Raw genomic sequence first — 57261 nt, forward strand, 5'->3', positions numbered from 1 at the left:
AGGCCTGTTCGGCCTTTGCGGGATCATGCGAGCGCAACGCTTCGATATAGGCGAGGTGTTCTTCAAGCGCGCGGGCGTTGCGCTGGCGGGCATTCGTCTTGTTCCACTGGTAGTGATAGTGGAAGACGATCGCGATGATATCGTAGAAATCGACGATGAAGCGGTTGCTGGATGCCTTGTGCACTAGCAGGTGGAACTGCTCGTCTAACTCGGAAAACTCCCGGTAGCGGTTGTCGATATCGGCAAGCATTTCCCGGTGCAGGGTCTCGATTTCCCTGAGCTCCTCCCAGGCCGGGTGATCATCCGGAAGCGAGACGAAACGTGCGGCCGAGCGCAGCTCGAACATCTCGCGCACTTCCGTCAGCTCCAGCGCGAATTCACGCGTGAAGCCTTTCAGGATCCAGTGGCTGTTTGGCCGTTTTTCGATCAGGCCGAAGCGGCTGAAGCGGATCAGGAACTCGCGCACACTGGTCGTTCCGGTGCCGATCTCGCGCGCCAGTTCAAGCTCGTTGATCTGCATGCCGGGCTCGGCGCCGCCGGCGAGAATCCGGCGCATGAAACTGCGCTCGATGATTTCGGCGAGCGAATCGGTCTCTTCCGTTGGGAAGTAGTCGTCGGGGCGGGGCTGCCGCAGCACGTTCTTCTTGCGCTTGTCCCAGGCGATGAGCTGCGCCTCCTCGAAGCGGCTGAGGATCGCGCGCACCGTCGTCCGGCTGACGCCGAGCACCTGCCCAAGTTCCGGCTCGGAGGGCAGCGAGGATGTTTCCGCCAGAAGCTTCAGGCAGCGGTTATAGGCATCCTTGAAGACGGTGTTCTGTTTTGCCATGGCAAGATCCGGCCGGTTCGAAATTGTCTGCGCTTGTCAGGGACGCTCCTCTATCGCGGCGATCCGGTTTTGTCTCCGTCTGTCGTCAACATCTGTTCCTCCCATTCACCCGGTCCGGTCGTTGGCACGGCGTCGTCGCCGATGTTTTCGCTATAATACCCATTGACGACGATCTGTCTATTGTAGATAAAAGACAGAACAGACGATAACAATCATGGAGAAATCGGTGTCTGCGCCGTCCACCATCCTGCTCGCACCGGAGGACAACGTCGTCGTGGCGACATTGGCGATTGCCGCTGGTGATGCCTTGCCGAACGGCGCTCGCGCCGCAGTAAAGGTCGATGCCGGCCACAAGATTGCGATCCGTCCCATTCGCGCCGGCGAACCGGTCGTCAAATACGCCCAGGCGATCGGACGGGCGACCGCCGACATCGCGCCGGGCGACCATGTGCATTCCCACAATCTTGCCTTCGACCGGGATCGTCTGGCGATCGGTCCACAAGGGACGCCGGAGGCGGCAAGCGATGCCGACAAGGCACGCACCTTCAAGGGCTATCGCCGCGCAGATGGCCGGGCTGCGACGCGAAACTATATCGGTGTCGTCGCCAGCGTTAACTGTTCCACCACGGTCTGCCGTGCCATTGCCGAGGAGGCGAACCGCCGCATCCTGCCGAAATACGAAGGCATCGACGGCTTCGTGCCGATCGTGCACGATCAGGGCTGCGGCATGTCGTCGACCGGCGACGGAATGGCCAATCTGCACCGCACGCTTGCCGGTTACGCCCGCCATGCCAATTTCGGGGGCGTGCTGATGGTGGGCCTCGGCTGCGAGGTCAATCAATTGACGCTCTATGGCCAGAGCGGCGCTGGCGCGGAGAAACGTCATTTCAACATTCAGGAAGCCGGCGGCTCGCGCCGCTCCGTGGAAAAGGCACTCGGCATTCTCGAAGAAATCGCAGCCGAAATCGGAAAAGAGCGCCGTATTGCCATTCCGGTCAGCGAGATCATCGTCGGCTTGCAATGTGGCGGGTCGGACGGGCTTTCGGGCATCACCGCCAATCCGGCGCTTGGCGCCGCCGTCGATATCCTTGCTGCAGCCGGCGGCACGGCGATCCTCTCGGAGACCTCTGAGATCTATGGTGCCGAGCACCTGCTACGCAGCCGGGCGGTGAATGAGGCCGTAGCGGTGAAACTCGACGGCCTGATTGCCTGGTGGGAGAACTATGTGGCGATGCATGGCGCATCGCTCGACAACAATCCTTCGCCGGGCAACAAACGCGGTGGACTAACCACCATTCTTGAAAAATCACTCGGTGCTGTCGCCAAGGGTGGCCGGTCGCCGCTGAACGCAGTCTATCGGTATGCCGAACGGGTCACCGAGCACGGGCTCGTCTTCATGGATACGCCCGGCTACGATCCGGTATCTGCCACCGGCCAGGTTGCCGGCGGTGCCAACGTCATTGCCTTTACCACCGGCCGCGGCAGCTGTTTCGGCTGTAGGCCGGCGCCGTCGATCAAGCTTACCAGCAACACGGCGCTGTTTCGGGCGATGGAAGAGGACATGGACTTCGATTGCGGGGTGGTCGCTTCGGGGGAGGCGAGCATTGCCGGGCTTGGCCGGGAGATCTTCGACCTGATCGTCGAGACCGCCTCTGGCCGCAAGACCAAGAGCGAGCTTTTCGGCTACGGCGACAACGAGTTCGTGCCCTGGCATCTGGGGGCGACGCTCTAGACATGTGACGACTGGCATCCTTGGAGGAGGAGAACAGGGAATGCAGACGAGACGGATCGGTCGAACCGGACTAGCGGTGACCGAATTTAGCTTCGGTGCCGCCGGCCTCGGCGGGCTCTACCGGGAGTGCACCCGTGACGCGGCCATCGCGACACTGAACGCGGCCTGGCAGTCGGGTATGCGCTATTTCGATGTGGCACCCTATTACGGCCTCGGGCTTGCCGAGCGCCGCGTCGGCGACTTCCTGCGCGACAAGCCGCGCGACGAATTCGTGCTCTCCACCAAGGTCGGCCGGCTCCTCCATCCGGTGCCGGAAGACAAGGTGCCAGACTATTCCTATGTGAAGCCGCTCAATTTCGATGTCAGATACGACTACAGCTATGACGGCATCATGCGCTCCGTCGAGTTCAGCTACGCCCGGCTCGGACTCGGCCGCATCGACATCCTCTATGTCCACGACATCGGCGGCTACACCCACGGTGCCGCCCGCAATGCCGTCTATATCAGGCAGTTGCTGGAGGGTGGCCTGAAGGCGTTGGAGGAGCTGAAATCCTCAGGAGCGATCGCCGCCTATGGTCTTGGCGTCAACGAAGTGCCGGTCTGTCTGGAGGTCATGCGGTGGGCCGATATCGACTGCATCCTGCTGGCCGGCCGTTACACGTTGCTCGATCGCTCGGCCGTCGCCGAACTGCTGCCGCTCTGTGAAAAAAAGCAGACCTCGCTTGTCGTCGGCGGGGTCTTCAACTCGGGAATCCTGGCAACGGGTCCGGTCGAGGGTGCGCATTTCGATTACATGCCGGCAACGGAAGATATCCGGCAAAAGGTCGCTGCCATGGAGGCGGTTGCGCGCGGCATGAACGTGCCGCTTGCCGCGCCAGCCATGCAGTTTCCGCTGAGCCATCCCATGGTCGCCTCCGTGCTGCTCGGCACCGCCAAGCCGGAGAGTCTGAGGCGCAACATGGCGCTCACCGAACACCGGTTTTCAGCGGCCGATTTCGCGGCTTTCGAACCGTTCACGCTGGTCGCGCCGGAGCTCGGCGACGAGGCGGTTCGCGTATAGCGGGCGGGAGCCGCGTTTCGATCTGAAATGCTGTTCCGGCAGCTTGCCAAGCCGGAATTGTCGTATTAGCATTCCAATATGTTTTTTATCGATAAAAGGTCGATAGCTAGCACCTGCGATCGATCTCCAAGAAGTGGAACACGGTGCACTGAGAGGAGAAACCTGGGATGAGCATTCTAAAAAGCAGCCTTACCCGTCGTGCCTTCACCGCTTTGGCGAGCGCTGCGATGATCGCCGGCATGACGCCGGTGGCATCCTTCGCGCAGGACGTGACGATCCCGATCATCGTCAAGGACACCACGTCCTTCTACTGGCAGATCGTGCTGGCGGGCGCGCGCGCTGCAGGCAAGGACCTGGGTGTCAACGTGCCGGAACTGGGCGCTCAGGCCGAGTCCGACATCAACGGCCAGATCAGCATTCTTGAGAATGCGGTGGCTGGCGCTCCGGCTGCTGTCGTCATTTCGCCGACGGAGTTCAAGGCGCTTGGCAAGCCGATCGATGAGGCGGCCAAGGCGGTACCGATCATCGGCATCGATTCCGCCGCAGACTCGAAGGCATTCTCGTCGTTTCTGACGACCGACAACGTCCAGGGCGGGCGCATCGCTGCCGACGGGCTCGCCGCAGCTGTGAAAGAAATGACCGGTAAGGAAGAGGGCGAAATTGCCATCATCACCAACCTTCCGGGCGTCGGTTCGCTCGACCAGCGCCGCGAAGGTTTCCTCGATCAGGTCAAGACCAAGTATCCGGGCTTCAAGGTCGTTGCTGATAAATACGCCGACGGTCAGGCGACCACCGGCCTCAACATGATGACCGACCTGATCACCGCCAACCCCAATCTGGTTGGCGTCTTCGCCTCCAACCTGATCATGGCGCAGGGTGTCGGCCAGGCGATCGCCGAAAACAAGCTCGGTGACAAGATCAAGGTGATCGGCTTCGACAGCGACGACAAGACCGTCGGCTTCCTCAAGGAAGGCGTTCTTGCCGGCCTCGTCGTTCAGGATCCCTATCGCATGGGCTATGATGGCATAAAGACGGCGCTCGCCGTCTCCAAGAAGGAGAAGGTCGAGGCGAATGTCGATACCGGTGCCAACCTGGTGACCAAGGCCAACATGGCGGACCCGAAGATCGACGCTCTCTTGAACCCGAAGATCAAGTGACGATGGCGCGGCGGGCCTCCGGCCTGCCGCACCGCGCTTGCGGCCGGAGCGAGGACCGGCCGCAGCCGATCGCTGTCATGGGAGGAATGCGCAGATGACCGAGTTGCAAGAGGCACGCGACGTCAGGACCGAAGGGCTGCATGTGGCGACGCGCCACCCGGTTCCGAAAGGCGAGCCGATCCTGGAGCTGCGCGCCCTGCAGAAGAAATACGGCGCCGTGGAGGCCTTGAAGCCGGCGTCGCTGACCTTTCTTTCCGGTGAAATTCACGCGATCGTCGGCGAAAACGGTGCCGGCAAGTCGACGCTGATCAAACTCTTGACCGGCGTCATCAAGCGCACGTCAGGCGAAATCGTCTGGTGCGGCAAACCCGTCCAGCTCGGCACGCCACAGGAGGCGATCGAACGCGGCATCAACGCCGTGCACCAGGAGGTCGTGCTCTGCGCCCACCTGACCGTGGCGGCCAACATGTTCCTCGGCGACGAGATCAATCGCAACGGCCTGATGCGCAAGCGCGCCATGACCGATGCGGCACAGCGCGTGCTCGACGATCTCGGCTTCAATCTGCCGGCCGGCGCGGTGCTCGGCAGTCTCACCATTGGCCAGCAGCAGCTCGTCGCCACGGCGCGCGCCGCCATGCGTGGCACGCAGTTCCTGATCTTCGATGAGCCGACCGCCTATCTCACCCGACAGGAATCGGCGCAGCTCTTCCGGCTGATCCAGAGGCTTCAGGCCGAAGGCGTGACCATCGTCTATATCAGCCACCGAATGGAGGAGGTCTTCGAGATTGCCGACCGCGTCTCGGTGCTGCGCGACGGCACCCATGTCGGCACCCGCAAGATTGGCGAGACGAACGAGGCGGAGCTGATCGCGTTGATGATCAACCGCACCATAGAGCAGATCTATCACAAGGAGCATTTTCCGCCCGGCGAGGTCATCGTCGAAACGCGGAACTTGAGTGGCCCCGGTTTTCAGGATGTATCGCTGACCGTTCGCGCCGGCGAGATCGTCGGCCTTTATGGGCTGATCGGAGCGGGGCGCAGCGAGTTTGCGCTCGGCCTCTATGGTCGGCATCGTCCAAGCGCCGGCGAGGTCTATTGGAAGGGGCGCAAGGTCGAGATCGCCAGCGAGCGTGTCGCCATGAATCTCGGCATCGCGCTCGCGCCGGAAAGCCGCCGCGATCAGGGCCTGTGCCTCAATCTGCCGATCGGCCTCAACATCAATCTTCCGGTGTTCAACCGGCTGACGCGTGGCCTGACGATCAACGGCCAGCAGGAGCGGGAGAATGCCGACCGGCAGATCCGCGACCTGAAGATCAAGACGCCGTCGCGACGAGTCCTGGCGTCGGCCATGTCCGGCGGCAACCAGCAGAAGATCGTTATCGGCAAGTGGCTGAGCCATGGCGCCAAGCTCTTCATCTTCGACGAGCCGACCGTCGGCGTCGATGTGGGCACCAAGGCCGAGATCTACCGCCTGTTCGCGCGGCTTCTGGAGAACGGGGCAGGCATCATCCTGATCTCATCCTATCTGCCTGAAGTCTACGAGCTTGCGGACAAGTTGCACGTGTTCCGGCGCGGGCGGCTGGTTGCTAGCCACGACTATCGCGCCGCGAGCCACGAGGAAGTGCTGACGCAGGCGATCGGTGTTTGAACACATAAAAAGAAATCTGAGAGACGCAGGGAGGAAGACGATGAGTGCGGAAACGGTGGAAAGCGGCGCCAGCGCGGCGCCACGCAAGGGCGTGAGCATTCTGTTCGGCCTCACCCTCCTGGGGCTGCTTCTGTTCCTCTGGCTGCTGCTGGGCCTCGCCACCAACAGTTTTTGGACGCCAAACAACATCAGCAACCTGTTGCGCCAGGGGGCGATGACGGCCATCCTCGCGGTCGGCCAAACCTTCGTCATCATCACCGCCGGCATCGATCTTTCGGTGGGGGCGGTGGTCGGCTTCACCAGCGTCATCGTCGCCTGGCTGCTTGCGGCTGGCATGCCGCTCTGGGCCGCCATCATCCTCACGCTCGCCTTCGGGGTGCTGATCGGCGCCTTCCATGCTTTCGGCATCGTGCGCATGGGTCTGCCGCCCTTCATCATCACGCTTGCGACCCTGACATCGCTGCGCGGGATCGGCCTGCTGATCACCAACGGTTCGACGATCTCGATCACCAATGAAGCCTTCACCAACTTCTCTCGCGCGGATTTCCTCGGTGTGCCGAGCCTGTTCTGGATGGTGATCGTGGTGGCGATCCCGGCCTATGTCTTCCTGCACTTGAGCCGCTTCGGCCGTTATCTCTTCGCGGTCGGCTCCAACAACGAGGCGGCGCGCCTCTCCGGCGTCAACGTGCACCGCACCATCTATCTCGCCTATATCCTGTCATCGACCTGCGCCGCCTTCGTCGGCCTGCTGCTCGCCTCGCGCATCGGCATCGGTAACGCGACGCAAGCCGAGGGATGGGAACTGCAGGCGATCGCCTCGTCGGTCATCGGCGGCACCAGTCTGTTCGGGGCCGTCGGCTCGGTCCATGGGCCGCTGCTCGGCGCTTTCATCCTTGCGACGATCAACAACGGTGCCAATCTTCTCAACGTCAACTCGTTCTGGCAGCGCATCATCACCGGCGCGCTGATCATCGTCATCGTCTATTTCGACCAACTCCGGCGCCGCAGCGCCCGCTAGGCGCTGCCACCGAACATTCCGCGGGAACTGCCATGAAAGCCGTGCTCTGCCTCGAACCCGGCCGCCTGGAGGTCGTCGACCGTCCACCGGCTGAAGACGTGCCTGACGGTTGGGTGCGTCTATCCGTCAGCCATGTCGGCATCTGCGGTACCGACTACCATATCTTCGCCGGCAAACATCCGTTCCTCGAATACCCGAGGGTCATGGGTCACGAGATCTCGGCAACGGTCATTTCCGGTGGCCGCGGCACTGAGGTCGCGCCCGGTACGCTTGTGGTGGTCAACCCCTATCTCTCCTGCGGCAACTGCGTTGCCTGTCGCAAGGGCAAGCCGAACTGCTGCACCGCCATCAAGGTTCTCGGCGTGCATACGGATGGCGCCTTCTGCGAAGAGATCATCGTGCCCGAGGGTAATCTTTATCCGGCGCACGGTCTGTCTGCCGAAGCTGCGGCAACGGTCGAATTCCTGGCAATCGGTGCCCATGCGGTGCGCCGAGCATCCACGGATGCGGGTTCACGGGCGCTGGTCATCGGCGCAGGGCCGATTGGCCTCGGCACCGCGATCTTCTCGCGCATTGCCGGCCATCAGGTGACGCTCGTCGATACCAGCGACGAACGGCTGGATTTTGCTGCCGAGAAGCTCGGCTTTGCCAATGGCATCGTCGCGGGAACCCATATGGGGTCACGCATAGCCGAAGCGACGGGAGGGGATGGGTTCGACGTGGTCTTCGATGCCACCGGGTATAGTGGCTCGATGCAGGCCGCCTTCGCCTATGTCGCCCATGGCGGCACGCTGGTCTTTGTCAGCGTCGTCAAGGACGAGATATGCTTCTCCGATCCGGAGTTTCACAAGCGGGAGATGACCTTGGTCGGCAGCCGCAATGCGACCCGCCAGGACTTTGATCACGTCGTTGCATCGATTGCTTCCGGCCTCGTGCCGGTCGAGGCGTTGATCACCCACCGCACGACGCTGGAGGGCGCGGTTGCCGATCTGCCGCGATGGGCGGAAGAAAAGTCGGGTCTGGTCAAGGCAATCGTCAAGGTGGCAGCAGCATGAGCGATGGCGGCTTTGCTGCATTGCCGCAGAGGTCGCGCCTGACGGTCGCTCTTCGGAGTCGCCATTTTCTCTCCGAAAATGCCCGACATCGGCACTCAACGCACGAAAATTGCGGAAAACCGCCAGTTTCGGACAAGCTCGTTTGCAAATCGTCAGGAATCCAGATTCATTCTGGCCTGAGGCCTTGTATCGAGGCGAGACGGGTATATTTGTTGCACTGCACAAGAAAAGTGGTAGTCTGGCAGAGATTGCGGACACCAAGACAAACAATCGCAAGCTTGCGTCCGACCGGGAGCGGCGTTGTCGTCGATTGAACCAAGGGGTACGCTTCCCATGTTCTACCAGCTCTATGAATTGAACCATGCAATGATGGCGCCGTGGCGTACGGCCGCCGATGCCATGCGGCTTGCCTTCAGCAATCCGATGAACCCCATCTCGCACACCTATTTCGGCCGTGCCGCTGCCGCCGGGCTCGAAGTGTTCGAGCGCTCCACCCGCCGCTATGGCAAACCGGAGTTCGGACTTCCCGCGACAGAGGTCGACGGCATGTCCGTCTCCGTCTACGAGCGCATCGTCTGGCGCTCACCCTTCTGCAACCTCATCCATTTCGAGCGCGCCTTGCCCAAGGGGCGTGCCGCCGATCCGAAGGTTCTGGTCGTGGCGCCGATGTCCGGCCACTACGCGACGCTGCTGCGCGGCACCGTGGAAGCCCTGCTGCCGCATTCCGACATCTACATCACGGACTGGATCGACGCCCGCATGGTGCCGCTCAGCGAAGGCACTTTCGATCTCGACGATTACATCGACTACGTCATCCAGATGCTGCACTTCCTGGGCCCGAACACCCATGTGATCGGCGTCTGTCAGCCGGCAGTGCCTGTGCTCGCCGCCGTCGCCCTGATGGAAGCGGCGGACGATCCGCTGTCGCCGGCGACGATGACGCTGATGGGCGGACCGATCGACACCCGCATCAATCCGACGGGCGTCAATCAGCTTGCCGAACAGCGGCCGATCGAATGGTTCCGCGACAACGTCATCATGCCGGTGCCGTGGCCGCAGCCGGGCTTCATGCGCATGGTCTATCCGGGCTTCCTGCAGCTCTCTGGCTTCATGTCGATGAACCTCGACCGGCACCTGATCGCCCACAAAGAGTTCTTCGCGCATCTGGTGAAGAACGATGGTGACGCCGCCGAGAAGCACCGGGACTTCTATGACGAGTATCTGGCCGTCATGGACCTGACGGCCGAATTCTACCTGCAGACCGTGCAGGTGGTCTTCATGCAGCACGCGCTGCCGAAGGGCGAGATGATGCATCGCGGCAAGCGCGTCGATACGACGGCGATCAAGAAGGTCGCGCTGCTGACCGTCGAAGGCGAGAACGACGACATTTCCGGCGTTGGCCAGACGAAGGCGGCGCAGACGATCTGCACCAACATCCCTGATCACATGCGCATGCACTACATGCAGCCGGATGTCGGCCACTACGGCGTCTTCAACGGATCGCGCTTCCGCCGCGAAATCGCGCCGCGCATCGTCGCTTTCCACCGCGAGCACTCGCGGCACGTGAAGCCGGTGAAGCAGCTCATCAAGGGCGGCAAGTTGGCCTAACCTCGCGATCGGGGCCGTTTTGACCGCGTAGAGTCAAGGGTTTGTTCGAATCCGGGGGAGGGCGTCTTGCACAGCCAAGGGCGCCTTCCCACATCGTTTTCATCGGGCCGCATGGGTGGCCCGGATGATTGCGAGGAATCCTGAAGATGAACCAATCTGCAATGATCCGTCCGGATTGGACGCCCGCGACCATCGCCCTGATGGTGCTCGGCTTCGTGGTCTTCTGGCCACTGGGTCTGGCCATGCTCGCCTACATCCTGTTCGGCGAAAAGCTGAAGACTTTCAAGAAAGACGCCAACGACACGGTGGATGGCATGTGCTCTGCATTCAAGCGCAATGGACGCCGTTCCAACTGGACGCATCGCACCGGCAACGTCGCCTTCGACGACTGGCGTGAAGCCGAGCTTGCCCGCCTCGACGAGGAACGCCGCAAGCTCGACGCGATGCGCGAAGAGTTCGACACCTATGTGCGCGAGCTTCGCCGCGCCAAGGACCAGGAAGAGTTCGACCGCTTCATGCGCGACCGCAAGAACGGCGGCTCCGGCCCGGTGGTCGAAGCCCACTAATCCAAAGACAACGCTTCCGGCGTTTCACATGAAACGCCGGATTATCCATTGCGCGCCTTTCGACGCTGTAGGCGAAGCCCCAGCGAATCGGTTAGAAAGCCTGCATGTTCCCTTCATTTAAGCGGCGCATTCAACCTGCTCCACCCGCCATGACGCGGCAGATCGACGTTGCCGGCAAGTCCCTGCCGCTGACGATCAAGCAGAACGCGCGCGCGACCCGCATGACACTGCGCATCGAGCCCGGCGGCCGGGCGCTGAAGATGACGATACCCCAAGGCTTGCCGGAGCGTGAGGTCAACGCCTTTCTCAACCGCCATCAGGGCTGGCTGATGACGAAGCTCGCGCGTTTCTCCGGCGAAAGCCAGATCGAGGAGGGCGGCTCCATCTTGATCCGAGGCATCTCCCACCGGATCGAGCGTACCGGCAATATCCGCGGTCTGACGGAAGCGGTCTTGATCGATGACGAACCGGTGCTGCGCGTCAACGGCGGCGAGGAGCACCTGAACCGGCGTATCGTCGATTTCCTCAAGAAGGAAGCCCGTCAGGATCTTGATCGGCTGGTGGCAATCTATACCGGCCGCATCGGCCGACGGGCGAAGTCGCTGTCGCTGAAGGACACCCGCAGCCGCTGGGGATCCTGTTCGGCCGATGGGGCGCTGAGCTTCTCCTGGCGCATCGTCATGGCGCCGCCGAAGGTCATCGCCTATCTTGCAGCGCACGAGGTCGCACATTTGCAGGAGATGAACCACGGCCCCGATTTTTGGACGCTGTGCGGGAGGCTGTGCCCGGATACGGAGGATGCCAAGCGCTGGCTCCGCCGCAACGGCACGATGCTTCACGCGATCGACTTCGACTGAACCAGGCGGAGAGCGATGGCGCGTTACGCGCGGTAACGCAGAGCGTCGCGGATCTTCTCGTCGGTCTTGTATTGGCTGAGCGCATAGACCGACCAGATCGCTGCCGGAACCCAACCGATTAGGGTGAGCTGCAGGATCAGGCAGACGAGGCCGGCAAAGGGACGGCCGATCGTGAAAAACTGCAGCCAGGGCAGGATTAGCGCGAGCAACAGGCGCATCAGTCTCTCCATTGTGGTAAAATGCCTATGGTGAAAGCTCGCCTGTCGCGCAAGGGGCGCAACGGCCGTCGGGCCATCGTTGCAGGGGGCGCTGGCTGGGCCTTGCGCGTCGGTTTTTGGCTCGACTCGCGCGACATTTCATGCAAGGTCGCTTCTCATGAAAACCGAAGTGAAGATATGCGGGCTGAAGACCGCGGAAGCGGTTGAGCGTGCTGTCGCGCTCGGTGCATCCCATACCGGCTTCATCTTTTTTCCAAAGAGCCCCAGGAACATCGAGCCTGACGATGCCGGCCGTCTGGCAGACCGCATTCGCGGTCAGGTAAAGATCGTCGCGGTCACGGTCAATGCCGACAACGACGAACTCGACGAGATCGTTTCGGCGCTCAACCCGGATATCCTGCAGCTTCACGGCAGCGAAGATCCGGAGCGGCTGCTGACGGTCAAGGCGATGTACGGGCTCCCTATCATGAAGGCCCTTTCGGTGCGCGATGCATCGGACCTCGAAAGGATCGACCCCTATATCGGCATTGCCGATCGCTTCCTCTTTGATGCCAAGCCGCCTCAAGGTTCCGATTTGCCCGGCGGCAACGGCGTTTCCTTTGACTGGAACCTGCTCGACGCGCTTGACGGAAGCGTCGATTACATGCTTTCCGGTGGTCTTAACGCCAGTAACATCGGCGAGGCCATGGCGCAGACCCGCGCCCGCGCCATCGATATCTCCTCCGGCGTCGAGAGCGCGCCGGGCGTCAAGGATCTGAAGCTCATGGAATCGTTTTTCAATGCCGTTCGCCAGGCGGAGGCGGGCATGCCACGGTCAGGGAGCAGGACGTGAACCAGGCGCCAAAGTTGAATTCTTTCCGGGGCGGTCCCGACGAGGACGGCCGTTTCGGCATTTTTGGCGGCCGCTTCGTGGCCGAGACATTGATGCCCTTGATCCTCGACCTGCAGGCCGAGTGGAACAAGGCAAAGGACGATCCGGCATTCAAGGCGGAACTGGCGCATCTCGGCGCTCACTATATCGGCCGGCCGAGCCCGCTTTATTTCGCCGAGCGGCTGACGGCTGAGCTCGGCGGCGCCAAGATCTATTTCAAGCGCGAAGAGCTGAACCACACCGGCTCGCACAAGATCAACAACTGCATCGGCCAGATCCTGCTGGCTAAGCGCATGGGCAAGACGCGCATCATCGCCGAAACCGGTGCCGGCCAGCATGGCGTTGCTTCGGCGACAGTCGCGGCCCGCTTCGGCCTGCCTTGCGTCGTCTACATGGGCGCGACCGACGTCGAGCGCCAGGCGCCGAACGTTTTCCGCATGAAGCTGCTCGGTGCCGAGGTCAAGCCGGTAACCGCCGGCAGCGGCACGCTCAAGGACGCGATGAACGAGGCCCTGCGTGACTGGGTCACCAATGTCGACAACACTTACTATCTGATCGGTACGGCCGCCGGCCCGCATCCCTATCCGGAAATGGTCCGCGATTTCCAGGCGGTCATCGGCCAGGAAGCCAAGGAACAGATGCTCGCCGCCGAAGGTCGGCTGCCGAATCTCGTCATTGCTGCCGTTGGCGGTGGCTCCAACGCGATCGGCATCTTCCATCCGTTCCTCGATGATGAAAGCGTCAAGATCGTCGGCGTCGAAGCCGGCGGCAAGGGCATCGAGGGCGACGAGCATTGCGCGTCGATCACCGCCGGTTCGCCCGGCGTGCTGCATGGCAACCGCACCTATCTGCTGCAGGACGGCGACGGCCAGATCAAGGAAGGCCACTCGATTTCTGCCGGCCTCGACTATCCCGGCATCGGCCCGGAACATGCCTGGCTGAACGATGTCGGCCGCGTCGAATACGTGCCGATCATGGACCACGAAGCGCTCGAGGCGTTCCAGACGCTGACCCGCCTCGAAGGCATTATCCCGGCGCTCGAGCCGTCGCATGCGCTTGCCGAGGTCATCAAGCGTGCGCCGAAAATGGGCAAGGACGAGATCATCCTGATGAACCTCTCCGGTCGCGGCGACAAGGACATCTTCACCGTCGGCAAGTTACTGGGAATGGGGCTGTAAGATCATGACCGCACGCATGGACAAGAGATTTGCCGATGTGGCGGCCGAGGGACGGCCGGTCCTCGTCACCTATTTCATGGCCGGTGATCCGGATTTCGAGACGTCGCTCTCGATCATGAAGGCGTTGCCGAAGGCCGGCGCCGACGTCATCGAACTCGGCATGCCCTTCTCTGACCCGATGGCCGATGGCCCGGCCATCCAGCTTGCCGGTCAACGCGCGCTGAAGGGCGGCCAGACGCTTGCCAAGACGCTCGAGATCGCGCGCCGCTTCCGCGAGGACGACCAGCGCACGCCGATCGTGCTGATGGGCTACTACAATCCGATCTACATCTACGGCGTCGACCGCTTCCTGACGGATGCGCTTGCTGCCGGTATCGACGGCCTGATCGTCGTCGACCTGCCGCCGGAGATGGACGATGAGCTCTGCATCCCGGCGCTTGCGAAGGGCATCAACTTCATTCGCCTGGCGACGCCGACCACGGACGACCGTCGCCTGCCGAAGGTTCTCGAAAACACCTCCGGTTTCGTCTATTACGTATCGATGAACGGCATCACCGGTTCGGCTCTGCCCGATCCGTCGTTGATTGCCGGCGCTGTCGGCCGTATCAAGGCGCACACCAACCTGCCGGTTTGCGTCGGTTTCGGCGTCAAGACGGCGGAGCATGCAAGGGCCATCGGAGCATCCGCCGATGGCGTGGTCGTCGGTACGGCGATCGTCAACCAGATCGCGTCGAGCCTGACCGAAGAGGGCAAGGCGACGGACGCGACGGTTCCGGGTGTTGAAGCGCTGGTCAGAGGGCTCTCGGCAGGCGTGCGGTCCGCACGCCTCGCAGCAGCCGAATAATTGCCTATATTAGCGCGCACAACCCGAAGGAAATCTTCAGGAGTTACTAAGTGAACTGGATCACAAACTACGTTCGGCCGAAGATCAACTCGATGCTGGGCCGCCGGGAAGTTCCGGAAAATCTCTGGATCAAGTGCCCGGAAACCGGCGAGATGGTGTTCCACCGCGATCTCGAAGAAAACAAGTGGGTCATCCCGCAGTCCGGCTTCCACATGAAGATGCCGGCCAAGGCTCGGCTGAAGGACCTGTTTGACGGCGGCATCTATGAAGCGTTTCCGCAGCCGAAGGTTGCTCAGGACCCGCTGAAGTTCCGCGATTCCAAGAAGTACTCCGACCGTCTGCGCGACAGCCGCGTGAAGACCGAGCTCGAAGACACGATCGTCGCCGGTCTCGGCCGCGTTCAGGGCGTCAAGCTCGTCGCCGTCGTGCACGAGTTCAACTTCATTGGCGGTTCGCTCGGCATGGCTGCCGGCGAGGCGATTATCAAGGCCTTCGAAAGAGCGATCGCCGAGAAGTGCCCGCTGGTCATTTTCCCGGCATCGGGCGGCGCCCGCATGCAGGAAGGCATCCTGTCGCTGATGCAGCTGCCGCGCACCACGGTTGCCGTCAACCTGCTGAAGGAAGCCGGTCTTCCCTATATCGTCGTGCTCACCAACCCGACGACCGGTGGCGTCACCGCATCCTATGCGATGCTTGGCGATATCCATATGGCCGAGCCTGGCGCCGAAATCGGCTTTGCCGGCAAGCGCGTGATCGAGCAGACGCTGCGCGAGAAGCTGCCGGAAGGTTTCCAGACGTCTGAATACCTGCTGGAGCACGGCATGGTCGACATGGTCGTCAAACGCCATGATCTGCCGTCGACGCTTGCCCGGGTCCTGAAGATCCTGATGAAGAAGCCGGCAGAAGCCTCGAAGCTCAACGGCGGCACGCAGCCGGCTGCCTTGCCGGTCGCGGCAAGCGCTTAAAGGCTATTGCGGGAAAAGCGTGAACCGGTTTTCCCGCAGTTGTGCAGAACAAGAATGAAACATCTCCGCCAGACCGGAGATGTTTGGCAGTCAAGCTTGTCGGGTCGGGGTGAGAGATGACAGCGGTGGAAGCCAGCGAAGCGGGCTATGAGATCGAAAAACTCCTTGCCCTCCACCCCAAGGGGTTCGACCTGTCGCTGGACAGGATCACCCGGCTGCTCGCCGCGCTCGGCAATCCGCAGGACCGCCTGCCACCGGTGATCCATGTCGCCGGCACCAATGGCAAGGGTTCGGCAACCGCGTTTTCGCGGGCGATCCTGGAAGCGGCCGGTCTCAGCGTTCACGTCCACACGTCGCCGCATCTCGTCAATTGGCACGAGCGTTACCGCCTCGGCGTCAAGGGCGGCAAGGGACGGCTCGTCAGCGACCCCGTTCTGGCCGATGCGGTGCGTCGCGTCGCCGAAGCCAATGGCGGCGAGAAGATCACCGTCTTCGAAATCCTGACCGCCGTCACCTTCCTTCTCTTTGCCGAGCATCCGGCGGATGTCGCGATCATCGAGGTTGGCCTCGGCGGCCGCTTCGACGCCACCAATGTCATTGCCCGACCGGCCGTATCCGTCATCATGCCGATCTCGCTCGATCACCAGGCCTATCTCGGCGACCGGGTGGAACTGATCGCTGCGGAAAAAGCCGGTATCATGAAGTGCGGCTGCTCCGTCGTGATCGGTCAGCAGGAAGAAGAGGCTGCGCGCGATGTGCTGATCTCGACGGCCGAGCGGCTCGGCTGCCCGATGTTCGTCTACGGCCAGGACTTCATGGCGCATGAGGAATTCGGCCGCCTTGTCTATCAGGACGAAAGCGGTCTCGCCGATCTGCCGCTGCCGAAGCTGCCGGGACGCCACCAATACGCCAATGCCGCCGCGGCCGTTCGCGCGGTGCGGGCTGCGGGCTTCGACGTTTCGGAGGCGGCGATCGAGAAGGGGCTTGCCGGCGTCGAGTGGCCCGGGCGCCTGCAGCGCCTGACCAGCGGCAAACTTACGCGTTACGGTCCGGCCGATGCGGAAATCTGGGTCGACGGCGGCCATAATCCGGGTGCCGGCCAGGTGATCGCCGAAGCGATGGCGACCTTCGAAGAACGCGAATCGCGCCCCTTGTTCCTGATCATCGGCATGATCAACACCAAGGATCCGGTCGGCTATTTCCGGGCGTTTATGGATCTTGCCGAACAGGTCTTCACCGTTCCGATCCGTGGTTCCGATGCAGGTCTTGATCCGGTGGCACTTGCAAGCGACGCGGCTGCTATCGGGTTTGAGGCTTCGGCTGTCTCTTCCGTCGCCGAAGCGCTGACGATCGTTGCCAATCTGGTCGATGAGGATCCGGCGCCGCCGCGCATCCTGATCGGCGGCTCGCTCTATCTGGTGGGCGACGTTCTCGCCGACAACGGTACGCCGCCGAAGTGATCCGGAGGTGGCGCCGCCATCCCGATAGCAGCCAAGTTCAAGACAAGAAAAAAGCCCGGCATGCCGGGCTTTCTGCTGCGGTAGTCAGCGAAGGTCTCAGGCGACCGCCGTGGAGATCCACGAGGAAAGGGCCGTCTTCGGCGCAGCGCCAACCTTGATGTCGGCCACTTCGCCGGCCTTGAACATGGCGAGCGTCGGGATCGAGCGAACGCCGTACTGGGCAGCCAGTTCCGGGTTTTCGTCGATGTTGAGCTTGACGACCTTGACCTTGCCGGCGAGCTCGTTCGAGATTTCCTCGAGGCTCGGCGCGATCATTTTGCAGGGGCCGCACCATTCAGCCCAGAAATCGACAACCACGGGCTCGGCGGAGTTCAGCACTTCCTGCTGAAAATTGGACGTATCGACCTTTACGGTAGCCATAGGCTGCTCCTTGCGTTCGGAATGGCAGTATCCAGATGTTGTGTCTCATGTGAGATGGCACCGCTGGATTTTCAATATCGGGTATCTCACTTTGTCGCGAGGTCTTCAAGGCTCCTGTCGAGCGCCTGATCCGTAACCACGTGGATTGCCGGTCCTTCGGTGAAGATCAGCACGCATCGGAATGCGTGCCCGGGATAGAGCGGCCGCAACAGCTCGCGATAGATCGCAAGCTGTGCCCTGTAGGCGAAGGGTATGTCACCCTGCGAAGCCGGCACCTGCCGGTTCGTCTTGAAATCGGCAATGGTCACGATCCCGTCGCTGACGGCGAGCCGATCGATACGGCCGGAGACCGCGTGCTCGCGCGTGCCGAGGGTCAGCGTGCCCATGACCGAGACTTCGGCGCGGCTGCCGGCCGAGAAGAGCGCCTGAAGATCGGGATGGTCGAGCACATTCTCGACAGCGTCAATCAGCGCGGCGCGCTGCTCCGGCGACCAGCGGGGCACGGAACGCACGAGGTAGCGCTCGGCCGCGGCGCGGCGATCATTGCCCGCAATGGAGGGCAGGACCTGCAGCAGGCGGTGCAGGATGGCACCGCGCAACATCGAGAGATTTGCCGGTGCCTTCTCAGAAAACAGGGCGGATCCGACAAGCCCATCGCCGTCGTCCTCGTCGATGGCGATACCGACGCCGGAGGGGCTGAGCGGCCGCGGCAGCCGCTTTTGCGGTGGCAGCGGCGTCGAAAGGGCCTTCGGCAGGCCGGTGGCCGGGCGGCTGGCGTCCGGCGTGGGCGCTTGCTTGGAGGGAAGGTCGCGCTCGAGCTGCTTCTCGCGCCAGGCATGGCCGGACCATTCCTCGCCGCCGGTGTGAAAGGTCTTCGGGTGGCCGCGGCCATTTTCGTCCCCGGCGAGGCTCGCCTGAACCATGGCATGCCATGTTTCGGCGACGGCCCGCTGTCCGCGATAGCCACAGACGATCAGGCGGTCGGCGGCACGGGTCATGCCGACATAGAGCAGGCGTCGATACTCTTCCTCGGCGAGCGTCTTCAGGCGATCGCTGTCGGCGGCCACGAGCGTGTTCGATTCCGAGCCCGGTGCGCGCCACACCGGCAACGACAGGACGGCGCCATCCCTTTGAGCGAGCTCGAGGAAACGAAGGGAAGGGACATGCTGGTTGCTGAACGGCGCACCGCCGCCGTCGACGAGGAAGACGACCGGCGCTTCGAGACCCTTGGCGGCGTGCACCGTCATGATCCGGACTTCGTCGCGTTCCTTGTCCTGCTCGCGCTTGACCGTCGGCGCTTCCATTTCGAGCGTCGAAACGAAGGCCTGCAGACCGGGGAGGCCGCTTCTTTCCTGATCGAGGGCGAAGGTGAGGAACTCGTCAAGAATGTCGCTGACCTCGGTGCCGAGCCGCGCCAGGAAGGCCGCCCGGCCGCCATGAACGCCAAGGATGCGGGCATAAAAATCGTGCGGTGCAAGCGCGTTCGCGAGCGCCACATAGCTTTTCAGCGCCCTTGCTGCCTGGTGGAACAGGATGCCCTCGGCCGCCTCGGCCTGGAGCCTCTGCCAGAGGCTTTCGCCTTCTTTGCGCCGCGCCGCGAGCTCGAACAGCGCGTCTTCGCCGAGATTGAACAGCGGGCTTTTCAGCAGCGCGGCGAGTGACAGGTCGTCCTGCGGCAAGAGGACGAAGCGCCCGAGCGCGAGCAGGTCCTGAACGGCAATATGCTTGGTGAGCACCAGCCGGTCGGCGCCGGCGACCGGAATGTTGTTGCGGCGCTTGAGCGCCCGGGTCAGCGCATTGACGAAGGCGTCGCGCTTACGGACCAGCACGATCACGTCGCCCGGACGCATCGGTCGGCGAATACCCTTCTCGACGATCGTTTCCTTGCCGATCCAGCTCTCCAAGACGCCGGCGATCCGGCGTGCGAGGATATTGACCGGTGCGCTCTCAGGCGTTGCGTCGAAGGCTGCGGTCCATTCTTCGTCCGTATCGATCGGTTCGGCGGCAATCACGTCCCAGATATCGACGGCGCCGGGATGGCCGATACGGTTCGAAGCATGAACGACGGGCTCGTTGCGGGCGCTGAGGCCCCGTGCATGCGCCGGATTGGCGAAGACCGTATCGACGGCCGAAAGCACGTCGACGGTAGAGCGGAAGGAGAGCTGAAGACGGATGGGCTCGAAGGCCTTGCCGCCGTCGCGCACCCGCCGTTCAGTTTCCTGGCTCTCATGCGAGAACCGTTCCGGCCGTGCGCCCTGGAAGGAGTAGATCGACTGTTTCTCGTCACCGACGGCGAACATGGTGCGGTTGGCGCCACGGGCGCTTTCGCCGGAGAAGAAGTCAGCCGCCAGCGCCTGGATGATAGTCCACTGCGCCGGGCTGGTATCCTGAGCCTCGTCGACGAGGATATGGTCGATCCCCTGGTCGAGCTTGTAGTGGACCCAGGCGCTGACATCGCCGCGGGCAAAGAGCGCCGCCGTGCGGTTGATCAGGTCCTCGAAATCGAGCTGGCTGCGTCGCCGCTTCAGCTCCTCGTAGTCGACGTTGAGCCTTTCGGCGAGGGTCAGAGCCGCCAGCGTCGCCTCGAACATCCTAAGAATGCTGATGTGATCGATGCAGGCGACGACATGGCGGTAGGCTTCGTCCACCAGGTCTATGAGATCGGGGGCCGCCTGCTGCATCGCCCTGTTGAGGAAGGCCGATTGTGCCCGGGGCTTGCCGGTGCCGGTGAAGAACAAATGCCTGAGACCGTCATAGCGCGCGCCCAAGTCAGTGAGCTTGGAGACGGTCCGAAGTCCCTCTGCAAATTCCAGAACCTTCGTTCCGCCAACGCTCGTGGCGAGTGAGAAGTAGCGTTCCAGGGACGCACCGTTCAGGCCCGCCAACGGCCAGATCGCGGCCAAGGCGCTGTCGACGCTTTCATCCGGCGCCAGCTTCAGGGCGCGGCGCAACTCGGCCTCGGTGCCGCCGAGCGCGTCGGCATGTTCGAGAAAGGACTGGATCGCGGTGCGGTTCTCGACGATCGCCGCGAGCAGTTTTTCAAGCCCGGTATCGTCGGCGAGGTCGAGCACGGTGGCGAAAGCGCGCGCCAGTTCCGGATCGTCCTTGGCCGCCGTCGCCGTCAGCAGCATGCGGCGCGCATCGGCAAGCAGCACGGCGGCAGCGCGGTCGTCGAGAACAGAGAAATGTCCGGCGACGTTGGCTTCCAGTGGAAACTGATGCAGCAGCGCCTCGCAGAAGGCGTGGATCGTCTGGATCTTGAGGCCGCCGGGTGTCTCCAGCGCGCGGGCGAACAGGCGGCGTGCCTCCTGCAGCTTCAGAAGACCAGGCCGCTCGCCCTCGATCGCCTCGATCCGTTTTTCGAGCGTCGCGTCGTCGAGCGTTACCCATTCGGCCAGCCGTTCGAAGACGCGGTTCGACATTTCGGAGGCCGCCGCCTTGGTATAGGTCAGGCAGAGGATCGCCGAGGGTCGGCAGCCCGCAAGCAGCAGCCGAATCACCCGCTGGGTCAGCACATGTGTCTTACCGGATCCGGCATTGGCCGAAACCCAGGCAGAACGCGCGGGATCGGAGGCTAGCGATTGCCGACGCGAGGTCCAGTCGAGCCAGGCTTGCGGCGTCGCCTGTTCGGGGCCGAGGCTGTCATCCCTCATCGCCGTCCTCCTCCTCGCTATCGGCCGTCGACCATTCGGCAACGCGTGCCAAATGGTCGTATTCGCCGCCGTAGTCGCGCTCTTTCTGAACAATCACGCGGGATGCAAAACCATGCTTGCCCGAAAGCAGCGCACTCAGGAGTTTTCTGAGCTCGGTGAGGGATTCGTCCGCAAGCTGGTCGGCGGATTTGGTTTCCTTCGCCTTACTGCCCTCGTTGTTCACGGTCTCCTGCTTGAAACGCGATCCAGGCTTCAGCCGGACATAGAGCAGCGATTGCGGATGGCTCGGCGGCATATCCTTGAAGGCGCCGGCCTTGAGGGCTGCGGCTTCGAGGGCGAGCTGCGGGTCGAGCAGCACTCGGGCTTCCTTGACCGATGGGCTGGAGCCGGTCTTGTAGTCGATGATCTCCACGCTGCCGTCGGTCAGCATATCGAGCCGGTCGGCAATGCCCGTCAGCCGCATATCGGCGACGCCGAGCTCCATCGATGCCGGAGCTTCCGTGCGCGAGCGGCGGATGAAGCGTGCGCGGTCCCGCTCCCATTTGATGAAAGCCAAGCCGACGGCGGCGAAGCGTGGCCGCCAGATCGTGTCGATATGTGTGGGCAGCCGCGCCTCGTCGAAGGCCTCATTCAGCAGCCGATGCATGGCCTCTTCGGCTGCGGGGGACATGAGGTCGAAGCCGCCGCGAACAAAGCGCTCGACGATCTGGTGATAGAGCGTGCCGCGCTCGGCCGGACCGGGATCGCTGTTGAACGGCAGCAGCGGATGCAGGCGAAGAATGCGCCGGGCGTAGATCGCGTAGGGGTCGCGCCTCAGCCGCGATACCTCGCTAAAAGAATATTTGCGCGGCTGCAGGTCCGCCGGCGGCTTGGGCGCAGGGCGTTCGGCAAGCGGCTGCCGCCCTCCGTCGTCGAGCATCCGGGCCCAGGCCAGATAGTCGGCGCCATTGGCCTGCAAGGCCGCAGTCAGCCGTTCGCCGCCAAGCGCGAGCAGCCGCTGCAGCCAGCGCGAGGCAACGGTGGGTGTTGCTCCCTGGCGCATCGAGCGGGTGAAGATCAGCCGCCGTGTGCCGCAGGCCATCTGGAAGTCATGCGCGAGCTGGCCGATGCGCCGCTCGGGGGGCTCGAGACCGATGCCCGTCTTCATCGTGCGCGACAGGAACGGGTCGTTGGCGGTCTGGCCTGGCCAATTGCCCTCGTTCATGGCGCCGAGCACCACGAGATCCATGCTCTGCAGGCGTGATTCCAGCGCGCCGAAGATGAAGACCCGCGGATGGCGCATGGACCGCGGCTTGACCGCTGCACCTGCAGCAAGCGCCTCCATGACGTCGCACCATTGCGGCCCGTCCGCCGTCATCTGGCCATCGGTTTCGATAATGCCGCGAAGCAGGGTCGCCAGCGTATCGGCCGCCTCGCCGGACCAGAGCCCACCGAGATCGCCGCGCTCGTCGGCCGAGGCCGCTTCCAACGCCTGGCCGGTACGCGTCGCCCAGTCGGCAAAGGTGAATTCGTCCGAGAACACGCGGCTGCCGTCCTTGCTGCGCGTGAGCGCGGAAGCCAGCGGCGCCACCGCGAGGCCGATCTTGATCGCCAGATCGCGTGCTGCCTGAAGCTCCTCGGCGCCGATGCCGGCACGCCATTCCGGCGGGTGGCGATCGACCTTGTGGCCGGCAATCGCCGCATCGAGCAACGGCTCCAGGGCGAGGATATCGACGGTTGCGGTGCTGCCGCGCAGCGCCATGCGTTCGAGCGCGTCGGCGCCCTGGCGCATCTCATCACGCGAAAGCCCGAAGCGCGCCAGCGGGTGCTTGAGCAGCGCAACGAAGGGCACGGGATCGCCGGGGCGCAGGCTTGCCTCCAGAAGCAGACGCATGAAGCTGCCCTGGGGCGTCGAGGACAAAGGCGTGCCGGCGGAATCGTCCGCCTCGATGCCGAAGCGGGCGAGCTCGGCGCCGACCCGCCGCGCGAGATTTCGGTCGGGCGTGATCAACGCCGCCTGGCTATCCTCGCTGCCTTCCAGCGCAAGCCTTAGCGCAACGGCAATCGCCGCCGCCTCCTCGCGTTCGTTGGCGGTTTCGATGAGAGCCGTATCGCCGAAGGCAGCGCGGAGCAATTCGCCGTCGAGTTCGCTGCGCATTTCGGTCCAGGCATCGGTGGCCTTTGCCGGCAAAAGGGCGTGCGAGAGGATCGCCGCGCGGAAATCGAGGTCGGTTTGGGCGCCGGCTAGCGCGCCCACATCCGAGCGGATGACGCCCATGCGCTTCAGCAGCCTGTAGAAGCCGTATTGCGGGTGGCTGCGGCTTGCCGGGTCCGGCCTGCCGTCAAAGGCAGCGTCGGCGACGATCATGTCCCATTCGGCATCGCTCATCGTCTGGTCGAGACCAGGCAACACGATCGTGCCGTTCTGAAGCTTCTGCACGGCGGCAATCAGCGCGGCCGTGGCGGGAATGGAACCGGTCGAGCCGGCGATGATGATCGGGCCTTCGATCTTGCCGCCGGCGATGCGCTGCGTTTCGGCCTGAAGGATGGCGTTGCGATGGCGTGCGGGCGAGGATTGCTTGAGTTCCTCGAGCCGTTCCGGCCAGTAGGTTCGGGCGATCTTGAGGAATTCGAGCGTCAGCTGCCACCACAGCGCATGCTCGCCGGCGTCGAGCCGGTCGAGCGCGTCCCAGTCCAGCTCTTCCGTCTCCATCGCATCGATGAGATCGGCAAGATTGCGTGCCAGCCAGATCGCATCGGCAGGACTTGCCGGCGCGATCAGCGGGCTTTCCGCATGGATGTCGAGCACGACCTTTGGTAGCCGGTTGCGCCAGGCGAGAATCAGCCGGCCAAGCTCGATCAGCCGTGCCGTGCCCGGCAGCGGCGGCGCAAGATCGAGGATTGCCGGTACTTCGGCGTCGAAGAAGCCACTGTCATCATCGGTCTCGCCGAGCGCCTTGATGGTGGGCAGGATGGTGGAGCGGCCGTCGAGCAGGTCGACGAATTCGGATCTGAGCACACGGGCCGAACGCCGCGTCGGCACGAAGATCGTGACGCCGGCAAGCGGCAAGGGATCGGCCGGATCGTAGCGGAAGTCCGGAGTCAGGATACCGTCGCAAAGCTTTTCGGCGAGCGTCTTCAGGAAGGGGAGGCCAGGCGGGATCGTGAAGACGTTGGACCGGCGGCCGCGCACGCTCATCCTCCTGGCTGGTGGCGGCGGATCGCCGCTTCCGCTTCGCCGATCGCGTCGGGCGTGCCGACCGTCATCCAGTGGCCATCGAGCAGGAGGCCGTGGAGGCGCCCTTTTTGGGCAGCGCGATCGAAGTAGATGTTGAGGTTGAAGGCATCATCAGGCGCGTCGGCAAAGAGCCGGGAGTGAAGCGCGATCGCGCCGGCATAGACCACCGGGTTTGGCAGACCTTCGGTGTATCGCGTCAGCTTGCCGTCGGCACCGAGCGAAAAGTCCTTCTTGCCGTTGTGACCGGTCGTGTCCTCATCGCGCACGCACAGGAGCAGCATGTCCATGCGGTCCGCATCGAAGGCTGCGGCGAGGCGCGTCAGGTTGCTGGGAACGCCGACCGGTTCCCCGACCCAGAAGAGGTCGGCATTCATCACCAGTACGGGGCCTTCCGGCAGCAGTTTCAGGCCCTTGGCCAGGCCGCCGCCGGAATTCATCAGCGCATTGCGCTCGTCGGAAATCAGGATCTCCGGGCTTCTTCTCTGGCTGAGATGTCCTTCCATCTGGTCGGCGAAATGATGCACGTTGACCGCGGCCTTGGTGACGCCGGCCTCTGCCAGAAGATCCAGTACGTAGTCGATCATCGGCTTGCCCGCGATCTCTACGAGCGGCTTCGGCATGGTGTTGGTGATCGGGCGGAGCCGGGTGCCGAGGCCCGCGGCGAGCACCATCGCATTGCTGATCGACATTGCTTCTCTGTCAGTTCGCTGATTCGGAATCTAGGATTCCGGTCTTCATACACCAGTCGTGCAAGGGTTTCAGCGATTCATGTGTGAGCGCCGCCTGAAGATAGGCGAAAGTGCGGGGCATATGTTTCATGTAGCCGGGTTTGCCGTCCCGCTGCATCAGCCGCACCCAGATGCCGACGAGCTTGCAGTTGCGCTGCGCCGACATCAAATGCCAGTCGCGCAAGAAAGTCGCCTCGTCGAAGTTGCCGCTTGCCTGCCGTTCGGCGAGATAGGTTTCCATCATCCGGTTGGCGAGCGGAGGCGCGACGGTCACGCGCGCGTCCTGCACCAGCGATGCCACGTCATAGGCCGTCGGGCCGATCATCGCGTCCTGGAAATCGATGAGGCCAATCCGGTCCAATCCCTGGCGCTCTCCGCGCCAGATGATGTTCGGCGAGTGAAAATCTCGCAAGAGCAGGTTCGTCTCGGAGGTCTGGAGAAGATCAATCAGCCCGTCCCAGATCTCTCCGTATTCACGTTTTTCGTCATCGCTTGCCGGCGCACCGCGCTTCCACGGCAGGTACCAGTCGGTCAAAAGCCGCGTCTCGATCTTCATCGCCGTCCGGTCGAAATCCGGAATGCGGTGGATGACCGCTCTGTCGAGGTTGATCTCCCTGTCGGTCTGCTTGGCATGGAGGCGGGCGAGCAGTCGTACGCTTTCGATGTAGCGCTCGTCGATCGGCTGGCCGGCCGCGTCGAGAACGCCATCCGACCCAAGGTCCTCGATCAGCAGGATGCCCTGGTCGAGATCGCGGGCGTAGATCGTCGGCGCTGCAAAGCCGCGTGCAATGAGCAGCTGGTCGATCGCGACGAAGGGAACGACGTCTTCGGCGATATGCGCGAGCTGCTGGTAGTATTTTCCGTCCTGGAGGACGGGGCCGGGCTTGTGTCGTGGCGAATCCATCAGAATCCGGCTAACGGAGCCGTCTGCCGGGTAAATGCGCTCATAGGCCCGGATCGAGGCGTCGCCGCTGAGGTGCCGGCGCCGTGCGTTTGGGTGATCGTTCTGATCGAGGAAGTCGCGGATCGCCAGCGTGCGGGCGATGCGCTGCAGCTTTTCGTCCGGACCGGAAAATTCGACGCGGCGACCATCGCCTTCATGGGTGATGCTCAGCGTGATGCGGCTGGTGGGTAGGGCGTCGTCAGCCCGTTCCGGCCATTCGACGAGACACACGCCTAGCGATAGCGCCTCGTCGAAGCCGAGTTCGTCCAGTTCGCTGGAATCAGCCAGCCGATAGAGATCGAAATGCGCGACCGGAATGCGCAGTTCATAGGTTTGGACCAGCGTAAAGGTCGGGCTGGGGACCTCCAGCCCGTCGTCATCTGCAAGCGCCCGAAGGAAGGCGCGTGCCAAGGTCGACTTGCCGGCCCCGAGATCACCCGAGAGCGCGACGCAGTCGCCGGGCTTCAGGGCCAGCGCCAGATCTTCGCCGAGCTCGATCGTTGCCGCCTCGTCCGTCAGGAAGCGCTCGATCGCCGGCATCATTCGGCCGCGACGATCGCCGGCACTTCGGCCGAGGGAATGCGGCAGGTCACTTCCGTGCCTTCGCCTTCCTTGCTGCGGATGGAGACGGTGCCGTGGTGCAGGCTGACGAAGCTCTCGACGATCGAAAGGCCGAGGCCTGCGCCGCCGCGCTGGCCGTAGCTTTCGAAGCGGTTGAACACGGTATCGAGCACGTCCTGCGGTATGCCGGGGCCGCTGTCTGAGACAGAGAAGATGAAGTCGCTGCCCTCGCGGCGGCACTTCAGGTCGATGGCGCTGCCATCGGGCGCAAAGTTTGCGGCATTGGTGAGCAGCTTGACGAAGATCTGCTTCAGCCGCTGCTGGTCGGCGACCATGCGGCCGAGATTGTCAGGGGCGGCGATCCTGAGGGTCACGCCGCTCTCGAGCAGCCGGTCGGCCATCTGGTGGGCAATATCATCGAGGAAGTCGGTGAGACTGATGTCGGACATGTCGAGTTGGACGATGCCGGCATCGACGGTCGCGAGATCCAGGATGTCGTTGACGATCGTCAGCAGCAGCGACGAGGAGGTGGCGATGTGGTCGACATACTCCGCCTGCCGCTCGTTGAGATCGCCGAAAGCCGGCGTCTTCAACAGGTCGGCGAAGCCGATGATGTTGGTGAGCGGCGAGCGAAGCTCGTAGGAAACGTGGTGCACGAAGTCGTTCTTCAGCGCATCCGCCTTGCGCAGCGCCTCGTTCTTTTCGGTGAGCGCGCGCTCGACCCGGACGCTGTCGGTGATGTTGACGAAGGTCAGCATCGTCTGCGCGTTCGGCAGCGGGATGACGGCGTAGTCGAGGATCAGTCCGGTCCGAAGCTCAAGGATGCCGCGGCTGGAGGGCCGTTCGTCGTCGAAGCTGGTGATGATGTGGGTGAAACGCTTCCACCCATCGGGCTGGTCGTAGGAGATGAGGCAGGCCTGTTCGATCGCCCGGATATGGGTGCCGGGCTTGGCTTCCGCCTCGCTGATGCCCCAGATCGCGCGGAACGCCGGGTTCGACAGGCGAATGCGGCCATCGGGCCCAAACACGGCGACGCCTTCGGCGAGATGGTCGATCGTCTCGCCTTGAACCTGAACGAGCGTATTGTAGCGCGTTTCGAGATCGACCTTCTCGGTCAGGTTCTCGAACACCCAGGTGACCCCGCCCTGCGGGCGGGCGGTCGCGAAGACGCGCAGCGTCTGGCCGTTCGGCAGGTGCCAGAGGTCGCTCTGCGTGTCGAGCGCCTGATAGACGGAAAGCGCGGCGGCCTTCCACTGTTTCCAGTTGAGCTGCTCCGGCAGCTGGCCGCCGGCGCGCAGCCGGTCAAGCACTTCGCCATTGTCGGGCTTGCGCTCGAGGAAGCCGATGTCGAGGTTCCACAGACGCTGGAAGGCCTGGTTGTAGAACTGCAGGCGCTGATTGCCGTCGAAGATCGCGACGGGGGTCGCCAGATGATCGAGCGTTTCGGCATGGCTCTTGAGCGTCCGGTTGAGTTCCTCGCGCACGGCCTCGATGCCGGATACGTCGACGGCGACGCCGGCCGAGCCGGCAGGGCTGCGGGCATCGACGACTTCGAAGAAGGTGCGGTTGCCCCTGACGACGGTCGAAACCTTGTCGCGGAACGGTGTGTCGAAGGTGGAAACCGCGCGGATCTTTTCGCGCGCGACGGTTGCGAGCAGCTCGCGCCCTTCGGCAACCGCGACCGCGACATCAGGAGCCTCGACGGCGTCGGCATAGGCCTCGTTGACCCAGGTGAGGGCGCCATCCGTGCCGCGTTGCCACACCGGCAGATCGATGGCGTCGAGAAGGGTGCGGAAGGACACGAGCGCAGTATTGAGCCGATCGTGTTCAAGCTTCAGCTCAGCGAGTTCTGCGCGCATATTGTTGAGAGCGATGAAGCGTACGAAAGCGCGCCCGCCCGAGACCCGTCCCTGGGCCTCCAGGACTTCGTTGCGCTGCGTTTCGAGCACCAGGTCGAAGCTGCGCGCCTGGGTGCGCAGCGCGTCGATCGCATTTTCCAGTTCCCCGGCGGATTGCGCCTTGATCCAGCGGCCGAAGGCCAGGAACTCGCGGTCGTCTGCCGGCGCGCCGGTTTCGGGCGGCAGCTGGCCGAGCAGCTCAGCCCGCTCGAGCAGCCCGTCCCAGACGACGATCCGGCGGTTCTTGTCGGCCACCAGCGCCTGATAGCGCGAGAGGCGCTGGTTGGCGTCCGACAGATCGGAGCGCAATTCGCGGTTCTCGGCTTCGATATTGCCGCGCTGGCGGATCAGCCAGATCGCCGAAATCATCGCTGCGGAAACGACGCCGATGAGCACGGAGAAGGTGACGACCTCCGACGAGCCGAAGATATTTGCCTTCTGCGGCGCGACCTGGGCGAGCGCATCTGTTGCTGCAAAGAGAGTGGTACCGGCCAGAAGGTGGCGCAGGAACTTCGGGCCCTTGCGGCGGGTGCCCGGAATAGCTGTTTGGTCTCTGTTCATGGCGCTGCCATCCCCGTCTGTCCGAAGGGTGCTGCCGGCCTTGTTGCGCCTTGCACAGTTCCATCGAGGCCCTGGTCAAGGGCCTGCGTCAGTTCCGATTGCATCCCCGGTCTGTCTCCGTCTGTTTGCCGCTTATCGACAAGACATCCCATCCGCGATGTCCAAGGTCCGCACCGACATCACGAATCAATGGGTTAGAGCATACTTCCTAGTCGAATCGTCGGGAAGGGAGAGGCCCAAAAAAGCGGCCGCGCTCTCTTGTCAAGAACGCGGCCACAAGATGTTGTGGATTGCCCGGGTAAGGATTAGTACCGGTAGTGCTCAGCCTTGAACGGGCCCTGCGTCTTCACGCCGATGTAGTCGGCCTGCTCTTCGGAAAGTTCGGAGAGCTTAGCGCCGAGCTTCTTCAGGTGCAGGCGAGCGACCTTCTCGTCGAGCGCCTTCGGCAGGACGTAGACTTCGTTCTTGTACTTCTCACCCTTGGTGAAGAGCTCGATCTGCGCCAGGACCTGGTTGGAGAACGAAGCCGACATCACGAAGGACGGGTGGCCGGTGGCGTTGCCGAGGTTCAGCAGGCGGCCTTCCGAGAGCAGGATCATGCGGTTGCCCTTCGGGAACTCGATCATGTCGACCTGCGGCTTGATGTTTGTCCACTTCAGGTTACGCAGTGCGGAGACCTGAATTTCGTTGTCGAAGTGGCCGATGTTGCCGACGATCGCCATGTCCTTCATCTCGCGCATGTGGTCCATGCGGATGACGTCCTTGTTGCCGGTCGTCGTGATGAAGATGTCGGCCGACGAGACGACGTCTTCGAGTTGAACGACTTCGAAACCGTCCATCGCCGCCTGGAGCGCGCAGATCGGGTCGATTTCGGTGACCTTGACGCGGGCGCCGGCGCCGGAAAGCGAAGCTGCCGAGCCCTTGCCGACGTCGCCGTAACCGCAGACGACGGCGACCTTGCCGGCCATCATCACGTCGGTGCCGCGGCGGATGCCGTCAACGAGCGATTCCTTGCAGCCGTACTTGTTGTCGAACTTCGACTTGGTGACCGAATCGTTGACGTTGATCGCCGGGAAGGGCAGCAGGCCCTTGGCCTGAAGCTGGTACAGGCGGTTGACGCCGGTGGTGGTTTCTTCGGTCACGCCCTTGATGGCGTCGCGCTGCTTGGTGAACCAGCCCGGCGAAGCCTGGAGGCGCTTCTTGATCTGTGCGACGAGGATCTCTTCTTCTTCGGAGCCCGGGTTGGAGAGTACGTCTTCACCGGCTTCGGCGCGGGCGCCGAGCAGGATGTACATGGTGGCGTCGCCACCATCGTCGAGGATCATGTTCGAGACGCCGCCATCGGCCCACTGGAAGATCTTGTCCGTGTAGGTCCAGTATTCTTCGAGCGTTTCGCCCTTGACGGCGAAGACCGGAACGCCGCTTGCGGCGATGGCAGCGGCAGCGTGATCCTGGGTCGAGAAGATGTTGCACGAGGCCCAGCGCACGTCGGCGCCGAGGGCAACCAGCGTCTCGATCAGAACGGCGGTCTGGATGGTCATGTGCAGCGAGCCGGTGATGCGCGCGCCCTTCAGCGGCTTTGCAGCGCCGAACTCTTCGCGGCAGGCCATCAGGCCCGGCATTTCCGTTTCGGCGATCGCAATTTCCTTGCGCCCGAAATCGGCGAGACCGATGTCGGCGACGATATAGTCCTGAGTGGTGGTCATGGAATTCTCCGGGCTGATCTCTTCAAGCCGCATGGCTTCAACCGAACTGCGGCGCGATTATGCCTCCCGCGCCTACCGACACGGTGAGAGTGCGACCGATCTATCAGGAATCAGGGGAGAGGGCAATATCGATATAAAGAAGTCTTTATATCTTTATATTGTCCGTCACATTTCTTCGCCGAACTTGTCGGCGACCAGCGCATCAAGCGCGTTCAATGCTTCTTCGGCTTGCGCGCCGCTCGCGGTCACGCACACGCTGCAGCCGGTGCTGGCAGCCAGCATCATCAGGCCCATAATGGACGTTCCGCCGACCGTCATGCCGTCCTTCGACACGGTAATCTCGGCTTCATAGGCCTCGACCGTCTGTACGAACTTCGCAGATGCCCGCGCGTGCAGGCCTCGCTTGTTGATGATCAGCAGTTCGCGCGTCAGCGACATGTCGGGGCGATGATCCATTACTTACCACTCAGGACGCGGCTGGCGACGTTGATGTATTTCCGTCCGGCTTCCGAGGCCTCGACCAACGCCTTGTCCATGTCGCTCTCGCCGCGCACGCCGGCAAGCTTGATCAGCATCGGCAGGTTGACGCCGGCTATCACTTCAACCGAGCCGCTGCGCATGACCGAGATGGCAAGGTTGGAGGGCGTTCCGCCGAACATGTCGGTCAGGATAATGACGCCGTGGCCCTCGTCGACCTTGGTGACCGCGTCGAGGATATCCTGCCGACGCTGGTCCATGTCGTCCTCGGGACCGATGCAGACGGTCTCTATAGCTTTTTGCGGACCGACGACATGCTCGAGTGCAAGTCGAAATTCCTCAGCCAGCTTGCCATGGGTGACAAGCACAAGTCCGATCATGGGTATCTTCGCTCCAACTGCACGCGCAATTCACTGATGGCCAGATATCGCAATGCAGCAATTTCGTCCACCTGTTGGGGCGGCCATCTTGGCAAGGAAAAGGGGAAGTGCAAGCCAAAAATGCTGAAAAACCAGCCTCGCTGACGGTAAATCGGGCTAGGATCCTATTTTTTCAGCGATGAGCGCATGCAAAATATTGAGAACATACGCCCCCTCTTCAACGGGAACGCGAACAATCGGGAGTACTCGCCCGAGTGGTAAGGGCAACGTCTCGTCTTCCAGCGGTAACCGCGGGTCGAAAGGCGCACTCACGGGCAGCATGGCCCAGTCCATGACCGCGGCAGACACGGTTTCGATCTTGCCGATTCCGGCGCCGCGTATTTCAATCAGGCCGTGAATGGAGGGCGGACAGCGGGCGACGATCCTGTCGTGTTCCAGGCTCAGATCCACCCGATCGTCGGCGACGAGTGCCGCGAAGTGCCCTGCCTGTCGTGCAGCCGTGATGCATGCAAGCGCCAGCCTGGATTTGCCGATGCCGGAAGGGCCCGTGATCAGGAAGCCGCGCGTCCCGAGCACGATGGCGGTGCCGTGGACATTGGCGCCCGTCGTCACGCGTGCGGCTCGGCGGGTAGCGACAGGATGAAGCGCGCGCCGCTGACGTGGCCGTCCTGGGCGACGATGTTTTCCGCCTTCAGCGTGCCGCCGTGGGCTTCGGCGATCTGCCTGGAAATCGACAGGCCGAGGCCGGAGTTCTGGCCGAAATCCTCTCCTTCCGGCCGATCGGTGTAGAAGCGTTCGAAAATGCGGTCGATGTCTTCCGCCTGGATGCCGGGGCCGTTGTCCTCGACATAGACGAGGCAGCGCGATCGCGACCGTGTGAGGCGCACGACGATCCGCCCGCTGTCTTCGGGAACGAAGGACCGGGCGTTCTCGATCAGGTTGGTGATAATCTGGCCGATGCGCAGGTCGTGGCCGTTGACGGCGAAGCGGGCCTTGGGACTGTCCTTGCGGTCGATGACGAAATCGAGCAGCACCGTCTTCTTCTTGCTGCGGACCTGGCGCGAAATATCGACGAGGTCGCCCAGAAGTCTTTCGAGGTCGATGATCCTGGCATCGCTGCGGGCAAGTTCCGCGTCGAGGCGCGAGGCGTCCGAAATATCGCTGATCAGGCGATCGAGGCGGCGGACGTCATGCTGGATGACGTCCATCAAGCGCTTCTTCGATTCGTCGGTCCGCGCAAGCGGCAGGGTCTCGACGGCGCTGCGCAGCGAGGTGAGGGGGTTTTTCAGCTCGTGACTGACATCGGCCGCGAAATTCTCGATCGCCGCGATCCGATCGTAGAGCGCGGTCGTCATTTCCCGGAGCGCGACGGACAGGTTGCCGATCTCGTCCTGGCGAGAGGAGAAATCCGGGATCTCCTCGCGCTCCTTGGCACCGCCGCGCCGCACGCGGACTGCCGCCGCTGCGAGCCTTCGAAGCGGGTTGGCGATGGTCGAGGAGAGAAGCAGCGACAGGATGATGTTGACGAGGGCAGCCACGCCGAAGACGCGGATGATGGCGAGGCGCTCGGCCTGGACGATCTTGTCGATGTCGCCGGCTTGCGTCGAAAGCAAGAGAACGCCGAGCACGGCGCGGAACCGCTGGACGGGAACGGCCACTGAAACGATGAGCTCGCCCTTCTCGGTGACGCGTTCGACATAGCCGCGCACGCCGGTCAGCGCGTTGGTGACCTCAGGATAGATCGAGCCGTTGCCACCCGGCGGTTCCTTGTAGAGTGGCAGATTGCCGGGCTGCAGCAGCTTGTTCAGCCAGCTGTTGAGCTTTCCGCCGATGCCCGTCGATTCCGGCTCGATCGGCGGCAGGTCGAAGCGCAGCACCTGGCCGCCGCTATAAAGGTGTCGGGAATCGAGCAGCAGATCGGCATCGGCATCGAAGAGGCGGGCGCGGGTGCGCGTCGGCGAAATCAGCCGCCTGAGAACCGGCGCAACACGTTCCTGGATGATCGGGAAATCGAGATCCTCGTCGCTGGGCAGCGGCGTAATGCTCTGGCCGGCCTGCAGTTCGAGCAGTTTTTCGGGATCGATGGTGATCGAGTTGGTATCGACCGAGGCGGAAGCTGAGATGGCGCCGGCGATGATTTCGCCCTGGGTCAGCAGGCTTTCGACGCGGGCGTCGATCAGCCCCTCGCGGAACTGGTTGAGATACATGATGCCGCCGACGAGGACGACGAGTGCCACCAGGTTGAAGAAGACGATGCGGCGGGTGAGGCTCGAGAAGACGGCATTGCCGAACAGGCGGCGAATCAGCGTGAAAGGATGTGCCCAGCGGCGCTGGCCCATATGTGCCTGCGCACGTCCGTCACTGTCTTCGATGTCGCCCTGCAAGACTTCTACCAAATGTCCCGCTCCCGCGCGGACTTCCGTCACGTTCTCTCGATTGCAACGCTGACACGGCCCGAGTGCCGGGCGCGACGCCGTCGTTCACTTTGTGTGGTTCCGGCCCAGAGGTCCGATGGCGCGGCGGGGTTTCAAAGGCAGCCTTGGCCGTGCTCCCGTCGCGCCGTTTCTGAATGCGCCACAATCGGCGCGATGGCAAGTCCCGCGGCTCAGGCTGTCTCGCGGAAACGATAGCCGACACCGTAGAGGGTCTCGATCATGTCGAAGTCGTTGTCGACCATCTTGAACTTCTTGCGCAGCCGCTTGATGTGGCTGTCGATGGTGCGGTCGTCGACATAGACCTGCTCGTCATAGGCGGCGTCCATCAGCGCGTCGCGGCTCTTCACCACGCCCGGGCGCTGCGCCAGCGAATGGAGGATGAGGAATTCGGTCACCGTCAGCGTTACCGGCTCGCTCTTCCAGGTGCAGGTGTGGCGCTCCTGGTCCATCACCAGTTGCCCGCGCTCGAGCGAGCGCGACGGCGTGTCGGAGGCCTTGGCGGGATTCGTCGGGTTGGCGGCAGCCGCTTCGCGGTTTGCGGCGCGACGCAGGATCGCCTTGACGCGTTCGACCAGCAGGCGCTGCGAGAAGGGCTTGGTGATGAAGTCGTCGGCACCCATCTTCAGGCCGAAGAGTTCGTCGATCTCTTCATCCTTGGAGGTGAGGAAGATCACCGGCAGGTCGGACTTCTGTCGCAGGCGGCGCAGCAATTCCATGCCGTCCATGCGCGGCATCTTGATGTCGAAGATCGCAAGCTGCGGCGGCCGGGCGAGCAGGCCCTCAAGCGCGGAAGCACCGTCGGTATAGGTCTCGACCTTGTAGCCTTCTGCCTCCAGGGCGATGGATACGGACGTCAAAATATTCCGGTCATCATCGACAAGCGCGATGGTCTGCATCGTGTTCAACTCCGTCTTTTGAGGTGCCGGTCTCGTCCCCGAAAACTCCGGCATTCGCGAGTCACGGGTGCGTTAGTGAGTATAAAGGTGGAACAAATTGTGGCGAAGCCCAAAAAGTACCTGTTGTGACGATAGGATAGGTCCTGTCAGATCGGTCTTCGGCAGGCCGAATTCAACCGATTAAAAAAACGATAATTTTCTTTAAATCGATTAATATACTGAAATCATTATTCTTTTTTTGACCCCGCCTTGTTTTTGAGCGAGCATGCAAGTATGGTCCGGCGAAATTCAACGCCAATGGCCAAACACGAAGGAAGCTTGACCATGGAGCAACTCGGCACTCGCAATCTCGCGAACGGCTTGGAAAAACTCGGCTTTACCGACCTGGAAACGGTTCGGTACAACCTCGAAGCCGCAGAGCTTTATGAGGAAGCTCTTCGCCGCGGCGAGGCTGAACTGACGGCACACGGGGCGCTTGTTGCCCGTACCGGCCAGCACACCGGTCGTTCGCCGAAGGACAAGTTCGTGGTTCGCGATGCGAACACCGACGACCAGATCTGGTGGGACAACAACAAGCCGATGTCTCCGGAGCATTTCGCCCTGCTGCGAAAGGACATGCTCGATCACGCCAAGGGCATGTCGCTTTATGTGCAGGATCTCGTTGGCGGCGCCGATGCCGACAACGCCCTTCCGACCCGCGTTGTCACCGAATATGCCTGGCACTCGCTGTTCATCCGCAATCTCCTGATTCGTCCGGCACACGAAGCGCTTGCCTCCTTCCTGCCGAAGCTGACGATCATCGATCTCCCAAGCTTCAAGGCTGACCCGGAGCGCTACGGCTGCCGCACGGAGACCGTCATTGCCTGCGACTTCACCAACGGACTGATCCTGATCGGCGGCACGTCCTATGCCGGCGAAATGAAGAAGTCGGTCTTCACCGTTCTCAACTACCTGCTGCCCAAGAAGGGCGTGATGCCGATGCATTGCTCGGCCAATGTCGGCCCGGCAGGCGACACGGCGATCTTCTTCGGTCTCTCCGGCACCGGCAAGACGACGCTTTCGGCCGACCCGACCCGCACGCTGATCGGCGACGACGAGCACGGCTGGGGCGAGCACGGCGTCTTCAACTTCGAAGGCGGCTGCTACGCCAAGGCGATCCGTCTGTCGGAAGCTGCCGAGCCGGAAATCTACGCGACGACCCGCCGCTTCGGCACGGTCATGGAAAACGTCGTGCTCGATGAGCGCCGCGTTCCGGATTTCGACGACGGTTCGCTGACGGAAAACACCCGCTGCGCCTATCCGCTCGACTTCATCCCGAATGCCAGCGCCACCGGCACCGCGCCGCAGCCGCGCACGATCATCATGCTGACGGCCGATGCCTTCGGCGTGATGCCGCCGATTGCCAAGCTGACGCCGGAACAGGCGATGTACCACTTCCTCTCCGGCTACACCGCCAAGGTTGCCGGCACGGAAAAGGGCGTCACCGAGCCGGAAGCCACATTCTCGACTTGCTTCGGCGCGCCGTTCATGCCGCGGCATCCGTCGGAATACGGCAACCTTCTGAAGGACCTGATCGCCATGAACGGCGTTACCTGCTGGCTGGTCAACACCGGCTGGACAGGCGGCGCCTACGGCACCGGCAGCCGCATGCCGATCAAGGTGACCCGCGCTTTGCTCGCCGCAGCCCTCGACGGCTCGCTGAACGCCGCTGAACTGCGCACCGACGCCAACTTCGGCTTCGCCGTTCCGGTCTCGGTCCCCGGCGTCGACGACGGCATCCTCGATCCGCGATCGACCTGGGCCGATGGTGCGGCCTATGATGCCCAGGCCCGCCGCCTCGTCGATATGTTCATCGCCAACTTCGCCAAGTTCGAAGAACATGTTGATGGCAGCGTCCGCGACGCGGCTCCCGGCACCAAGCTTGCCGCCGAATAAACATCGTCAGCTATGATTCACGTGAAACCCGGCCTCCCACGGCCGGGTTTTTCGTTTTTGTGGCGAATGTTTTCAAGAGGTTCGCTCTGTGCCATAGATCGGGGCGAGGTGAACCATGGCTAGCGACACGCTCTACATAAACGACAGCATCGTGATTGCCGGCTGGGAGCTGACGGAGCAATTCGTGCTGGCCGGCGGGCCGGGTGGGCAAAACGTCAACAAGGTGTCGACCGCCGTTCAGCTGTTCTTCAACGTGCTGGCCTCTCCAGCGCTTTCCGATCGCATCAAGGCCAACGCCCTGAAGATTGCCGGGCGTCGTGCCTCGAAAGAGGGCGTGCTGATGATCGAGGCCAGCCGGTTTCGCAGCCAGGAGCGCAACCGCGAAGATGCGCGCGAGCGACTGAAGGAACTGATTCTTAAGGCCGCGGAGCCGCCACCACCGCCACGCAAGAAGACAAAACCGACCCGCGGCTCCGTCGAGCGCCGTCTCAAGGAGAAGTCCGGGCGCGGCGAGATCAAGAAGCTTCGGGGGCGGCCGGCCGGCGACTGATTTCTTTTTTGCCGCTCCTTGCCTTTGGCAGGCGGCGCCCTCTCTTACCGAGCAGTGTTTTCGCAAAAGGAGATATTCATGGGTCTTTTCAGCTTTATCAAGAACGCCGGCAAGAAGCTTGGCATCGGCGGCGACGATGACGCCCCGGATGCCGAAAGCGTTCAGAAGGAACTTGCATCCCACGATCTCGGCACAAAGGACGTGCAGGTCGAAGTGGCCGGTGACAAGGTCGTGCTGAAGGGTGTCGTGAAGGACCAGAGCGTCTTCGAAAAGGCCGTGGTCGCCGTCGGCAACACGCTCGGCGTCTCGGCAGTTGAGGCCTCCGAGCTCAAGGTTGCCGATGCTGGCGCCGCACCGGCACCCGCCAAGGCGCCGGTCTTCTATACGGTCAAAAAGGGCGACAACCTCTGGAAGATCGCCGAAGCGCAGTACGGCAAGGGCAAGGGTGCCAAGCACACCGTCATCTTCGAAGCCAACAAGCCGATGCTGACGCATCCGGACAAGATCTACCCCGGCCAGGTTCTGCGCATTCCGGATCTGGACGCGGCCTGAGCGTGTCGTTCACGCGTCCTCTTGCAATCGCGACGCTGGCGAGCCTTTGGCTTGCCGGCGCTTGTCTGGCGCAACCGTTTCGTGAACCGGCCAAGGGCAGTACTGAGCGTGCCGCCATCCTCGACGCGATCCGTCCGGCGGTGGAGGCCGAAATGCGCGGTCCGGTCGAGTTCGTCGTCACGACGATACGTGCAGCACCCAACTGGGCCTTCCTGCAGGTCGAGCCGCAACGTCCCGGTGGCGGCACTATCGACCTTGCGCAAACCGGGTTGCGTGACGAGGCTGACATGATGGATGGTCTGACGGTGTTTGCACTGGTCAGCTTCCACAATAGCCGCTGGAACCTGGTCGATCACGTGGTCGGGCCGACGGATGTCGCCTATGCCGGCTGGCCGCTTCGCTACGGCGTGCCGGCAGCACTTCTCGGCCTGGAGCAATAGGGGCTTCCAATGCAGGTGCTCCCGAAAGGGATCAGACATATCCCGGGCTATCTCGATCGCACCCGGCAGGAACAACTCGTCGAAGCGATTCGTCGTGTCGTTGCCGAAGCACCGCTCTTCGTGCCGGAAATGCCGAAGACCGGAAAACCCATGTCGGTTCGCATGACCAATTGCGGCTTGCTCGGCTGGGTCACGGATCGCGATCGCGGCTATCGTTACCAGGCTCAGCATCCGGTGACCGGCCGGCGCTGGCCGCCGATGCCGGACATAGTGCTCGAGATCTGGCAGGCAGTTTCCGCCAGCCAAAAGATGCCGGAAGCCTGTCTTGTGAACTTCTATTCCGAGGAGGCCCGCATGGGTCTGCACCAGGATCGCGACGAGCGTGATCTGGAAACGGCCGTCGTCTCGATCTCGCTCGGCGACAGCTGCCTTTTCCGCGTCGGCAGCAATCAGCGCGGGGGACAGACCATGTCCTTCCGGCTCGAAAGCGGCGATGTCGTCGTGCTCGGTGGAGAAGGGCGGCTCGCGTTCCATGGCGTCGACCGGATCTATCCGAACACGTCGACGCTGCTGAAGAACGGTGGCCGCGTGAACCTGACGCTGCGTCGCGTCAATCCATGACGGGCTTATCGAGCGCTCAGAGTTTTCTGAGCGCCACCTTTTCCGTCAGGTGGTTCGGGCCCTTTTGCAGGATCAGGTCGGCGCGCGGGCGCGTCGGCAGGATGTTCTGGTGCAGGTTCTTCAGGTTGATGTTGTGCCACAGGCCCTCGGCGATGGCGCGCGCCGCATCCTCGCTGATCGTGGCATAACGATGGAAGTAGGATTCCGGGTTCTTGAAGGCGGTTTCGCGCAAGCGCATGAAGCGGTTGACGTACCAGCTATGGATCAGGCTCTCCTCGGCATCGATATAGATCGAGAAGTCGAAGAAATCCGAGACCATCGGCACGATCTTGCCGTCGGCCGGTAGGTTGCGCGACTGCAGCACGTTGATGCCCTCGAAGATCAGGATATCCGGGCGGTCGATGACGGTGAACTGGTCCGGCAGCACGTCATAGGTCAGGTGCGAGTAGCTCGGCGCCTTGACGTTCGGTTGGCCCGCCTTGATCGCTGACAGGAAGCGCAGGAGCGCGCCCACGTCGTAGCTTTCCGGAAAGCCCTTGCGATCCATCATGTTTTCGCGCTGGAGCACGGCGTTCGGGTAGAGAAAGCCGTCGGTCGTCACCAGATCGACCTTCGGGCTTGATGGCCAGCGCGACAGGAGCTGCGCAAGGATACGGGCCGTGGTCGATTTGCCGACGGCGACCGATCCGGCAATGCCGATGACGAAGGGCGTCTTCGTTTCGGACATGCTGAGGAAGCGCTTGCGCTGCTCGAAGAGCATCTGCGACGATTCCACATGGGTCGAAAGCAGGCGCGATAGCGACAGGTAGATCTGCCGGACTTCACCGAGATCGACGGGGTCGTTCAGCGAGCGCAGCCGCTGCACTTCGTCGGCCGTCAGCGTCAGCGGCGTATCGGCGCGAAAGCGCGACCATTCCTCGGCGGTGAAGAAATGATAGGGGGAATAGTCCCGCTGCTGCAGATTGTCCGGCAGGTCCGCCGCTTCGATGTCTTTGGCCGCTATCGTCATGGGGTCTGCCGATTTGCCTTTTCCTGCAGGCCAGATTGGTTGGTTCGCCGCGCGAGCTCGTTCAGCACATCCTGCAACGGAACGTCGGCGATCTTCAATACGACCATCAGATGATAGATGAGATCGGCGCTTTCGGCGACGAGATTCGCGCGGTCGTTGCTGACGGCCGCGATCACCGTCTCGACCGCCTCTTCCCCGAGTTTCTTGGCCGCCTTCGGCTGGCCGCTCGCGACCAGCTTTGCCGTCCAGGATTCGTCCGGCGCCGCCTTCGCGCGTGTCGCGACGATGGCCTCGAGATCGGAAAGTGTGAAGTCAGCCATGGAAGATCCTGAAGCTCAGTCGAGGCGCATGGCGATGCCATGCTCCGCCATATAGCGCTTGGTTTCGCCAATGCTATAGGTGCCGAAGTGGAAGATAGAGGCGGCGAGCACGGCGGTCGCATGACCGTCGCGGATGCCGGCAACCATGTGGTCGAGGTTTCCGACGCCGCCGGACGCGATGACTGGGGCACGCACCGCATCGGCCACGGCACGGGTGAGCGCGATGTCGTAGCCGCTCTTCGTTCCGTCGCGATCCATCGAGGTCAAAAGGATCTCGCCGGCGCCGAGGTCGACGACGCGGCGGGCAAACTCGATCGCGTCGATGCCGGTCGGCTGGCGTCCGCCATGGGTGAAGATCTCCCAGCGGTCCGCTTCGCCGTCCGTCGACACCTTCTTGGCGTCGATGGCGACGACGATGCACTGGTTGCCGAACTTGTCGGCGGCTTCCGCAACGAAGTCCGGGTTCTTCACGGCAGCGGTATTGATCGACACCTTGTCGGCGCCGGCAAGCAGCAGCTTGCGGATGTCGGAGACCTGGCGCACGCCACCGCCGACGGTCAGCGGCATGAAGCACTGTTCGGCGGTGCGGGCGATGACGTCGAAGATCGTCTCGCGATTGTCCGACGAGGCGGTGATGTCGAGGAAGCAGAGTTCGTCGGCGCCGGCGGCATCATAGGCGCGGGCCGCCTCAACCGGGTCGCCGGCGTCGATCAGGTCGACGAAGTTGACACCCTTGACCACACGACCGTCCTTGACGTCGAGGCAGGGGATAACGCGGGCTTTGAGGGACATGGTCAGGCCTTTCTCGCGGCGCGGATCAGATCCAGCGCTTCCTGCGGGTCGATGCGGCCGTCATAGAGCGCGCGGCCGGAGATGGCGCCTTCGAGTTTGTGTGCGTCCGGGGCAACCATGCGGCGGATGTCGTCCATCGAGGCAAGACCGCCTGACGCGATGACCGGAATGGAAACCGCATCCGCCAGCTCCAGCGTCGAGGGCCAGTTGATGCCGGTCAGGATGCCGTCGCGGTCGATATCGGTATAGATGATCGCCGAAACGCCGGCGCCCTCGAACTTCTTGGCAAGCTCGATCACGCCGAGCTCGGAGGCCTCGGCCCAGCCCTCGACGGCGACCTTGCCGCCCTTGGCGTCGATGCCGACGGCGACCTTGCCGGGGAACTTGCGGCAGGCTTCTATGACGAGTGCCGGATCGCGCACAGCGACCGTGCCGAGGATGACGCGGGCAAGGCCGCGCGACAGCCAGTTTTCGATATGGTCAAGCGTGCGGATGCCGCCGCCGAGCTGCACCGGGTTACGGGTCGCCTTGAGGATGGCGTCGACGGCCGCGCCGTTGACCGTCTCGCCGGCAAAGGCGCCGTTGAGGTCGACCACGTGCAGCCATTCGAAGCCCTGTTCTTCAAAGGCGCGGGCCTGGGCCGCCGGGTCGGGGTTGTAAACCGTCGCCTGGTCCATGTCGCCGAGCTTCAGGCGTACGCATTGCCCGTCTTTCAGGTCGATCGCGGGAAATAGGATCATGGGTCTGTCCAATCGAGAGAGGCGAAAGCTCAGGGCTTCCAGCGCAGGAAATTCGAGATGAGGGCAAGGCCGAGGGCCTGGCTCTTTTCCGGGTGGAACTGCGAGCCGGCCTTGTTGCCGTTGGCGACGAAGGCGGTGACCGGACCGCCGTAATCCGCTTCGGCGACAACGTCGCCGGCGTTCTCGGCGGCCAGATGGTACGAATGCACGAAATAGGCGTGCAGGCCGCCTTCGCCAACCCGGATGCCGTCAAACAGCGGATGCTCGCGCTTGAGCGTGAGCGTGTTCCAGCCGATCTGCGGGATTTTCAGTGCGGTATCAGTGGGCGTCATTTCGACGACATCGCCGGGGATCCAGCCGAAACCATGGGTGATGGTCTTTTCGAGCCCGCGCGACGACATCAGCTGCATGCCGACGCAGATGCCGAGAAAGGGACGTCCGGCCTGTTCCACCGCTTCGGTCAGCGCCTGCTCCATGCCGTCGACGGCGGCAAGGCCACGGCGGCAGTCGGCATAGGCACCGACACCCGGAAGCACGATGCGGTCGGCGCTCGCCACCCGCTCCGGCTTGTCGGTGAGGTCGATCTCGGCGGTAATCCCGGCTTCGCGAGCGGCCCGTTCGAAGGCCTTGGTGGCTGAGCGCAGGTTGCCCGAGCCGTAGTCGATGATGGCGACGCGCATCAGCGTTCTCCGTAGGAATCAAAAAGGCCGAGGCCGGGTCCGCCGTTTGAGGGCTTGCGCGCGGTCCAATCGGCCGGGGAAGGGGTGGCGGGCTTTGTCTCGCCCGAGGCCACGCTCGTAAAGTAGATCTCTTCGGCCGTCTCCAGATTGGGTGCCGGCACGATGGAACGCAGCGTCCAGTCACGAGCCGTCAGGCTGCGCGCGACCAGAACCGGCCCTTCTAGAGCGACGAGCAGCCGCAGCGCGAGGTGCATCAGCACCGATGCAAGAAAACCGCCTGCGAGACTCGACAGGGAGATTAACGAAATCTGCAGAACAGCAACTGCGATTCCGATTGCCCATTGCCGCTTGAAGAGAAGCCAGAGCGCCGGGAAGAGAAAAGCGCCCCAGGAGAAGCCGTCGGCGACGAAGCGTGTCCGCTCGTCGTCGGCGCGCGCACCCGGCGGGGTGAGGATCAGGTAAGAAGCCATGGGTTCAGCCAGTGACTGGCCGCTTAGGCAAGGGTCCCCTTGGTCGAGGGAACGCGGCCGGCCTGGCGCGGGTCGATTTCGGTTGCGGTGCGGAGCACGCGGGCGACGGACTTGAAGCAGGTCTCGGCGATATGATGGTTGTTGGCGCCGTAGATGTTCTGGATATGCAGCGTGATCCCGGCATGCTGGGCGAGCGCCTGGAAGAACTCACGCACGAGTTCCGTGTCGAAGGTGCCGATCTTCGGCGCGCTGAAGGTAACGTTCCAGACGAGGAACGGCCGGCCGGAAACGTCCACTGCCGCGCGGGTCATCGTCTCGTCCATGGCAAGGTCGAGCGAGGCGTAACGGGCGATGCCGCGCCGGTCGCCGAGCGCCTTGGCGAGCGCCTGGCCGATGGCAATGCCGGTGTCCTCGACCGTATGGTGGTCGTCGACATGCAGGTCGCCGTCGGTCTTGATCTCCATGTCGATGAGCGAATGGCGGGCGAGCTGGTCCAGCATATGGTCGAAGAAGCCGACACCGGTCGAAATCTTCGAAACGCCGGTGCCGTCGATGTTGACCGATACGGACACCGCGGTCTCGTTGGTTTTACGCGAAACCTGTGCGGTGCGGCTGGACGTGGCTTCTGCCATCGGGCTCTCCTGTATGCGCCAGTGCGGGGGGAGGAAAGTCTGTGCGGTTTCCTCATCTCGCGCTCGCTTGCGATCTCGGCCGCTCCTTATCAGGCAAATGCTGAAATATCCAGAACTTGAGCGTTGATTCGAATCATCCGACACCGGGCCCTGAACGAAGATTGCACCCTCGGGCGGTTGCCATTTGCAAATGTGTCTGCCGTACTTACATAGGCCTCAAGCAACCAGGCTCGTTCAGAGCCGCAACGCCCCAAGTAAACGCCCCCAAGTATCAGGGGCCGACAGGTATCTTCATGAGTGAACACAATCCCTACGGAACGATGCATGCGACGACCATCATCACGGTACGCAAGGATGGCAAGGTGGTGATGGCCGGCGACGGCCAGGTGAGCCTCGGCCAGACCGTGATGAAGAGCAATGCGCGCAAGGTGCGGCGTCTCGCGAAGGGCGACGTGATCGCCGGCTTTGCCGGCGCGACCGCCGACGCCTTCACGCTGCTCGAAAGGCTCGAGGCCAAGCTTGAACAGTACCCCGACCAGCTGATGCGCGCGGCGGTCGAACTTGCCAAGGACTGGCGCACCAACAAGTATCTGCGCAATCTCGAAGCGATGATGCTGGTCGCCGACAAGTCGATAACCCTGGCGATCACCGGCAATGGCGACGTACTTGAGCCGGAACACGGCACCATCGCCATCGGCTCCGGCGGCAACTACGCCTTTGCCGCAGCGCGCGCCCTGATGGACAGCGACAAGTCGGCCGAGGATATCGCCCGGCGGGCGCTGCAGATCGCCGGGGACATCTGCGTCTATACCAACCACAATATCGTGGTGGAGACGTTGGATGCCGAATGAGCCCAAGCATGTCAGCTTCGCGCCGGTGGTTGATGACCATCTGCCGCTGCTGCATGCCTGGCTGAGTGAACCGCATGTGCGGCAATGGTGGGGCGATCCGGACAAGGAAGTGGAACTGATCCGCGAAGGCTGCGCGACCGGAGAGGTGGAGGGCTTCATCTTCCACGTGGCCGGCGAGCCGGCTGGCTACATCCAGTCCTGGATGCCTTTTCAGTACCCGGACGAGGAGCCCTGGGCGAAGGATCTGCCGGCCGATGTGCCCGGTATCGATATCTTCGTCGGCCCCGCGGAATTGACGGGCAGGGGTGTCGCCTCGCTGGCGCTCCGAGCTTTTGCCGAACGGCTCTTTGCCGCCGGCGCGTCCCGCATCGTGATCGACCCTGATGCGGGCAACCGCCGGGCGGTCAGCGCCTACACCAAGGCCGGCTTCGTGCCCTACGCAGAATGGATAGATGTATCTGGTCGCACGCTCCTGATGGAACTGACGCGGACCGAATTTGAGAGGACTACATGAGTACGTTTTCACCCAGAGAGATCGTGTCGGAACTCGACCGTTTCATCATCGGCCAGAACGACGCCAAACGGGCCGTCGCCATTGCGCTACGCAACCGTTGGCGCCGCCAGCAGCTCGGCGACGAGCTGCGCGATGAGGTCATGCCGAAGAACATCCTGATGATCGGCCCGACTGGTGTCGGCAAGACCGAGATTTCCAGGCGTCTGGCCAAGCTCGCCGGCGCGCCCTTCGTCAAGGTTGAGGCGACCAAGTTCACCGAGGTCGGCTATGTCGGCCGCGACGTCGAGCAGATCATCCGTGACCTCGTCGAGGTCGGGATCGGCCTCGTGCGCGAAAAACGCCGCGCCGAAGTCAAGGCCAAGGCGCACCAGAACGCCGAAGAGCGCGTGCTCGATGCACTGGTCGGCGCCACGGCCTCGCCGGCGACGCGCGATTCGTTCCGCAAGAAGCTGCGCGCCAACGAACTCGACGACAAGGAGATCGAGGTCGACCTCGCCGAGACCGGTGCGCCGGGTGGTTTCGAAATTCCGGGCATGCCGGGCGCCAATATCGGTGTGCTCAACCTTTCGGAAATGTTCGGCAAGGCGATGGGTGCCCGCACCAAGAAGGTCAAGACGACGGTCAAGGCCTCCTATGAGCTGCTCATCAACGACGAGTCGGACAAACTGCTCGACAACGAGCAGATCCAGCGCGAGGCAATGCGCGCGGCCGAAGACGACGGCATCGTCTTTCTCGACGAGATCGACAAGATCGCCTCGCGTGAGGGCGGCATGGGCGCCGGCGTGTCGCGCGAAGGCGTGCAGCGCGACCTGTTGCCGCTCGTTGAAGGCACGACGGTTGCGACGAAGTATGGACCGGTCAAGACCGACCACATCCTGTTCATCGCTTCCGGCGCCTTCCATGTGGCAAAGCCCTCGGACCTGCTTCCGGAATTGCAGGGCCGTCTGCCGATCCGCGTTGAGCTCCGTGCGCTCACCAAGGAAGATTTCCGCCGGATCCTGACGGAAACCGAAGCGAGCCTCATCCGCCAGTACAAGGCGCTCTTGGACACGGAAGAGGTGAAGCTCGACTTCACCGACGACGCGATCGATGCGCTCGCCGATGTCGCGGTGCAGCTGAATGCCAGTGTCGAGAACATCGGCGCCCGCCGCCTGCAGACGGTGATGGAGCGCGTACTGGACGAGATCTCGTTCAATGCGCCCGACAGCGCCGGACAGGCGGTGACGATCGACGCGGAGTATGTGCGCAAGCATGTCGGCGATCTCGCTGCCAACACCGATCTGTCGCGCTACATCCTGTGACATTTCGGTCGTCGAGGCGCGCAAACGCCCGCAACCCAGAATAGACCGGGCGCCTGTCTCTCGACAGGCGCCCGCATTTTTTCTAACACGGACACGGAAATTGATCGTGGCCCGGGCATCTTTCCGACATGATCTTGGCGTAGGAGCCGCCCCGCCGACCGAGGCAGCCTCCACCAGTCACAGGAAGAAGAGATCGTGCGTTTTACCGCCTGCATGCTCGCTATCGCCACGTTTTGCCTGACCGCAAGCCAGACAATCGCGGCGACCGCCGTTCCGCCGGGCAACCGCAACGTCGAGCAGCCCGGTATCCCCGGCGCTTCCGTGCGCCGAACCAAGGCCGGCCGCACCTCCTTCGATGCCAAGTTCGAGAAAGTCCGGGATCTGCTGGCGACCGACAAACAGCTGATCAGCAAGATCAAGTCCGTGTCGCGCGCCTATGGCATCGCGCCGATCCACATGGTCGGCGCCATCGTCGGCGAGCATACCTACAATGTCGACGCCTATGACCGGCTGCAGTCCTATTACGTCAAGGCGGCCGCTTACGCCGGCAACAGCTTCCAGTTCGGCTATGATGGCGAAACGGTCGCCGAGTTCGTCGCCCGGCCGCAATTTTCCGAATGCGGTGCCAAGAAGGGTGCCTATGCGCTCTGGAGCTGCCGCGAGCGGGTCTGGGACAACGACTTCCGCGGCAAGTCGGTTGGCGGCAAGTCCTTCCCGAACAACCGCTTCAGCGCCGTTTTCTTCCAGCCGTTCTTTGCCGGCCAGACCTTCGGCCTCGGCCAGATCAACCCGCTGACGGCGCTGATGCTGACCGACATCGTCGCAAAGACGTCGGGCTACGACCGCCTCGATGAAAACAACGCCGCTGGCGTCTATGAGGCGATCATGGATCCGGATGTGTCGCTCGCCTATATGGCGGCCTCGATCCGCCATTCGATCGACGCCTACAAGTCGATCGCCGGCCTCGACATTTCCGACAATCCCGGCATCACGGCGACGCTCTACAATGTCGGCAATCCGGACGGCCGCGCAGCTGCCCTTGCCGCCAAGATCCAGAGCGGACAAGCGCAATGGCCGGAGGAGAATTATTACGGCTGGCTCGTCAACGACAAGCTTTCGGAGCTTGAAAGCCTGTTGTGATTCACGTGAAGCACTTTCCTTGATTGCGCCGTAAAAACCTGAAATCATTGGCGCAATCGAGAAAGGCAATCACCATGGACATGCGTCCGGAGCCCTTCGAACCGCCGGCTCCCGTTCCTCGAGTGGGCATCCCTTCCTACCTGCAGATCATCAGGACGGTCTTACGCAATCCGCTCGAACTGTGGGGCGAGCCATCCTACACCTTGCCCTGGATCGAGACGAAGTTCGTCACCCAGCGCACTTTGATCGTCAACGATCCCGGTCTCATCCGTCACATCCTCGTCGACAATGTCGGCAACTACGAAATGTCGAAGGTTCGCCGGCTGATCCTCAGGCCGATCCTGCGCGACGGCTTGCTGACGGCCGAAGGCGAGGTCTGGAAGCGCTCGCGGAAAGCCATGGCGCCGGTGTTCACACCGCGCCACGCCAAGGGTTTCGCAGGCCAGATGTTGCGAAGCTCGGAAGCATTCGTCGAGCGCTATGCCGGCGCCAAGACAGCTCCGTTCACGACCAACATCGCCAACGACATGACGGAACTCACCTTCGACATTCTTGCCGAAACGCTGTTTTCCGGTGAGGTGGCGGTGGAGCGGGAAGGGTTTGTCCAGAGCGTCGAGGAACTCCTGCACCGCATGGGCCGCGTCGATCCCATGGACATTCTGCTCGCGCCGGAATGGATACCGCGCCCAACCCGGATCGGCGGCAAGAAGGTGATGAACCGGTTCCGCTCGATCGTGTCCGAGACCATGGCGATCCGGCGGCGCAAGATGGCGGCGGATCCCGAGGGTACGCCTAAGGATTTCCTCACGTTGTTGCTGGAGATCGAGGGCAGTCAGGGCCTTTCGACTGCGGAGATCGAGGACAACATCCTGACCTTCATCGGTGCCGGGCACGAAACGACCGCCCGGGCGCTCGCCTGGACGCTCTATTGCATCGCCAACACGCCGGCCTATCGCGAGACGATGGAGGCCGAGATCGATGCCGCGATCGCAAGCGGTGCCGATCCGGTCGAATGGCTCGGCTTGATGCCGCATGTCCTTGCCGCCTTCGAGGAGGCGATGCGGCTCTATCCGCCGGCGCCGTCGATCAACCGGGCCGCGATCGAAGAGGACGAGTGGACTTCCCCCACCGGAAAGCGGGTACGCATCCCCAAGGGCATCGCGGTGCTGATCATGCCGTGGACGCTGCATCGCCACGTGCTCTATTGGGACCGGCCGCGTGCGTTCATGCCCGAGCGTTTTCTCCCGGAAAACCGCGAGAAGCTGCATCGTTACCAGTATCTGCCCTTCGGCGCCGGCCCGCGCGTCTGCATCGGCGCCACTTTCGCGCTGCAGGAAGCCGTGATCGCGCTCGCCGTGATGATGCATCGCTACCGTTTCGATCTGACCGAGGAGACAAATCCCTGGCCGGTGCAGCGGCTCACTACTCAACCGCGGTTCGGGTTGCCGATGAGGGTGTCGGTTCGCTGAAAGTCTTTCCGGGGATCGGCGACTGTACCGAGCGCACCGGCGAGTCGGCCGGCTTCGGCTGCTGCAGTATCTTCGACGGTTTCTTGATCGTCTTGATCTGGGCGCAGGTGGCGTCGCCGACATTGTCGCACGGTTTGTAGACGACGATCTCGCTTCCGGCACCATCGTCCCACACCGCCTGGATCGTCAGCGTCTTCGCGGTGTCGGCCGGCAGCGAAATGTAGACATACTCGGCTGTCTCGTCGGCCGGCAGGTTGAACGGGATCTGCGGATTGCACTTCGCCAGCGGAAAGCGCTGGTCGAGCGTGTCCGAATTGATCGAATAGCGAATTTCCGATAGCCGGCAATGCATCGTCTGCAATGCGGTGAAGTAGATCAGCTGCCGGTCGTCGTAGTCTCGAAACTGCACCCAACCGGTCTGCTTGTTGGCGTCGAGCATCGCCTTGTAGATCGCGACATCGGGCAGTTGCGGCTTGTACTCTTCTTCTTCTGCGTCCTGTGCTTGGGCCAGGTTCAGCGGAAGCCAGATGAAAGCGGCCAACGGGAGCCAGACGAAAACAGACGGACGGCGGCCTTGGTGCATGCGCAGGTGTCCCCATCTTTTGATCCGTGTCGCCCAGTTGATCATCGATGTCTGCGGCACGATGGTTTTCTCTTGAAATATGTCATATCACCGCATCGATCCCCATTGAACCCGGGGCCTTGCGCCCCGCGCGAATTCCGGACTGCGCGAATTGACCTCTCATTTTCTTCTCGGCATCGACACCGGCGGCACCTATACCGACGCCGCTCTCTTCTCGGAAACGCAAGGGGTGGTCGCCAAAGCCAAGGCGCTGACGACCCGCCACGACCTCGCAGTCGGTATTTCCGGCGCGGTCGAAGCGGTGCTCGATCAGGCGAAAGTGCCGGTTTCTGCAATCAGCATGGTCTCGCTGTCGACGACGCTTGCGACCAATGCGCTCGTCGAAGGGCAGGGCGGCCGCGCCGGTCTTGTCATGATCGGCTTTGGCCCCGACGATCTGAAGCGCGATGGTCTCTTGGAGGCGCTGGGCTCCGATCCGGTGATCTTCCTGCCGGGCGGCCACAATGTGCACGGCGGCGAAACCCCACTCGACATGAGCGAGCTCGATGCCACGCTGCCGGCGCTTGCCGGCCAGGTCTCCTCCTTCGCCATTGCCGGCTACTTCGCCGTTCGGAATCCGGATCATGAAAAGCGCGTCCGCGACCGCATTCGCGAAGTCTCGCATCTGCCGGTGACCTGCAGCCATGAACTGTCCTCGAAGCTCGGCGGCCCGCGCCGTGCCTTGACGACCCTGCTCAACGCCCGGCTGGTGTCGATGATCGACCGGCTGATCGGCTCCTGTGAAGGCTTCCTGAAGGCGCGCGGCATCGACGTGCCGATGATGGTGGTGCGCGGCGACGGAGCCTTGATCTCGGCGGAGGAGGCGCGGCTGCGCCCGATCGAGACGATCCTCTCCGGTCCGGCCGCAAGCCTTGTCGGCGCGCGGCATCTGACCGGCCTCGACAATGCGGTGGTCTCCGACATCGGCGGCACCACGACCGACGTCGCGGTACTCGAGGGCGGGCGTCCGCGGCTCGATGCCGAAGGCGCCGTTGTCGGCGGCTTCCGCACCATGGTCGAGGCGGTGGCGATGCGGACCTACGGCCTGGGCGGCGATTCGGAAGTGCGCATCAACGACCGCGGCTTGAAGGCGAAGATCGATCTCGGCCCGCGCCGGCTGATGCCGCTCAGCCTCGCGGCCGCCCTGCATGGCGACGCCGTCATCTCGGTGCTCGAAAAGCAGATGCGCGCCCAGCATACCGGGCGCAACAATGGCCGGTTTGCGGTCCGCACCGGCCTGCCGGATCATCTTGCCAGCGGCCTGCAACCGCAGGAGCAGGCGCTCTATGAGCGCATCGGTGCGGTTCCGCTGGCGTTGGAGACCCTGTTGGTCTCGACCCCGCAGAAGGCGACGCTCGATCGGCTGGTGGGGCGCGGGCTCGTGCATATCTGTGGCCTGACGCCGTCGGACGCCATGCATGTGCTCGGCCGGCAATCGCAATGGAACCTTGAAGCGGCTCAGCTCGGCATTCAGCTTGCAGCGCGCACCCGCGACGGCTCCGGTCAGCCAATCGCTTCCTCCCCGGAAGCCATGGCGCAGATGATCGTCGACCGGCTGACGCGGCAATCCTCGGAGGTCATCCTGCAGGCCTGTCTCGGCGAGGATGGTGCCGGTGCCATCGATCCAGCCGTTTCGCAGGCCGTCGACCGGGCGCTCACGCGCACGCCGGGCATCGTCCGCTTCTCGCTTGGTCTCGACCGTCCGCTCGTCGGCCTCGGCGCTTCGGCGCCGGTTTATTACCCTGATATCGCCGAGATGCTCGGAACGGATGCCGCCATTCCCGAAGAGGCCGGCGTCGCCAATGCCGTTGGCGCCGTGGTCGGCCAGGTCAGCGCTACGGTCACGGTTTTCGTGACGATGCCGGAGGAAGGCATCTTCGTCGTCAACGGTGCCGGGGCCAGCGAACGGTTTCTCGACCAGGAACAGGCTTTCGGCGCCGCCCGGCGGCGAGCCGAAGCCGTGGCGCTGGAAACGGCGCGCACCAATGGAGCGGACGATCCCGCTTCGATGCTGCGCGAGGAAATCGATGCGCCGGAAGTCGAGGGCAGCCGCAAGCTGATCGAGGCCCGGTTCATCGCGTCCGCCAGCGGACGTCCGCGCATTGCCCACGACTGATCTTTTCCATTTCGGAAACAATTCTTCGCATCCTTGCAGAATTGACAGGGAATGAATTGGTGAGAAACTGCGGCCGTTTCACGCGCGCGTTGCGCATGGGCTGGTCCGCGATCGGCTACAGGCGCAAGATCAACATGTTGGGGCGTTCTCATCGCATCCGTCCGGATCGGTGACGCTCCTTACGTCTATTTCAAGGAGTTGGCAGATGGACCGCATTGAGAAGTTTGGGTTGAAGATAGATGCGGGTCTCCATCGCTTCCTGGTGGAAGAGGCGATGCCGGGCACCGGCATCGATGCAGAACATTTCTTCGAGCAGCTTTCCGCCCTCGTGCACGATCTGGCGCCGAAGAACCGGGCGCTGCTCGCCAAGCGCGACGAGCTGCAGGCCAAACTCGACGCCTGGTACAGGCAGAACGGCGCCCCCAGCGACATCGAGACCTACCAGGCCTTTCTCCGCGATATCGGCTACCTGCTGTCGGAAGGTGGCGACTTCAGCGTTTCGACCGCCAATGTTGATCCGGAAATCGCGACGATCGCCGGTCCGCAGCTCGTCGTCCCGGTCATGAATGCGCGCTATGCGCTCAACGCTGCCAATGCGCGCTGGGGCTCGCTCTATGACGCGCTCTACGGTACGGACGCGATTTCGGACGCCGATGGCGCCGAGAAGGGCCGCGGTTACAATCCAAAGCGCGGCGCCAAGGTCATCGCCTGGGCACGCGACTTCCTCGATGCCAGCGCCCCGCTGGCGAAGGGTAACTGGGCCGACGTCACCTCGCTCAAGGTTGCGGGTGGCGCGCTGGAGATTGGCCTTAAGGACGGCTCGAACACGACGCTGCGCAACGCCGCTCAATTCGCCGGCTATTCCGGCGCCGAAGGCACGCGGTCGGAGATCGTTCTCCGGCACAATAATCTGCATGCGATCGTCGTCCTCGACGCCTCCACGCCGATCGGCAAGGAGGACCCGGCCGGTATCTCGGACGTCATCCTCGAATCGGCGATCACCACGATCATGGATTGCGAAGATTCGGTCGCGGCCGTCGATGCCGAAGACAAGGTCGTCGTCTACGGCAACTGGCTCGGCCTGATGAAGGGCGACCTCGAAGAAGAAGTCGCCAAGGGCAGCAAGACCTTCACCCGCCGCCTCAATGCCGACCGCACCTATCAGGCCGCTTCAGGCGGCACGCTGTCGCTCCCCGGCCGGTCGCTGATGCTGGTCCGCAATGTCGGACACCTCATGACGAATCCGGCTATCCTCGACCGCGACGGCAAGGAAGTGCCCGAGGGTATCATGGACGCCATGGTCACCGCGCTGATTGCCCTGCACGATATCGGCAACGGCGGCCGCCGCATGAACTCCCGCGAGGGATCGATGTATGTCGTCAAGCCGAAGATGCACGGACCGGAAGAAGTCGCCTTTGCCTGCGAGATCTTCACGCGCGTCGAAAAGGCGCTCGGCATGCCAGCCAACACCATGAAGATGGGCATCATGGACGAGGAGCGCCGCACCACGGTCAACCTCAAGGAATGCATCCGCGTTGCCCGCGAGCGCGTCGTCTTCATCAACACCGGCTTCCTCGATCGCACCGGCGACGAGATCCATACCTCGATGGAAGCCGGCCCGATGATCCGCAAGGGCGACATGAAGCAGGCTGCCTGGATCGGCGCGTACGAAAACTGGAACGTCGATATCGGCCTCGAGTGCGGCCTTTCCGGCCACGCCCAGATCGGCAAGGGCATGTGGGCCATGCCCGATCTGATGGCAGCGATGCTCGAGCAGAAGATCGCCCACCCGAAGGCCGGCGCCAACACCGCCTGGGTTCCGTCGCCGACGGCCGCGACGTTGCATGCGACGCATTACCACCGCGTCAATGTCGCCGAGGTCCAGGCAAGCCTGAAGAGCCGCACCCGCGCCAAGCTCTCCGACATTCTGTCGGTGCCGGTTGCGGTCCGGCCGAACTGGACGCCGGAGGAGATCCAGCGTGAACTCGACAACAACGCTCAAGGGATCCTGGGCTACGTCGTGCGCTGGGTCGACCAGGGCGTCGGCTGCTCGAAGGTGCCCGACATCAACAATGTCGGCCTGATGGAAGACCGCGCGACGCTGCGCATCTCCGCCCAGCACATGGCCAACTGGCTGCACCACGGCGTCGTCACCGAAGCCCAGGTCGTCGACACGATGAAGCGCATGGCCGCCGTCGTCGACGGACAGAACGCCGACGATCCGCTCTATGTCGCGATCGCCGGCAATTTCGACGGCTCGATCGCCTTCCAGGCGGCCCTCGACCTGGTTCTCAAGGGTCGCGAGCAGCCGAACGGCTACACCGAGCCAGTCCTCCACCGCCGTCGGCTGGAGCTGAAGGCGCTGAACGCCGCCTGATTCATCCCTGACGTCTGAATATTGGTGCAGGGCCGTGTGTTCGTCTGAACGCACGGCTCTGTTTTTTCAAGCGCGGTCCCAGCCTCCATGCGCCCGCCAGTCGTCTCCGCCGGTGGCCTAAAATTCGGCCCAGCCGTCTGTGGCGAGTGCGGCGTTGCCCTGTGTTGCATAGACGGCTGGTCGCCGGGCTGCCTGGGCAACAGTCCGCCCCTGGTCGCGGACTGCGGTTGCAGCGGCTGCCGGGGCAGGAGGCCTCGATCCGCCCTTTGCCTGCGTCTCGCCGGCGAGGATGAAGCGTCCGATCAGGTTACGCAGGTTGGTACCTTCCTGCGCCAGGGTGGCGGAGGCGGCATTGGCTTCCTCGACCATCGCCGCGTTCCTCTGCGTCACCTGATCCATTTGGTTGACGGCCGTGTTGACCTCGCTCAAGCCCACGGACTGTTCCCGGGCGGACGTGGCGATCGCAGCCATATGTTCGTTGATGGTGATCACATGCGCCTCGATCGTTTGCAGCGCTTCGCCGGTGTCGCGCACCAGGCGCACGCCGTTTTCGACCTCCTGGCTCGATGTGCGGATGAGATCCTTGATTTCCTTCGCGGCCTTGGCCGAGCGCTGGGCAAGTTCGCGCACTTCCTGGGCGACCACGGCAAAGCCTTTGCCCGCTTCGCCGGCCCGCGCCGCCTCGACGCCGGCGTTCAGCGCCAGCAGGTTCGTCTGGAAGGCGATCTCGTCGATGACGCCGATGATGCTGGATATCTGGCTGGAGGATTCTTCGATCCGCCGCATCGCCTCGACGGCATTGGCGACGACGACGGCCGACTGGGCCGCGCTGGTCTTCGCCTCGCCGGCGACGTCGCGCGCCTCCTCCGTCCGTCTCGAAGAGTTGCTGACATTGGCGGTGATCTGGTCGAGCGCGGCGGCTGTCTCCTCGAGCGCCGCGGCCTGCTGTTCGGTCCGCTTGGAGAGATCGTCGGCGCTCTGGCTGATCTCGCGCGTGCCCATGCCGATGTTGCCGGCGCTGTCGGCGACAGCCAGCAGCGCGTCGTTCAACTGTCCGGCGGCCTTGTTGAGGTCATGCCGCAGCTGTTCGAACTCGGCGGCGAAGGGCTCGTGCAGCCGAACGGCGAGATCGCCATTGGCAAGCCGCTGCAGCCCGGCGGCAAGACCGGCGGTCGCTTGCGTCAGCCGCTGCTGTGCGTCCTGTTCCGCCTGTCTCTGCACGCGAACGCGCTCGGCCTCGCCGGTGCGGCGAGTCTCCTCGGCCTCCGCCTGCAGCCGCAGATTCGATCGCGCGGCCTCCCGGAAGGACTGGATGGCACGGGCCATGTCGGCGATCTCGTCCTTGCCGTTTACCGGCTCGTCGGCATCTTCGACGTGGCCGTCGATCAGCCGGCGCATGGCGGCGATCTAGCGCCCGAGCGGTCCGACGACGCCGCGCAGCACCACAAGGAAGGTGCCGCCGGCAAGCGCCATGACGAGAACGATGATGGCAATGCTGAGCGTCTGCACCGTTTCGAACTCGCGATGCTTGGCTTCAAAGGCCGTGCCGGAAAGTTCGACCTGCAGGTCCGAGATCTCGGAGATCGTCGCCGTCAGCGGATCGATTGTCGCATAGAGCTTGTCGCGCACGAAGGCATCGAGTGCCTTCTCGTCCTTGGCTGAGAGAATTTGCGTCAGCGCCATGATCGAATCCATCGCAACGACCATCTGGCTCCGCGCATTGTCGACGAGCCGTCGTTCCTCATCGGTCATCGAGGTTGCCGCATAGGCATCCCAGTTGGTCTTGATCGTCTCTCGCGCGGCATTGACCGAGGCAAGCCCGCTCTCCATCGTTTCGTTGCCGTTGCGGACCTTGTGTGCAGCATCGACGATCGAGACTGCAAAGGCATCGGAAGTCGCCTTGAGGTTCTTTAGCGGCACGATGCGATCGGCATAGACCGCATCCATCATGTCGCCGGTTTCCGACAGCGTGCTCTGACTGTAAATGGCGATGCCGATGGCTATGGATGACAGAAGCGCAATCGCGCCGATAAGCTTGGTCTTGATCAGCATGCCAGTCCCTCCCGAGCGGAATTTCTGGGCACACTCTTTCGTTTGTTTAGATAACGCTTACTTAATAAGCGGCTGAATTTAAGTCGAATTTGAACTTTTCCGCGTCACGCAGCCGGTTTTCGCGACCCTGATTTGAGGGTGTTTTCGAACGGCAACTGTGCGTGGTTGAAGCGCTCCGTTGCAGCATCGCATCACCGGCAAATGGTGGTTGAGTAACGACGTAAAAAAAGCCGCCGACTGGTGTCGGCGGCTTCGGATGGCTGATGCAGCCCGGTTACTGCTGGACGACGACGCGGGCGTTCTTGCCGGGGCGAACGCGCGAATAGAGATCGATGATGTCCTGGTTGATCAGGCGGATGCAGCCGGACGAAGCGGCGGTGCCGATCGACGACCATTCCGGCGTACCGTGCAGGCGGAACAGCGTGTCCTTGCCCTGGTCGTTGAAGAGATAGAGTGCGCGGGCGCCGAGCGGGTTCTTGAGGCCGGGACCCATGCCTTCCTCGACATACTTGGCGACTTCCGGCTTGCGCTCGGCCATTTCCTTCGGCGGATGCCACATCGGCCATTCCTGCTTCCAGGCAATGTAGGCTTCGCCTTCCCATGCAAAGCCGGCCTTGCCGACGCCGATGCCGTAACGAACGGCCTTGCCGCCGGGCAGCACGTAATAGAGGAAACGATTCGGCGTGTTGACGACGATCGTTCCAGGGCGCTCGCTGGTGGTGTAGTCGACGATCTGGCGATGGAACCGGGTATCGACCTTGTTGATCGGAATGGCGGGCAGCGCGTAACCGTGATCCTCAACTGCGCCATAATCGCCGTTGAAAATCTGATTCGTAGCGACCGTTTGCGCTACGGGAGCGGGTTCGTTCGCAGCCGTTTCGGGCTTGGACGATGTCGTCGAGCAGCCGGCAACAGCGAGTGTCGCCGCGAGGCCGCACAAGAGGAAGGCATTGCGGAAGCGCATGGGAGTCTCTTAAAAAAGAAGCGAAGTAAAAACTGGGTCGCCGCGACCGTCAGTGACTACGGTTATTTTCGATTAGTCTGTGCTATGCAAGAGATTGCGCGGCCACAATTTGGCTGGAAAGTGCAAATTCCATGACCCTTGTTTTTTTGCAACAAAATGACCGGCCCAAAGGGACA

51 protein-coding genes (1 of these 51 cut by a window edge) are annotated in these 57261 nt (G+C 63.0%); 26 read left to right on the plus strand and 25 right to left on the minus strand.

Going from position 1 to position 57261, the window contains the following annotated elements; translation table 11 throughout:
- Positions 1–826: the 5' portion of a GntR family transcriptional regulator gene (locus ACTJKM_RS27800; RefSeq protein WP_057252035.1), read on the minus strand. 53 nt of this gene lie to the left of the window's left edge; only the first 826 of its 879 coding nucleotides appear in the window; its start codon is at positions 824–826; the stop codon falls past the left edge of the window.
- 214 nt (positions 827–1040) lie between these two features.
- Between ACTJKM_RS27800 and ACTJKM_RS27805 the strand changes: the two genes are divergently transcribed.
- From ACTJKM_RS27805 to ACTJKM_RS27845, 9 genes are all read left to right on the plus strand, one after another.
- The gene (locus ACTJKM_RS27805; RefSeq protein ID WP_255571511.1) at positions 1041–2558 is read left to right on the plus strand and encodes a UxaA family hydrolase; all 1518 of its coding nucleotides are present in this window, start codon (positions 1041–1043) and stop codon (positions 2556–2558) included.
- Positions 2559–2598: 40 nt separating this feature from the next.
- Positions 2599–3618 (plus strand): aldo/keto reductase, encoded by a 1020-nt coding sequence (locus ACTJKM_RS27810; RefSeq protein ID WP_112995078.1) that lies wholly within the window; start codon positions 2599–2601, stop codon positions 3616–3618.
- A 167-nt stretch (positions 3619–3785) separates the two neighbouring features.
- Positions 3786–4775 (plus strand): ABC transporter substrate-binding protein, encoded by a 990-nt coding sequence (locus tag ACTJKM_RS27815; protein ID WP_058327480.1) that lies wholly within the window; start codon positions 3786–3788, stop codon positions 4773–4775.
- Between the two features lie 94 nt (positions 4776–4869).
- Positions 4870–6423 carry a sugar ABC transporter ATP-binding protein gene (locus ACTJKM_RS27820; RefSeq protein WP_058327479.1) on the plus strand — a complete coding sequence of 518 codons (1554 nt, stop codon included), beginning with the start codon at positions 4870–4872 and terminating at the stop codon, positions 6421–6423.
- A 40-nt stretch (positions 6424–6463) separates the two neighbouring features.
- Positions 6464–7441 (plus strand): ABC transporter permease, encoded by a 978-nt coding sequence (locus tag ACTJKM_RS27825; RefSeq protein WP_058321607.1) that lies wholly within the window; start codon positions 6464–6466, stop codon positions 7439–7441.
- Positions 7442–7473: 32 nt separating this feature from the next.
- On the plus strand, positions 7474–8496 hold the full coding sequence (locus ACTJKM_RS27830) for a zinc-binding alcohol dehydrogenase family protein (protein ID WP_112995077.1): 1023 nt from the start codon (positions 7474–7476) through the stop codon (positions 8494–8496).
- A gap of 333 nt (positions 8497–8829) precedes the next feature.
- Complete coding sequence (gene phaZ / locus ACTJKM_RS27835; RefSeq protein ID WP_057252041.1) at positions 8830–10104, plus strand: polyhydroxyalkanoate depolymerase; 1275 nt, start codon at positions 8830–8832, stop codon at positions 10102–10104.
- A gap of 146 nt (positions 10105–10250) precedes the next feature.
- Positions 10251–10670, plus strand: coding sequence for a DUF2852 domain-containing protein (locus ACTJKM_RS27840; RefSeq protein ID WP_057252042.1), 420 nt, complete (start codon positions 10251–10253; stop codon positions 10668–10670).
- A 104-nt stretch (positions 10671–10774) separates the two neighbouring features.
- Entirely contained in the window at positions 10775–11527 is a 753-nt protein-coding gene (locus tag ACTJKM_RS27845) for a M48 family metallopeptidase (protein ID WP_112995076.1), read from the plus strand.
- A gap of 23 nt (positions 11528–11550) precedes the next feature.
- On the opposite strand, the gene ACTJKM_RS27850 is transcribed toward ACTJKM_RS27845, so the two are convergent.
- Entirely contained in the window at positions 11551–11745 is a 195-nt protein-coding gene (locus ACTJKM_RS27850; protein WP_058321604.1) for a YqaE/Pmp3 family membrane protein, read from the minus strand.
- Positions 11746–11902: 157 nt separating this feature from the next.
- On the opposite strand from ACTJKM_RS27850, the gene ACTJKM_RS27855 reads away from it, so the two are divergent.
- From ACTJKM_RS27855 to ACTJKM_RS27875, 5 genes are all read left to right on the plus strand, one after another.
- Positions 11903–12577 carry a phosphoribosylanthranilate isomerase gene (locus ACTJKM_RS27855; protein WP_112995075.1) on the plus strand — a complete coding sequence of 225 codons (675 nt, stop codon included), beginning with the start codon at positions 11903–11905 and terminating at the stop codon, positions 12575–12577.
- Positions 12574–13794, plus strand: coding sequence for a tryptophan synthase subunit beta (gene trpB / locus ACTJKM_RS27860; RefSeq protein WP_112995074.1), 1221 nt, complete (start codon positions 12574–12576; stop codon positions 13792–13794). Before ACTJKM_RS27855 ends, trpB begins: the two co-directional genes overlap by 4 nt.
- 4 nt (positions 13795–13798) lie before the next feature.
- The gene (gene trpA, locus ACTJKM_RS27865; protein WP_058327475.1) at positions 13799–14638 is read left to right on the plus strand and encodes a tryptophan synthase subunit alpha; all 840 of its coding nucleotides are present in this window, start codon (positions 13799–13801) and stop codon (positions 14636–14638) included.
- Positions 14639–14688: 50 nt separating this feature from the next.
- On the plus strand, positions 14689–15603 hold the full coding sequence (accD, locus tag ACTJKM_RS27870; protein WP_057252047.1) for an acetyl-CoA carboxylase, carboxyltransferase subunit beta: 915 nt from the start codon (positions 14689–14691) through the stop codon (positions 15601–15603).
- Between the two features lie 116 nt (positions 15604–15719).
- Positions 15720–17063 carry a bifunctional folylpolyglutamate synthase/dihydrofolate synthase gene (locus ACTJKM_RS27875; protein WP_112995072.1) on the plus strand — a complete coding sequence of 448 codons (1344 nt, stop codon included), beginning with the start codon at positions 15720–15722 and terminating at the stop codon, positions 17061–17063.
- Positions 17064–17159: 96 nt separating this feature from the next.
- Here ACTJKM_RS27875 and trxA read toward each other — a convergent pair whose 3' ends face one another.
- The 12 genes from trxA to chvI all read right to left on the minus strand — a co-directional run bounded on the left by trxA (position 17160) and on the right by chvI (position 34938).
- Positions 17160–17483 carry a thioredoxin gene (gene trxA / locus ACTJKM_RS27880; RefSeq protein ID WP_057252049.1) on the minus strand — a complete coding sequence of 108 codons (324 nt, stop codon included), beginning with the start codon at positions 17481–17483 and terminating at the stop codon, positions 17160–17162.
- 86 nt (positions 17484–17569) lie between these two features.
- Positions 17570–21136, minus strand: a complete 3567-nt coding sequence (addA, locus tag ACTJKM_RS27885) for a double-strand break repair helicase AddA (RefSeq protein WP_113133120.1) — start codon at positions 21134–21136, stop codon at positions 17570–17572.
- Entirely contained in the window at positions 21126–24308 is a 3183-nt protein-coding gene (gene addB / locus ACTJKM_RS27890) for a double-strand break repair protein AddB (protein WP_440661411.1), read from the minus strand. The genes addA and addB overlap by 11 nt, the downstream gene beginning before the upstream one ends.
- Before the next feature lie 2 nt (positions 24309–24310).
- On the minus strand, positions 24311–25042 hold the full coding sequence (locus ACTJKM_RS27895) for a nucleotidyltransferase family protein (RefSeq protein WP_112995069.1): 732 nt from the start codon (positions 25040–25042) through the stop codon (positions 24311–24313).
- Between the two features lie 10 nt (positions 25043–25052).
- Positions 25053–26564: a tRNA (adenosine(37)-N6)-threonylcarbamoyltransferase complex ATPase subunit type 1 TsaE gene (gene tsaE / locus ACTJKM_RS27900; RefSeq protein ID WP_440661419.1), complete on the minus strand. Its 1512-nt coding sequence runs from the start codon at positions 26562–26564 to the stop codon at positions 25053–25055.
- The gene (locus ACTJKM_RS27905; RefSeq protein ID WP_440661412.1) at positions 26564–29044 is read right to left on the minus strand and encodes an ATP-binding protein; all 2481 of its coding nucleotides are present in this window, start codon (positions 29042–29044) and stop codon (positions 26564–26566) included. Before ACTJKM_RS27905 ends, tsaE begins: the two co-directional genes overlap by 1 nt.
- Before the next feature lie 305 nt (positions 29045–29349).
- Complete coding sequence (gene ahcY / locus ACTJKM_RS27910) at positions 29350–30750, minus strand: adenosylhomocysteinase (RefSeq protein WP_057252127.1); 1401 nt, start codon at positions 30748–30750, stop codon at positions 29350–29352.
- Between the two features lie 165 nt (positions 30751–30915).
- Complete coding sequence (locus ACTJKM_RS27915; protein ID WP_057252054.1) at positions 30916–31206, minus strand: HPr family phosphocarrier protein; 291 nt, start codon at positions 31204–31206, stop codon at positions 30916–30918.
- Complete coding sequence (locus ACTJKM_RS27920; protein ID WP_057252055.1) at positions 31206–31607, minus strand: PTS sugar transporter subunit IIA; 402 nt, start codon at positions 31605–31607, stop codon at positions 31206–31208. The genes ACTJKM_RS27915 and ACTJKM_RS27920 overlap by 1 nt, the downstream gene beginning before the upstream one ends.
- Positions 31608–31763: 156 nt before the next feature.
- Positions 31764–32219 (minus strand): HPr kinase/phosphorylase, encoded by a 456-nt coding sequence (locus tag ACTJKM_RS27925; RefSeq protein ID WP_058327469.1) that lies wholly within the window; start codon positions 32217–32219, stop codon positions 31764–31766.
- The gene (locus ACTJKM_RS27930; RefSeq protein ID WP_245296115.1) at positions 32216–33946 is read right to left on the minus strand and encodes a sensor histidine kinase; all 1731 of its coding nucleotides are present in this window, start codon (positions 33944–33946) and stop codon (positions 32216–32218) included. The genes ACTJKM_RS27925 and ACTJKM_RS27930 overlap by 4 nt, the downstream gene beginning before the upstream one ends.
- A 266-nt stretch (positions 33947–34212) precedes the next feature.
- The gene (gene chvI, locus ACTJKM_RS27935) at positions 34213–34938 is read right to left on the minus strand and encodes a two-component system response regulator ChvI (protein WP_057252058.1); all 726 of its coding nucleotides are present in this window, start codon (positions 34936–34938) and stop codon (positions 34213–34215) included.
- Between the two features lie 324 nt (positions 34939–35262).
- Here chvI and ACTJKM_RS27940 point away from each other — a divergent pair, with 324 nt between their 5' ends.
- The 5 genes from ACTJKM_RS27940 (at position 35263) to ACTJKM_RS27960 (ending at position 39036) form a co-directional block, all read left to right on the plus strand.
- Positions 35263–36873 carry a phosphoenolpyruvate carboxykinase gene (locus tag ACTJKM_RS27940; RefSeq protein ID WP_058327506.1) on the plus strand — a complete coding sequence of 537 codons (1611 nt, stop codon included), beginning with the start codon at positions 35263–35265 and terminating at the stop codon, positions 36871–36873.
- A 115-nt stretch (positions 36874–36988) separates the two neighbouring features.
- Positions 36989–37423, plus strand: a complete 435-nt coding sequence (gene arfB / locus ACTJKM_RS27945) for an alternative ribosome rescue aminoacyl-tRNA hydrolase ArfB (protein WP_058327468.1) — start codon at positions 36989–36991, stop codon at positions 37421–37423.
- Between the two features lie 78 nt (positions 37424–37501).
- A complete protein-coding gene (gene lysM / locus ACTJKM_RS27950; protein ID WP_043616146.1) occupies positions 37502–37975 on the plus strand; it encodes a peptidoglycan-binding protein LysM in 474 nt (157 codons plus the stop codon).
- Between the two features lie 2 nt (positions 37976–37977).
- Positions 37978–38415: a hypothetical protein gene (locus ACTJKM_RS27955; protein ID WP_058327467.1), complete on the plus strand. Its 438-nt coding sequence runs from the start codon at positions 37978–37980 to the stop codon at positions 38413–38415.
- Between the two features lie 9 nt (positions 38416–38424).
- Positions 38425–39036, plus strand: a complete 612-nt coding sequence (locus ACTJKM_RS27960; protein ID WP_057252061.1) for an alpha-ketoglutarate-dependent dioxygenase AlkB — start codon at positions 38425–38427, stop codon at positions 39034–39036.
- Positions 39037–39052: 16 nt separating this feature from the next.
- On the opposite strand, the gene coaA is transcribed toward ACTJKM_RS27960, so the two are convergent.
- Genes coaA through hisB form a run of 7 tightly spaced genes read right to left on the minus strand, consistent with a single transcriptional unit; the run spans position 39053 to position 43679 of the window.
- Positions 39053–40045: a type I pantothenate kinase gene (coaA, locus tag ACTJKM_RS27965; RefSeq protein ID WP_058321592.1), complete on the minus strand. Its 993-nt coding sequence runs from the start codon at positions 40043–40045 to the stop codon at positions 39053–39055.
- Complete coding sequence (locus tag ACTJKM_RS27970; protein WP_057252063.1) at positions 40042–40365, minus strand: phosphoribosyl-ATP diphosphatase; 324 nt, start codon at positions 40363–40365, stop codon at positions 40042–40044. The genes coaA and ACTJKM_RS27970 overlap by 4 nt, the downstream gene beginning before the upstream one ends.
- A 15-nt stretch (positions 40366–40380) precedes the next feature.
- Positions 40381–41157, minus strand: a complete 777-nt coding sequence (gene hisF, locus ACTJKM_RS27975) for an imidazole glycerol phosphate synthase subunit HisF (RefSeq protein WP_058321591.1) — start codon at positions 41155–41157, stop codon at positions 40381–40383.
- Between the two features lie 2 nt (positions 41158–41159).
- Complete coding sequence (gene hisA, locus ACTJKM_RS27980; protein ID WP_058321590.1) at positions 41160–41897, minus strand: 1-(5-phosphoribosyl)-5-[(5-phosphoribosylamino)methylideneamino]imidazole-4-carboxamide isomerase; 738 nt, start codon at positions 41895–41897, stop codon at positions 41160–41162.
- A gap of 29 nt (positions 41898–41926) precedes the next feature.
- Positions 41927–42577: an imidazole glycerol phosphate synthase subunit HisH gene (hisH, locus tag ACTJKM_RS27985; RefSeq protein WP_058327465.1), complete on the minus strand. Its 651-nt coding sequence runs from the start codon at positions 42575–42577 to the stop codon at positions 41927–41929.
- Entirely contained in the window at positions 42577–43047 is a 471-nt protein-coding gene (locus tag ACTJKM_RS27990) for a DUF2628 domain-containing protein (RefSeq protein WP_058327464.1), read from the minus strand. Before ACTJKM_RS27990 ends, hisH begins: the two co-directional genes overlap by 1 nt.
- 23 nt (positions 43048–43070) lie before the next feature.
- Positions 43071–43679: an imidazoleglycerol-phosphate dehydratase HisB gene (gene hisB, locus ACTJKM_RS27995; protein ID WP_058327463.1), complete on the minus strand. Its 609-nt coding sequence runs from the start codon at positions 43677–43679 to the stop codon at positions 43071–43073.
- A 293-nt stretch (positions 43680–43972) separates the two neighbouring features.
- On the opposite strand from hisB, the gene hslV reads away from it, so the two are divergent.
- The 5 genes from hslV to ACTJKM_RS28020 all read left to right on the plus strand — a co-directional run bounded on the left by hslV (position 43973) and on the right by ACTJKM_RS28020 (position 48954).
- A complete protein-coding gene (hslV, locus tag ACTJKM_RS28000) occupies positions 43973–44530 on the plus strand; it encodes an ATP-dependent protease subunit HslV (RefSeq protein WP_057252069.1) in 558 nt (185 codons plus the stop codon).
- On the plus strand, positions 44520–45044 hold the full coding sequence (locus ACTJKM_RS28005; RefSeq protein WP_058321588.1) for a GNAT family N-acetyltransferase: 525 nt from the start codon (positions 44520–44522) through the stop codon (positions 45042–45044). The genes hslV and ACTJKM_RS28005 overlap by 11 nt, the downstream gene beginning before the upstream one ends.
- The gene (hslU, locus tag ACTJKM_RS28010) at positions 45041–46345 is read left to right on the plus strand and encodes an ATP-dependent protease ATPase subunit HslU (protein ID WP_057252071.1); all 1305 of its coding nucleotides are present in this window, start codon (positions 45041–45043) and stop codon (positions 46343–46345) included. Before ACTJKM_RS28005 ends, hslU begins: the two co-directional genes overlap by 4 nt.
- 195 nt (positions 46346–46540) lie before the next feature.
- A complete protein-coding gene (locus ACTJKM_RS28015; protein WP_093233504.1) occupies positions 46541–47485 on the plus strand; it encodes a DUF1402 family protein in 945 nt (314 codons plus the stop codon).
- Between the two features lie 74 nt (positions 47486–47559).
- On the plus strand, positions 47560–48954 hold the full coding sequence (locus ACTJKM_RS28020) for a cytochrome P450 (RefSeq protein ID WP_058327462.1): 1395 nt from the start codon (positions 47560–47562) through the stop codon (positions 48952–48954).
- On the opposite strand, the gene ACTJKM_RS28025 is transcribed toward ACTJKM_RS28020, so the two are convergent.
- On the minus strand, positions 48908–49537 hold the full coding sequence (locus ACTJKM_RS28025; RefSeq protein ID WP_156436871.1) for a hypothetical protein: 630 nt from the start codon (positions 49535–49537) through the stop codon (positions 48908–48910). The two genes, ACTJKM_RS28020 and ACTJKM_RS28025, sit on opposite strands and share 47 nt — an antisense overlap.
- 151 nt (positions 49538–49688) lie before the next feature.
- Here ACTJKM_RS28025 and ACTJKM_RS28030 point away from each other — a divergent pair, with 151 nt between their 5' ends.
- On the plus strand, positions 49689–51692 hold the full coding sequence (locus ACTJKM_RS28030; RefSeq protein WP_057252075.1) for a hydantoinase/oxoprolinase N-terminal domain-containing protein: 2004 nt from the start codon (positions 49689–49691) through the stop codon (positions 51690–51692).
- A gap of 205 nt (positions 51693–51897) precedes the next feature.
- Positions 51898–54069, plus strand: coding sequence for a malate synthase G (locus ACTJKM_RS28035; protein ID WP_440661414.1), 2172 nt, complete (start codon positions 51898–51900; stop codon positions 54067–54069).
- Positions 54070–54186: 117 nt separating this feature from the next.
- Here the strand turns inward: ACTJKM_RS28035 and ACTJKM_RS28040 are convergent, their stop codons facing one another.
- The 3 genes from ACTJKM_RS28040 to ACTJKM_RS28050 form a co-directional block, all read right to left on the minus strand.
- On the minus strand, positions 54187–55467 hold the full coding sequence (locus tag ACTJKM_RS28040) for a methyl-accepting chemotaxis protein (protein WP_440661416.1): 1281 nt from the start codon (positions 55465–55467) through the stop codon (positions 54187–54189).
- A gap of 9 nt (positions 55468–55476) precedes the next feature.
- The gene (locus ACTJKM_RS28045; RefSeq protein WP_440661417.1) at positions 55477–56121 is read right to left on the minus strand and encodes an MCP four helix bundle domain-containing protein; all 645 of its coding nucleotides are present in this window, start codon (positions 56119–56121) and stop codon (positions 55477–55479) included.
- Between the two features lie 274 nt (positions 56122–56395).
- Positions 56396–57085 carry a L,D-transpeptidase gene (locus tag ACTJKM_RS28050; RefSeq protein ID WP_057252078.1) on the minus strand — a complete coding sequence of 230 codons (690 nt, stop codon included), beginning with the start codon at positions 57083–57085 and terminating at the stop codon, positions 56396–56398.
- Positions 57086–57261 lie beyond the last annotated feature (176 nt).

This window comes from Ensifer sp. 22460 (genome assembly GCF_052044935.1).
Taxonomy (GTDB): domain Bacteria; phylum Pseudomonadota; class Alphaproteobacteria; order Rhizobiales; family Rhizobiaceae; genus Ensifer.

Coding starts and splice junctions, on each gene's coding strand:
- ACTJKM_RS27805 (WP_255571511.1), top strand. CDS start 1,041: ATGGAGAAATCGGTGTCTGCGCCGTCCACCATCCTGCTCGCACCGGAG.
- ACTJKM_RS27810 (WP_112995078.1), top strand. CDS start 2,599: ATGCAGACGAGACGGATCGGTCGAACCGGACTAGCGGTGACCGAATTT.
- ACTJKM_RS27815 (WP_058327480.1), top strand. CDS start 3,786: ATGAGCATTCTAAAAAGCAGCCTTACCCGTCGTGCCTTCACCGCTTTG.
- ACTJKM_RS27820 (WP_058327479.1), top strand. CDS start 4,870: ATGACCGAGTTGCAAGAGGCACGCGACGTCAGGACCGAAGGGCTGCAT.
- ACTJKM_RS27825 (WP_058321607.1), top strand. CDS start 6,464: ATGAGTGCGGAAACGGTGGAAAGCGGCGCCAGCGCGGCGCCACGCAAG.
- ACTJKM_RS27830 (WP_112995077.1), top strand. CDS start 7,474: ATGAAAGCCGTGCTCTGCCTCGAACCCGGCCGCCTGGAGGTCGTCGAC.
- phaZ (WP_057252041.1), top strand. CDS start 8,830: ATGTTCTACCAGCTCTATGAATTGAACCATGCAATGATGGCGCCGTGG.
- ACTJKM_RS27840 (WP_057252042.1), top strand. CDS start 10,251: ATGAACCAATCTGCAATGATCCGTCCGGATTGGACGCCCGCGACCATC.
- ACTJKM_RS27845 (WP_112995076.1), top strand. CDS start 10,775: ATGTTCCCTTCATTTAAGCGGCGCATTCAACCTGCTCCACCCGCCATG.
- ACTJKM_RS27850 (WP_058321604.1), bottom strand. CDS start 11,745: ATGCGCCTGTTGCTCGCGCTAATCCTGCCCTGGCTGCAGTTTTTCACG.
- ACTJKM_RS27855 (WP_112995075.1), top strand. CDS start 11,903: ATGAAAACCGAAGTGAAGATATGCGGGCTGAAGACCGCGGAAGCGGTT.
- trpA (WP_058327475.1), top strand. CDS start 13,799: ATGACCGCACGCATGGACAAGAGATTTGCCGATGTGGCGGCCGAGGGA.
- ACTJKM_RS27875 (WP_112995072.1), top strand. CDS start 15,720: ATGACAGCGGTGGAAGCCAGCGAAGCGGGCTATGAGATCGAAAAACTC.
- trxA (WP_057252049.1), bottom strand. CDS start 17,483: ATGGCTACCGTAAAGGTCGATACGTCCAATTTTCAGCAGGAAGTGCTG.
- addA (WP_113133120.1), bottom strand. CDS start 21,136: ATGAGGGATGACAGCCTCGGCCCCGAACAGGCGACGCCGCAAGCCTGG.
- ACTJKM_RS27895 (WP_112995069.1), bottom strand. CDS start 25,042: ATGTCGATCAGCAATGCGATGGTGCTCGCCGCGGGCCTCGGCACCCGG.
- tsaE (WP_440661419.1), bottom strand. CDS start 26,564: ATGCCGGCGATCGAGCGCTTCCTGACGGACGAGGCGGCAACGATCGAG.
- ACTJKM_RS27905 (WP_440661412.1), bottom strand. CDS start 29,044: ATGAACAGAGACCAAACAGCTATTCCGGGCACCCGCCGCAAGGGCCCG.
- ahcY (WP_057252127.1), bottom strand. CDS start 30,750: ATGACCACCACTCAGGACTATATCGTCGCCGACATCGGTCTCGCCGAT.
- ACTJKM_RS27915 (WP_057252054.1), bottom strand. CDS start 31,206: ATGGATCATCGCCCCGACATGTCGCTGACGCGCGAACTGCTGATCATC.
- ACTJKM_RS27920 (WP_057252055.1), bottom strand. CDS start 31,607: ATGATCGGACTTGTGCTTGTCACCCATGGCAAGCTGGCTGAGGAATTT.
- ACTJKM_RS27930 (WP_245296115.1), bottom strand. CDS start 33,946: ATGGGCCAGCGCCGCTGGGCACATCCTTTCACGCTGATTCGCCGCCTG.
- chvI (WP_057252058.1), bottom strand. CDS start 34,938: ATGCAGACCATCGCGCTTGTCGATGATGACCGGAATATTTTGACGTCC.
- ACTJKM_RS27940 (WP_058327506.1), top strand. CDS start 35,263: ATGGAGCAACTCGGCACTCGCAATCTCGCGAACGGCTTGGAAAAACTC.
- arfB (WP_058327468.1), top strand. CDS start 36,989: ATGGCTAGCGACACGCTCTACATAAACGACAGCATCGTGATTGCCGGC.
- lysM (WP_043616146.1), top strand. CDS start 37,502: ATGGGTCTTTTCAGCTTTATCAAGAACGCCGGCAAGAAGCTTGGCATC.
- ACTJKM_RS27960 (WP_057252061.1), top strand. CDS start 38,425: ATGCAGGTGCTCCCGAAAGGGATCAGACATATCCCGGGCTATCTCGAT.
- coaA (WP_058321592.1), bottom strand. CDS start 40,045: ATGACGATAGCGGCCAAAGACATCGAAGCGGCGGACCTGCCGGACAAT.
- ACTJKM_RS27970 (WP_057252063.1), bottom strand. CDS start 40,365: ATGGCTGACTTCACACTTTCCGATCTCGAGGCCATCGTCGCGACACGC.
- hisF (WP_058321591.1), bottom strand. CDS start 41,157: ATGTCCCTCAAAGCCCGCGTTATCCCCTGCCTCGACGTCAAGGACGGT.
- hisA (WP_058321590.1), bottom strand. CDS start 41,897: ATGATCCTATTTCCCGCGATCGACCTGAAAGACGGGCAATGCGTACGC.
- hisH (WP_058327465.1), bottom strand. CDS start 42,577: ATGCGCGTCGCCATCATCGACTACGGCTCGGGCAACCTGCGCTCAGCC.
- ACTJKM_RS27990 (WP_058327464.1), bottom strand. CDS start 43,047: ATGGCTTCTTACCTGATCCTCACCCCGCCGGGTGCGCGCGCCGACGAC.
- hisB (WP_058327463.1), bottom strand. CDS start 43,679: ATGGCAGAAGCCACGTCCAGCCGCACCGCACAGGTTTCGCGTAAAACC.
- hslV (WP_057252069.1), top strand. CDS start 43,973: ATGAGTGAACACAATCCCTACGGAACGATGCATGCGACGACCATCATC.
- ACTJKM_RS28005 (WP_058321588.1), top strand. CDS start 44,520: ATGCCGAATGAGCCCAAGCATGTCAGCTTCGCGCCGGTGGTTGATGAC.
- hslU (WP_057252071.1), top strand. CDS start 45,041: ATGAGTACGTTTTCACCCAGAGAGATCGTGTCGGAACTCGACCGTTTC.
- ACTJKM_RS28020 (WP_058327462.1), top strand. CDS start 47,560: ATGGACATGCGTCCGGAGCCCTTCGAACCGCCGGCTCCCGTTCCTCGA.
- ACTJKM_RS28025 (WP_156436871.1), bottom strand. CDS start 49,537: ATGCACCAAGGCCGCCGTCCGTCTGTTTTCGTCTGGCTCCCGTTGGCC.
- ACTJKM_RS28035 (WP_440661414.1), top strand. CDS start 51,898: ATGGACCGCATTGAGAAGTTTGGGTTGAAGATAGATGCGGGTCTCCAT.
- ACTJKM_RS28040 (WP_440661416.1), bottom strand. CDS start 55,467: ATGCGCCGGCTGATCGACGGCCACGTCGAAGATGCCGACGAGCCGGTA.
- ACTJKM_RS28045 (WP_440661417.1), bottom strand. CDS start 56,121: ATGCTGATCAAGACCAAGCTTATCGGCGCGATTGCGCTTCTGTCATCC.
- ACTJKM_RS28050 (WP_057252078.1), bottom strand. CDS start 57,085: ATGCGCTTCCGCAATGCCTTCCTCTTGTGCGGCCTCGCGGCGACACTC.